52 protein-coding genes, 13 pseudogenes and 1 other annotated feature (1 of these 66 running past the window's edge) are annotated in these 57671 nt (G+C 39.7%); of the genes and pseudogenes, 55 read left to right on the top strand and 10 right to left on the bottom strand.

Annotation, left to right across the window (positions count from 1 at the left end):
• From JCM14505_RS04880 to JCM14505_RS04725, 30 genes and pseudogenes are all read left to right on the top strand, one after another.
• Positions 1-651 (top strand): annotated as a pseudogene (locus JCM14505_RS04880) (RecX family transcriptional regulator); its annotated part reaches 6 nt to the left of the window's first position; the annotation flags it as partial.
• A gap of 17 nt (positions 652-668) precedes the next feature.
• Positions 669-821: a hypothetical protein gene (locus JCM14505_RS10555; RefSeq protein WP_439646037.1), complete on the top strand. Its 153-nt coding sequence runs from the start codon at positions 669-671 to the stop codon at positions 819-821.
• A gap of 69 nt (positions 822-890) precedes the next feature.
• Complete coding sequence (locus JCM14505_RS04875) at positions 891-1658, top strand: DUF4422 domain-containing protein (RefSeq protein ID WP_054653325.1); 768 nt, start codon at positions 891-893, stop codon at positions 1656-1658.
• A 12-nt stretch (positions 1659-1670) separates the two neighbouring features.
• A pseudogene (locus tag JCM14505_RS04870) lies at positions 1671-2334 on the top strand (sugar transferase).
• A gap of 180 nt (positions 2335-2514) precedes the next feature.
• The gene (locus JCM14505_RS04865; RefSeq protein WP_156249844.1) at positions 2515-3030 is read left to right on the top strand and encodes a hypothetical protein; all 516 of its coding nucleotides are present in this window, start codon (positions 2515-2517) and stop codon (positions 3028-3030) included.
• A gap of 13 nt (positions 3031-3043) precedes the next feature.
• Entirely contained in the window at positions 3044-3238 is a 195-nt protein-coding gene (locus JCM14505_RS04860; protein WP_054653323.1) for a hypothetical protein, read from the top strand.
• A 276-nt stretch (positions 3239-3514) separates the two neighbouring features.
• A complete protein-coding gene (locus JCM14505_RS04850) occupies positions 3515-4159 on the top strand; it encodes a YveK family protein (protein ID WP_054653321.1) in 645 nt (214 codons plus the stop codon).
• 54 nt (positions 4160-4213) lie between these two features.
• Positions 4214-5332, top strand: coding sequence for a UDP-galactopyranose mutase (glf, locus tag JCM14505_RS04845; RefSeq protein ID WP_054653320.1), 1119 nt, complete (start codon positions 4214-4216; stop codon positions 5330-5332).
• 16 nt (positions 5333-5348) lie between these two features.
• Positions 5349-6305, top strand: coding sequence for a glycosyltransferase family 2 protein (locus JCM14505_RS04840; RefSeq protein ID WP_153010980.1), 957 nt, complete (start codon positions 5349-5351; stop codon positions 6303-6305).
• Between the two features lie 74 nt (positions 6306-6379).
• Positions 6380-7360: a glycosyltransferase gene (locus tag JCM14505_RS04835; protein ID WP_054653318.1), complete on the top strand. Its 981-nt coding sequence runs from the start codon at positions 6380-6382 to the stop codon at positions 7358-7360.
• A 56-nt stretch (positions 7361-7416) separates the two neighbouring features.
• Entirely contained in the window at positions 7417-7788 is a 372-nt protein-coding gene (locus JCM14505_RS04830) for a hypothetical protein (RefSeq protein ID WP_054653317.1), read from the top strand.
• Positions 7767-9089 (top strand): annotated as a pseudogene (locus JCM14505_RS09600) (DUF6020 family protein). Before JCM14505_RS04830 ends, JCM14505_RS09600 begins: the two are co-directional and overlap by 22 nt.
• Entirely contained in the window at positions 9046-9246 is a 201-nt protein-coding gene (locus JCM14505_RS10420; protein WP_369395456.1) for a hypothetical protein, read from the top strand. Before JCM14505_RS09600 ends, JCM14505_RS10420 begins: the two are co-directional and overlap by 44 nt.
• Before the next feature lie 23 nt (positions 9247-9269).
• Positions 9270-10209, top strand: a pseudogene (locus tag JCM14505_RS04820) (glycosyltransferase family 2 protein).
• 556 nt (positions 10210-10765) lie between these two features.
• Entirely contained in the window at positions 10766-11527 is a 762-nt protein-coding gene (locus JCM14505_RS04810) for a 6-pyruvoyl-tetrahydropterin synthase-related protein (RefSeq protein WP_156249842.1), read from the top strand.
• A gap of 820 nt (positions 11528-12347) precedes the next feature.
• Complete coding sequence (locus tag JCM14505_RS04805; RefSeq protein ID WP_156249841.1) at positions 12348-12989, top strand: hypothetical protein; 642 nt, start codon at positions 12348-12350, stop codon at positions 12987-12989.
• A 267-nt stretch (positions 12990-13256) separates the two neighbouring features.
• Positions 13257-13670: a hypothetical protein gene (locus JCM14505_RS04800; protein WP_054653312.1), complete on the top strand. Its 414-nt coding sequence runs from the start codon at positions 13257-13259 to the stop codon at positions 13668-13670.
• A gap of 80 nt (positions 13671-13750) precedes the next feature.
• The gene (locus tag JCM14505_RS04795) at positions 13751-15331 is read left to right on the top strand and encodes a peptide chain release factor 3 (protein WP_054653311.1); all 1581 of its coding nucleotides are present in this window, start codon (positions 13751-13753) and stop codon (positions 15329-15331) included.
• 72 nt (positions 15332-15403) lie between these two features.
• A complete protein-coding gene (locus tag JCM14505_RS04790; RefSeq protein WP_082405629.1) occupies positions 15404-16339 on the top strand; it encodes a glycosyltransferase family 2 protein in 936 nt (311 codons plus the stop codon).
• A 2-nt stretch (positions 16340-16341) separates the two neighbouring features.
• A complete protein-coding gene (locus tag JCM14505_RS04785; RefSeq protein ID WP_054653350.1) occupies positions 16342-17772 on the top strand; it encodes a flippase in 1431 nt (476 codons plus the stop codon).
• 437 nt (positions 17773-18209) lie between these two features.
• Entirely contained in the window at positions 18210-18827 is a 618-nt protein-coding gene (locus tag JCM14505_RS04775; RefSeq protein WP_156249840.1) for an acyltransferase family protein, read from the top strand.
• 192 nt (positions 18828-19019) lie between these two features.
• Positions 19020-20657 carry a peptidoglycan recognition protein family protein gene (locus JCM14505_RS09595; protein WP_054653307.1) on the top strand — a complete coding sequence of 546 codons (1638 nt, stop codon included), beginning with the start codon at positions 19020-19022 and terminating at the stop codon, positions 20655-20657.
• A 116-nt stretch (positions 20658-20773) separates the two neighbouring features.
• The gene (locus tag JCM14505_RS04765; RefSeq protein WP_056995424.1) at positions 20774-22492 is read left to right on the top strand and encodes a serine hydrolase; all 1719 of its coding nucleotides are present in this window, start codon (positions 20774-20776) and stop codon (positions 22490-22492) included.
• A 132-nt stretch (positions 22493-22624) separates the two neighbouring features.
• Positions 22625-22873 (top strand): KxYKxGKxW signal peptide domain-containing protein, encoded by a 249-nt coding sequence (locus JCM14505_RS04760; RefSeq protein ID WP_054653305.1) that lies wholly within the window; start codon positions 22625-22627, stop codon positions 22871-22873.
• Positions 22874-22967: 94 nt separating this feature from the next.
• Positions 22968-23330, top strand: coding sequence for a hypothetical protein (locus JCM14505_RS04755; protein ID WP_054653304.1), 363 nt, complete (start codon positions 22968-22970; stop codon positions 23328-23330).
• A 442-nt stretch (positions 23331-23772) separates the two neighbouring features.
• The gene (locus JCM14505_RS09590) at positions 23773-24174 is read left to right on the top strand and encodes a glycoside hydrolase family 73 protein (RefSeq protein ID WP_225352274.1); all 402 of its coding nucleotides are present in this window, start codon (positions 23773-23775) and stop codon (positions 24172-24174) included.
• 80 nt (positions 24175-24254) lie between these two features.
• Entirely contained in the window at positions 24255-25187 is a 933-nt protein-coding gene (locus JCM14505_RS04745; RefSeq protein WP_054653302.1) for a glycosyltransferase family 2 protein, read from the top strand.
• Positions 25187-26280, top strand: a pseudogene (locus JCM14505_RS04740) (AI-2E family transporter). The gene JCM14505_RS04745 and the pseudogene JCM14505_RS04740 overlap by 1 nt, the downstream one beginning before the upstream one ends.
• 359 nt (positions 26281-26639) lie before the next feature.
• Positions 26640-26963, top strand: a complete 324-nt coding sequence (locus JCM14505_RS04730; RefSeq protein ID WP_156249839.1) for a hypothetical protein — start codon at positions 26640-26642, stop codon at positions 26961-26963.
• 67 nt (positions 26964-27030) lie between these two features.
• Positions 27031-27270 carry a hypothetical protein gene (locus JCM14505_RS04725; protein WP_054653299.1) on the top strand — a complete coding sequence of 80 codons (240 nt, stop codon included), beginning with the start codon at positions 27031-27033 and terminating at the stop codon, positions 27268-27270.
• Between the two features lie 48 nt (positions 27271-27318).
• On the opposite strand, the gene JCM14505_RS08690 is transcribed toward JCM14505_RS04725, so the two are convergent.
• From JCM14505_RS08690 to JCM14505_RS09585, 3 genes are all read right to left on the bottom strand, one after another.
• On the bottom strand, positions 27319-27843 hold the full coding sequence (locus JCM14505_RS08690; protein ID WP_054653298.1) for an LCP family protein: 525 nt from the start codon (positions 27841-27843) through the stop codon (positions 27319-27321).
• Entirely contained in the window at positions 27840-28088 is a 249-nt protein-coding gene (locus JCM14505_RS10035; RefSeq protein WP_054653297.1) for an LCP family protein, read from the bottom strand. The genes JCM14505_RS08690 and JCM14505_RS10035 overlap by 4 nt, the downstream gene beginning before the upstream one ends.
• 90 nt (positions 28089-28178) lie before the next feature.
• On the bottom strand, positions 28179-28388 hold the full coding sequence (locus JCM14505_RS09585) for a hypothetical protein (RefSeq protein WP_054653296.1): 210 nt from the start codon (positions 28386-28388) through the stop codon (positions 28179-28181).
• 144 nt (positions 28389-28532) lie between these two features.
• Here JCM14505_RS09585 and JCM14505_RS04705 point away from each other — a divergent pair, with 144 nt between their 5' ends.
• Genes JCM14505_RS04705 through JCM14505_RS04695 form a run of 3 tightly spaced genes read left to right on the top strand, consistent with a single transcriptional unit; the run spans position 28533 to position 29546 of the window.
• Entirely contained in the window at positions 28533-28796 is a 264-nt protein-coding gene (locus tag JCM14505_RS04705) for an IreB family regulatory phosphoprotein (protein WP_054653295.1), read from the top strand.
• Positions 28796-29236 carry a Holliday junction resolvase RuvX gene (ruvX, locus tag JCM14505_RS04700; RefSeq protein ID WP_054653294.1) on the top strand — a complete coding sequence of 147 codons (441 nt, stop codon included), beginning with the start codon at positions 28796-28798 and terminating at the stop codon, positions 29234-29236. Before JCM14505_RS04705 ends, ruvX begins: the two co-directional genes overlap by 1 nt.
• 10 nt (positions 29237-29246) lie before the next feature.
• Positions 29247-29546 carry a DUF1292 domain-containing protein gene (locus JCM14505_RS04695; RefSeq protein WP_054653293.1) on the top strand — a complete coding sequence of 100 codons (300 nt, stop codon included), beginning with the start codon at positions 29247-29249 and terminating at the stop codon, positions 29544-29546.
• Positions 29547-29977: 431 nt separating this feature from the next.
• On the opposite strand, the gene JCM14505_RS10030 is transcribed toward JCM14505_RS04695, so the two are convergent.
• The 3 genes from JCM14505_RS10030 to JCM14505_RS09580 are packed head-to-tail and all read right to left on the bottom strand — an operon-like array spanning position 29978 to position 30885.
• Positions 29978-30301: a ribonuclease H family protein gene (locus tag JCM14505_RS10030; protein ID WP_263848959.1), complete on the bottom strand. Its 324-nt coding sequence runs from the start codon at positions 30299-30301 to the stop codon at positions 29978-29980.
• Positions 30297-30620 carry a ribonuclease H family protein gene (locus JCM14505_RS10025; protein ID WP_263848957.1) on the bottom strand — a complete coding sequence of 108 codons (324 nt, stop codon included), beginning with the start codon at positions 30618-30620 and terminating at the stop codon, positions 30297-30299. The genes JCM14505_RS10030 and JCM14505_RS10025 overlap by 5 nt, the downstream gene beginning before the upstream one ends.
• Positions 30621-30654: 34 nt before the next feature.
• Positions 30655-30885 (bottom strand): DUF3378 domain-containing protein, encoded by a 231-nt coding sequence (locus JCM14505_RS09580; protein ID WP_225352273.1) that lies wholly within the window; start codon positions 30883-30885, stop codon positions 30655-30657.
• An 87-nt stretch (positions 30886-30972) separates the two neighbouring features.
• Here JCM14505_RS09580 and JCM14505_RS04685 point away from each other — a divergent pair, with 87 nt between their 5' ends.
• The 4 genes and pseudogenes from JCM14505_RS04685 (at position 30973) to JCM14505_RS04670 (ending at position 34957) form a co-directional block, all read left to right on the top strand.
• Positions 30973-31443 carry a CvpA family protein gene (locus JCM14505_RS04685; protein WP_054653292.1) on the top strand — a complete coding sequence of 157 codons (471 nt, stop codon included), beginning with the start codon at positions 30973-30975 and terminating at the stop codon, positions 31441-31443.
• 12 nt (positions 31444-31455) lie between these two features.
• Positions 31456-33827 (top strand): annotated as a pseudogene (locus JCM14505_RS10415) (endonuclease MutS2).
• Positions 33828-33844: 17 nt separating this feature from the next.
• Positions 33845-34436: pseudogene (locus JCM14505_RS04675) on the top strand (XTP/dITP diphosphatase).
• On the top strand, positions 34436-34957 hold the full coding sequence (locus JCM14505_RS04670; protein ID WP_054653291.1) for a metallophosphoesterase family protein: 522 nt from the start codon (positions 34436-34438) through the stop codon (positions 34955-34957). Before JCM14505_RS04675 ends, JCM14505_RS04670 begins: the two are co-directional and overlap by 1 nt.
• Before the next feature lie 56 nt (positions 34958-35013).
• Here JCM14505_RS04670 and JCM14505_RS04665 read toward each other — a convergent pair whose 3' ends face one another.
• Complete coding sequence (locus tag JCM14505_RS04665) at positions 35014-35868, bottom strand: mechanosensitive ion channel family protein (RefSeq protein WP_153010982.1); 855 nt, start codon at positions 35866-35868, stop codon at positions 35014-35016.
• A 130-nt stretch (positions 35869-35998) separates the two neighbouring features.
• On the opposite strand from JCM14505_RS04665, the gene JCM14505_RS04660 reads away from it, so the two are divergent.
• Together JCM14505_RS04660 and JCM14505_RS04655 are read left to right on the top strand one after the other, a co-directional pair.
• On the top strand, positions 35999-36442 hold the full coding sequence (locus JCM14505_RS04660; protein WP_054653289.1) for a DUF948 domain-containing protein: 444 nt from the start codon (positions 35999-36001) through the stop codon (positions 36440-36442).
• Between the two features lie 9 nt (positions 36443-36451).
• Complete coding sequence (locus tag JCM14505_RS04655; RefSeq protein WP_054653288.1) at positions 36452-36841, top strand: type 2 periplasmic-binding domain-containing protein; 390 nt, start codon at positions 36452-36454, stop codon at positions 36839-36841.
• A gap of 216 nt (positions 36842-37057) precedes the next feature.
• Here the strand turns inward: JCM14505_RS04655 and JCM14505_RS04650 are convergent.
• Positions 37058-38164, bottom strand: a pseudogene (locus JCM14505_RS04650) (M24 family metallopeptidase).
• A gap of 171 nt (positions 38165-38335) precedes the next feature.
• On the opposite strand from JCM14505_RS04650, the pseudogene JCM14505_RS04645 reads away from it, so the two are divergent.
• The 5 genes and pseudogenes from JCM14505_RS04645 (at position 38336) to JCM14505_RS04625 (ending at position 43547) form a co-directional block, all read left to right on the top strand.
• Positions 38336-39300, top strand: a pseudogene (locus JCM14505_RS04645) (substrate-binding domain-containing protein).
• A gap of 73 nt (positions 39301-39373) precedes the next feature.
• Complete coding sequence (locus JCM14505_RS04640; RefSeq protein WP_054653287.1) at positions 39374-40108, top strand: YebC/PmpR family DNA-binding transcriptional regulator; 735 nt, start codon at positions 39374-39376, stop codon at positions 40106-40108.
• Positions 40109-40334: 226 nt separating this feature from the next.
• Positions 40335-41519 (top strand): aggregation-promoting factor C-terminal-like domain-containing protein, encoded by a 1185-nt coding sequence (locus tag JCM14505_RS10015; protein ID WP_054653286.1) that lies wholly within the window; start codon positions 40335-40337, stop codon positions 41517-41519.
• Between the two features lie 82 nt (positions 41520-41601).
• Positions 41602-42090, top strand: coding sequence for an acyl-CoA thioesterase (locus JCM14505_RS04630; protein WP_054653349.1), 489 nt, complete (start codon positions 41602-41604; stop codon positions 42088-42090).
• A gap of 100 nt (positions 42091-42190) precedes the next feature.
• Positions 42191-43547: pseudogene (locus tag JCM14505_RS04625) on the top strand (amino acid permease).
• Positions 43548-43577: 30 nt separating this feature from the next.
• Here JCM14505_RS04625 and JCM14505_RS04620 read toward each other — a convergent pair.
• Positions 43578-44303 carry a hypothetical protein gene (locus JCM14505_RS04620; protein WP_054653284.1) on the bottom strand — a complete coding sequence of 242 codons (726 nt, stop codon included), beginning with the start codon at positions 44301-44303 and terminating at the stop codon, positions 43578-43580.
• Between the two features lie 221 nt (positions 44304-44524).
• On the opposite strand from JCM14505_RS04620, the gene metK reads away from it, so the two are divergent.
• From metK to JCM14505_RS04590, 6 genes and pseudogenes are all read left to right on the top strand, one after another.
• A complete protein-coding gene (metK, locus tag JCM14505_RS04615; protein ID WP_054653283.1) occupies positions 44525-45721 on the top strand; it encodes a methionine adenosyltransferase in 1197 nt (398 codons plus the stop codon).
• Positions 45722-45777: 56 nt separating this feature from the next.
• Positions 45778-45989 (top strand) — a binding site (T-box leader).
• A gap of 87 nt (positions 45990-46076) precedes the next feature.
• Positions 46077-48496 (top strand): annotated as a pseudogene (gene leuS / locus JCM14505_RS04610) (leucine--tRNA ligase).
• Between the two features lie 104 nt (positions 48497-48600).
• Positions 48601-48861: a type II toxin-antitoxin system HicB family antitoxin gene (locus JCM14505_RS04605; protein WP_054653282.1), complete on the top strand. Its 261-nt coding sequence runs from the start codon at positions 48601-48603 to the stop codon at positions 48859-48861.
• A 63-nt stretch (positions 48862-48924) separates the two neighbouring features.
• Positions 48925-50561: pseudogene (locus JCM14505_RS04600) on the top strand (putative polysaccharide biosynthesis protein).
• A gap of 121 nt (positions 50562-50682) precedes the next feature.
• The gene (locus tag JCM14505_RS04595; protein ID WP_054653281.1) at positions 50683-51768 is read left to right on the top strand and encodes a LysM peptidoglycan-binding domain-containing protein; all 1086 of its coding nucleotides are present in this window, start codon (positions 50683-50685) and stop codon (positions 51766-51768) included.
• A 28-nt stretch (positions 51769-51796) separates the two neighbouring features.
• A complete protein-coding gene (locus JCM14505_RS04590; RefSeq protein ID WP_054653280.1) occupies positions 51797-52282 on the top strand; it encodes a hypothetical protein in 486 nt (161 codons plus the stop codon).
• 42 nt (positions 52283-52324) lie between these two features.
• Here the strand turns inward: JCM14505_RS04590 and JCM14505_RS04585 are convergent.
• A pseudogene (locus tag JCM14505_RS04585) lies at positions 52325-53164 on the bottom strand (NAD(P)H-hydrate dehydratase).
• A gap of 142 nt (positions 53165-53306) precedes the next feature.
• Here JCM14505_RS04585 and pepV point away from each other — a divergent pair.
• The 5 genes from pepV to JCM14505_RS04560 all read left to right on the top strand — a co-directional run.
• The gene (pepV, locus tag JCM14505_RS04580) at positions 53307-54707 is read left to right on the top strand and encodes a dipeptidase PepV (RefSeq protein ID WP_054653279.1); all 1401 of its coding nucleotides are present in this window, start codon (positions 53307-53309) and stop codon (positions 54705-54707) included.
• A gap of 58 nt (positions 54708-54765) precedes the next feature.
• Positions 54766-55266: a universal stress protein gene (locus JCM14505_RS04575; RefSeq protein ID WP_054653278.1), complete on the top strand. Its 501-nt coding sequence runs from the start codon at positions 54766-54768 to the stop codon at positions 55264-55266.
• A 127-nt stretch (positions 55267-55393) separates the two neighbouring features.
• Positions 55394-56770 carry a L,D-transpeptidase gene (locus JCM14505_RS04570; RefSeq protein WP_225352269.1) on the top strand — a complete coding sequence of 459 codons (1377 nt, stop codon included), beginning with the start codon at positions 55394-55396 and terminating at the stop codon, positions 56768-56770.
• An 86-nt stretch (positions 56771-56856) separates the two neighbouring features.
• Positions 56857-57057 (top strand): hypothetical protein, encoded by a 201-nt coding sequence (locus JCM14505_RS04565; RefSeq protein WP_054653276.1) that lies wholly within the window; start codon positions 56857-56859, stop codon positions 57055-57057.
• On the top strand, positions 57054-57671 hold a 618-nt coding region (locus tag JCM14505_RS04560), incomplete at its 3' end, for a glucosaminidase domain-containing protein (protein WP_225352268.1). The genes JCM14505_RS04565 and JCM14505_RS04560, both read left to right, overlap by 4 nt.

The raw sequence follows: 57671 nt of genomic DNA, 5'->3' as shown, positions 1-57671 counted from the left end.
AGGCAAAGTGTCAACGTCATGGTAAAAAAAATTACGGCCATTGCAGTTCAAAAACGCCCGGGACGGTATAACATCTTTTTAGATGGGCAATATGAGTTAGCGGTCGCCGAGAGTGTGTTAATCAAATATCGCCTCATGAAAGGAATGGAGCTGACACCGGCCCAAATCGCGGAATTAAAAGTAGCCGATCAAGGGGCGAAAGCCTATCAGCGCACACTGGATTTTTTGTCCCACCAATTACGGACGGAACAAGAAGTGCGGCAAAGATTAGCTAAAGATGAGGTGCCAGCAGACACGATTGATGCAATTATTGTGCGCTTACAAGCTGAACAGCTCTTGGATGACCAAGTGTATGCGGATAGTTACGTGCGGACGGTCATGCGCACGGAATTAAAGGGACCGCAAATCATTACCCAAAAGTTACGGCAAAAAGGAGTGGCGATAACTAAAATTACCCAAGCACTGCAACAATTTACCACAGAACAACAAGTCACAAATGTGACGAAATTAGCTACCAAGCTTCAACGACGTTATCGTAAGGATCCGCAACGCCGGCAGCAACAAAAGGTTCACCAAGGCTTGTTAACGAATGGCTATGATGGGACGATTAGTAATTTGGTCTTGGAACAATTAACATGGCAGGTTGATTCCCAACAACAAACAGACTTATTAACTCAAACTGCGCAAAAAAAATATGGCAGAAAAATCAAAAGTATTCAGATTCGTATGAGCGAACCCTTAAAACGAAGCAAGCTTTAGTCCGCAAAGGCTTCGATTTTGATGATATTAATGCGTGGTTTGCGGAGAATGACCTTGATTAAGTATTTAGTTACCAAGTGATTAATGGTAAAATTAAGGTTACATGTAAATTATGATTTTGGAGTTTGAAAATGGACATTAAAGTTTTAGTGGCTGCGCATAAGCAATATCAAATGCCACAAGATGAAATGTATCTTCCAATGTTTGTGGGTAAGGAGCTCCATCCGGATTCCCCGATTGAATATCAAGGTGATAACAGTGGTGATAATATTTCAGTCAAAAATCCGCACTATAATGAGCTAACGGCGATTTACTGGGCATGGAAGAATTTGAACGCAGATGCTTATGGGTTAGTTCACTATCGGCGGTTATTTACGACGAAGCCAGGCCGTGATTTTAATAATGTTTTAACACATGAGCAAGCGGAACAATTATTGGCTAAGTATGATGTAGTTGTACCAGCCAAACGGCGGTATTGGATTGAAAGTAATGAATCGCATTATCGGCATGCTCATCACAATCGGCCCTTTGATGTGATGACGGAAATTATCGAACGGGATTATCCGGAATATGTGCCAGCGATGAAGCGAGTCTACCAACGGACGTGGGCACATATGTATAATATGTTTATTATGAAACAACGGCCGTTTGATGAGTACTGTACGTGGATGTTTGATATTTTATCCAAGGTGGAACAAGCAGTTGCCACAGAAGTGCAAACCTATTCAACTTATGAACAACGTGTTTACGGGTTTTTAAGTGAATTATTGCTGGACATTTGGTTAGAAACTAATGCAGAATACCAAGTTGTTGAACAACGCTATGCCTTTATGGAATCACAAAATTGGTTCGTTAAGGGGGGCAAGTTCTTGCAACGGAAATTGGTTGGTCATCCATAGATAAGGGGGAGCATGATCATGAAAAATGAGATGTCAATAATTAAGATTGATGATCATGACTTAAACGGCCATCGGTTTTATGATGGTTTTAAACGGGCAATGGATTTTTTTGCTAGCGTTGCTAGGAATTGTCTTGTTAAGTTGGTTATATCTACTGATTGCTATTTTTATTAAATGTGGAGATTGGGGACCAGTTTTTTATTCACAAGCGCGGATTGGTAAAAACGGACAATCATTTAAAATGTGGAAATTCCGCTCGATGGTGACGAATGCGGATGAATTAAAAGCCGACTTGATGGACCAAAATGAGGTTGAAGGGAACATGTTTAAGATGAAACGTGATCCCCGGATTACCCGGGTGGGGGCGTTTATTCGTAAGTATAGCCTCGATGAGTTACCACAACTTTGGAATGTTATGCGTGGCGATATGTCGTTAATTGGTCCGCGGCCCGCTTTGCCCGAAGAAGTGGCTAATTACACAGATTATGACCGGCAACGGTTGCTAGTAATTCCAGGGTGTACGGGTTATTGGCAAGTGACGACACGGAATTCAGCTAGCTTTGCTGAAATGGTTAATCTTGACTTAACGTATATCAAGCGACGTTCGTTTAAATTCGATTTATGGATTTTGGTAATGACGGTTAAAGTAATGTTAGTACCAAATACTGCGTACTAGGCGGTGATGTAATGAAACAGATAAAAAAAATTGTGGCATTACCCAATTAGTGGCCGAGAATTATATCGAGTGGTTTTTATTATTGCGTTAATACAATCATTTTTGGACACTACGACCTTACCTCCTAGTATCATAACTAAATTTTTCCATTTGTTAGGGGTTGGATCAGTTGTTTTTGGAATGGTATTTAAAATCTATGTTTTAGATGAGTGGCGGCCATTACAATATGTGTTAATTACATTAATCCTTGGAGCATTTGCAATATCATTTTTAAAAACAGGGTTAGGTGGGATATTACTGTACCCGTTATTGGTCTTGGGGGCTAAAGGAATTAACTTTAATTTAGTCATAAAAGATTTTTTTAGAATTTCATTAGTTGCACTGTCAATTGTGATGGCCTTAGCAATGCTCGGTGGAATTACTAATTTGGTTTATCATCCAATTGATCGGGCAACTCGTTATTCTTTAGGGATAACATATCCAACCGATTTAGCAGCCCATTCTTTATTATTGCTACTATCTTATTATTATTTACGCTATCGACGAATTCGGGTAGTAGAATTGATTGCCGGATTATTGATTGGAATATTAGTTTATAAGTTAACCGATGCGCGGCTTGATTTTGTGGCTACTATTTTAGCAATTGGATTAATTGCGGCTAGTCAATGGATGGTAAAAAAATCAGCGTTTGGTTAGATTACATGCATTTATGTGGATTACAACGCCATTTATTGCTGGAGTAACTTGGTTTAGTGCTTTTTTCTATAATTATCATATTAAACTAGCTAGTCGTTTGAATGATTTATTATCAAATCGGTTATACTTATCAAAACAAGGATTTGATAAGTATAACATCTTAATGTTTGGTCAAAAAAAATTAAAGAACATGGCTATGGTGGCCTAAAAGGAATGAAGTTATTTAATGGTAAGACAAACATTGAATATTTCTTTTTGGATTCCTCGTACATTAGATTAATCCTTATCTATGGATTGATAATATTTTTGATGGTCATTTTAGCAATGACACTCGTTTCTATCAAAGGTTATATGGCAAATGACTATATTTTATGTGTGATTATATTGGTATTATCAGTAACTGGGATGGTAGAACAGCACTTGATAGAGCTGGTGTATAATCCATTTCTAATTGCTTTAATGGCAACAATAGGGAGTAAACAGAATGAGAAAATACAGTTTAAGTAAAGTAACTAAAATCATCGTAAATAATGTGGCAATCATTATTGCCTCAATGGTTATTTTCGGTGGTTTAATGGCAATTCAAGCGCAACGATCAAAACATACAACATATACGGCGGAACGGTCGATGATGGTTGCAAGTCAATATGACAAGGCAACGATAGATAAGCAAGTTCAAGCTGATTTAAATTTGATGAGTTCTTATAAACAAATTGCTAAAAGTGACGATGTTTCAAAATTAGCTTATAAAAATTTATCAAATAAATTGAAAAAACAATATTCATTTTCCGATATTAAAAATATGATTACAGTTGCGAATGTGGATCAAACATTGGTGCTGAAGGTTAAAGCAACGAGTGATTCACCAAAAGTAGCAACAATTGTGGCAAATCAGGCAGCTGAGGCAGTGAAATATGAATTGCCAAAAATCTCATCAAACGGAGGTGAAGTTAAGCTATTTTCACCTGCTAAAGTTAATGATGTTGAATCTAGGACGACACCATCTACGAAGAAAAAAATTAGTAATTGGATTGGCAGTTGGATTATTGGTTGGAATTGTAATTTCATTTACGTATACAACTTGGAAAGAAGTAATGTAAGCAAGTTTAAACTACTATATCGATTTTGATATGGTAGTTTTTGTTGATTTTAAAATTATTTAGTTAAGCATGAGGAGAAAAACATGACCAAGTATGATTATTTAGTAGTTGGAGCGGGGTTGTTTGGGGCGATGTTTGCCCATGAAGCGGCTTTACGAGGCAAGCGAGTCAAAGTGATTGAAAAGCGAGACCATTTAGCCGGTAATATTTACACGAAGGAAGAACACGGGATTCAAGTGCACCAATTTGGGGCCCATATTTTCCATACGTCAAATAAAGAAGTTTGGGAATACGTGCAACAATTTGCTGAATTTAACCGCTACACTAACAGTCCAGTGGCTAATTACAATGGGAAGATGTATAACTTACCATTTAACATGAACACGTTTAGTGAAATGTGGGGCGTGCGGACGCCGAAGGAAGCGTTGGCGAAGATTAATGAACAACGCCAAGAAATGGCTGGTAAGGAACCACAAAACCTAGAAGAACAAGCAATTTCATTGATTGGTCGGGATATTTACGAAAAGCTAATTAAGGGTTACACCGAAAAGCAATGGGGGCGCAAAGCCACGGAATTACCAGCGTTCATTATTCGGCGGTTACCAGTGCGGTTAACGTATGACAACAATTACTTTAACGATGACTACCAAGGAATTCCCAAAGGTGGTTACACGCAAATCGTGGAAAAGATGCTTGATCACGACTTAATTGATGTTGAAACGGGCGTTGATTTCTTCGATCAAAAGGATGAATACTTAGCTAATTTCCCAAAGGTAGTCTTCACGGGGATGATTGATCAATTCTTTAATTACCAATTAGGGGAATTAGAATACCGGAGCCTACACTTTGAAACGGAAACGCTAAATGAAGGTAACTACCAAGGGAATGCGGTGGTTAACTACACGGATGCCGAAACGCCATACACACGGGTAATTGAACACAAGCACTTTGAATTTGGGAAAGGTGATGAAGATTACACGGTCATCACCCGGGAATACCCAGCGGATTGGCAACGGGGTGACGAACCTTACTACCCAGTTAATAACGATCAAAACAATACCTTGTATCAACAATACCGGGACTTAGCTGCTAACGAAGCCAAGAACGTAATTTTTGGGGGCCGGTTAGGTCAATACAAGTACTACAACATGGATCAAGTCTTAGCGGCAGCATTAGCAGCGGTAAAGGAAGAATTTGAATAAATCAGGTATTAAGGTTATGAATGATAATAACTCTCCGTTGGTTTCTGTAATCGTTCCAGTTTATAATTCAAAATTATATTTGCAAAGATGCCTTGATAGTATATTAAACCAAACTTATTTAAATTTTGAATTAATTATAGTTAATGATGGTTCAACAGATTCATCAAAAGATATTCTTAGAAAATATGTTAACTTAGATGATCGAATTGTAATAATTAACCAAAATAATATGGGAAGAGCAGTCGCCAGAAATACAGGGATAGAAAATGTAACTGGTGATTATATTATGTTTGTTGATAGCGATGATTATGTTGGACCTAATTTTATTTCTGATGCTGTTAAAGCTATTGTTGAAGATACTGATATTGTGTGCTTTGGTATGACGATTAAAACTGAGCAAGAGGATAAGCAGTATATTTCGATTCAAGAAAATAAATCGTTAACAAAAGAAGAAGCGATGCGATTACTTATCAATGATAATTATCTTTGGAATAAAATGTATCGTAAAAGTCTGTTTGATAATGTTAAATTTCCGGTAGGAAAAGACTACGAAGATGTATATATTAATTGGAAATTATTTCATATAGCAAGGACAGTTATAAATTTATCGATTAGTAGTAATTATTTTTACGTTGTACGTAAAGATAGTGTGGTAAATCATCCAACTCCTACTTCAATCATAGACTCATTTGAGGCTAGTTATGAACAATACGAGGCATATCAGAACTATTACCCAAAACTTAATAATGAAATTTTGGATAATATTATTGGTAAAGCAATTAGCTATGTGACGTATCGAGAGTATGGTTTACGTCCTGATTTGGATGATAAAGTTAGACAAATCCTAAAAGATAATAATATTCCAAAAGACTTCGATTTGATTCACCGTTTGTCAATGATGATTTTTAAAGTGTCAGAACCAAGTGCTAATTTGTTATTTAAACTTCGTAAACTATTTAAACGATCAATTTAAATAGTTAGATTTAATTTGGAGGCTTATTTTGAATAAAGTTATCTTGAATGTGTTTGAAAAGCAGGTAAAAAAAGATGCAGGTCCAAAGGCTAAAAACGATATACAAACCATTCTGTCAAAAAAATGGATTTGAATCAATTGAAATCGCTATGGATACATCATCTGTTTTAAGTCGATTATATACATCAATGGTGTCAATACCTAAGTTAATTAAGTCTTTAAAAGATAGTGATGAAATAGTTATTCAGTACCCAATTTATTCAAAGATAATTACTAAGTCGCTATTTAATAGTTTAGACAGTTATTCAGGAAAGTTAATTTTAATTATTCATGATTTAGAAACATTACGTCTTAATTTAGACAATGTAAGTAAACGAGATGAGGAACTGTTTCAATTAAATAACGTTGATGGATTAATTGTCCATACCGATAGTATGAGAGAGTGGCTTATAGACAACGGTGTAACAACGCCAATGGTTGTATTGAATTTATTTGATTATTTAAATCCACAACCAATTATTGATGATTTAGATTATAAAAAGTCGGTTGTTTATGCGGGAAATTTAATGAAATCAGAATTTTTATCAAAATTAAATCCTTCAGGGTATCAACTTGACGTATTTGGTCCCAATCCATTACCTAATTTTCCGATAGGAGTAAATTATCGAGGGGTACGAAATCCAGATGAATTACCAAAGGAATTACAATACAATTTTGGGCTGGTTTGGGATGGATCGACTCCTGAAACATGTGATGGCATGTTTGGGGAATACATGAGATTTAATAGTCCGCATAAGACCTCGCTATATTTAAGTTCTGGACTTCCAGTTATTGTATGGAAACAAGCTGCGATTGCTAAGTTTATATATAATCATAAATTAGGGATTGTAATAGATAGTTTAGACCAGTTATCAAGTGAGTTTAATAAAATTAGCGACAATGATTATCAACAGCTGAAAAAAAATACATTATCTTATGCAATGAGGTTAAGGTCAGGTAGAAATATCATGGAAGCGATTATTCAGCTTGAGAATGTAATAGCGCAGGAAAAATAAATGAGTTTAAATATAAAAAAATAATTTTAAGTTTTGGATGGATAATTTTAACTGTATTGGCTTCGACTCCGTTACAATCATTTTATGAAAGTAATGGCAAAAATAATTATTTGCTTCCACTTATTGTTATAGTTGTTGGTATATTATTAATTTTTAAGGATAGGATTGAAGCTGGTTTTAGTAATCGTAATGCGGTTTTTCAAGTTTTAAATATTATAGCTACGTTTATTTTCTCAACATATGCTGTAATTGGTAATATTTTTAATCAATATGGGCATCTTTATCCTATTAAAAATAAAGTTTATTGGCTAATTATTTTAAGTATAAAAATTATTGCTTGGACTAAAATTGTAAGTTGGTTTGTCAATATTATTGCTGGTTATTACAATAATTATCAAATAAAAAAATTAGTGATGATAGCAAGATAAATTATGTTAAGTGGATATCCATATTATTATTATGCTGGTTACCTTATATTATATTAATTGCTCCAGCTGCTTCAAATCCAGATACTTCTATTCAAATAATGGAAGTAATGGGTGGATCATATATCGCAAGTTTAATTCGGACGGTGTATCCATTTGGTAAATATACAATTCCATCTCATCCACTTGATATTTCAAATCATCACAATTTTTTTATGACTTTATTTTACGGCGGTGTAGTTAAAGGGAGTTTTAAATTATTTCACAGTACAGGAATTGGTTTGTTTATATTAGCTATATTCCAAGTTATGTTATTGGCGTGTGTATTGATGCATACTTTACGGACATTACAATTAGTAGGATTTAGAAAAAAAACTCTACGTATTATTTTTATAATTTATGCATTGTTCCCAATTTTTCCAACATCAGCGATGTATGTTGTAAAAAAATGAAATTTTTGCAACGGTATTCTTGTTATTGCTATCAATGTTAATTCGAGCGACATATTTTTAAAAAAATTATGGAATAATAAAATGTGGATTACTAAATTTGGTTGTTTAGCTTTTATATTATTATTAACACAAAAATATGCAATTTATATTTTACTATTTCTTTTTATTGTATTAATTATTTTCCATCGTGAATGGTGGAAAACTGCAATTAAGTCTATTTTGATACCAATTTTGGTCTTTCATATTGGAATTTCAACTTTTCTGTTTGATTATCTTCATGTTGCCAAAGGAGATCCCATTGAAAGTTATGCAATCATGCTTCAACAAGTGGGAAATACTGTTAAACATCACTCTAATGAGATTCCAAAATATGATCAGGATTTAATTAATCGGGGTTTTAAATACAAAAAAATGGGTGAAGTGTACATGCCTAATCTGGCGGATCAAGAAAAAGCTTTAGCTTATAAATATAAGACGGTAAGCAAAGCAGATGTTAATTCATTTAAGAAGGCTTGGGTGGATTTAGGATTAATGTTCCCAGATACATATTTAGAGGCATTTTTGCATCAAGGTTATCAGTATTTAGATATTACTAGTCCTTCATGGTATATCACAGATTACGATTCAATTGCTGATTTATTACCATTAAGAATGAATGTTTGGTATCAAGAATTTATTAATCCGGGAAAGTACAGTCATCAACCGCACCGTTTGGATAAATATCGTAATCACTTAAGAGATGCATTTGTAAAAAATTCAAAAAGCCCCGGTAACAAGATTAGTATTTCAATCATCTTTTTATATTTGGATGATTATATTAATAGGGCTAATAACAATTTATCGAAATGGTAGATTAATTAATGATGTAATGGTGGTATTGAGCCCAATCTTAATTCAAATTCCGATTTTATTAGTTTCTCCGGTTGATAATTCAGCACGCTATTATATGCCATTGGTATATTCGTTTTTTGTAGTTTTAGCGTTATTGAAGTTTAGAATGAAGGATTAATTATTTTAAATTAGGAGAGTTTCATGGACAAAATTGCAATTTTAATACCTTGTTACAACGAATCTAAAACCATAAAAAAAAGTTGTTTGCGATTGCTTGGATGCAATTAAGGATATTCCGAATTCAAATGTTTATGTTTATGACAATAATTCATCAGACGATACATTCAAAATTGCTCAGAATGCAGGGGCAATTGTAAAACATGAATATAAACAGGGGAAAGGTAACGTTATAAGGCGGATGTTTCGCGATATTGACGCAGAATGCTACATTATGATTGATGGCGATGATACATATCCAGCGGAGGAAATTCCAGCAATGGCTGAATATGTCTTAAATCAAAATTATGACATGGTAGTTGGTGATCGCCTTAGTTCAAGTTACTTTGAAGAAAATAAACGTCTATTTCATGGAATTGGTAATACTGTTGTTCGTGGAAGTATTAATTTGCTATTTAAAAATAATATCCGTGATATTATGACGGGGTATCGAGCGTTTAGCCACCAATTTGTAAAGACGTATCCAGTTATTCCAAAAGGATTTGAAATTGAAACGGATATGAGTATTTTTGCGGTTGTAAATAATTTATCAATTAAAAATCATGTGATTGAATATCGTGATCGTCCAGTTGGTAGTGAGTCGAAATTGAATACCTATTCAGATGGATTCAAGGTATTACGCCTTATCATGACGTTATACCGGAACTTTAAACCACTTCACTTTTATGGTTGGTTGAGTCTAGTATTATTGATAATTTCAATTGGGGTATTTATTCCTAAAGTTTGGTTACCTTATAATTCAACCGGTCAGGTGGCGAATATGCCAACCTTAATTGTGTGCGCATTTGTGATTTTAGCAAGCTTAGTTTCATTTTATGCGGGATTGATTTTAGATTCATTACAACGGAAGGAACGACGTGAATTTGAATTTAGATTGCATCAAATTAAAAGATGGAATGACTAAGTATGTTAGGTTAAAAAAATGATAGAAATTAACAATCTTAAAATCAAAAAAATTATTAAAAAAAATATTTTGTTTATTATTATTTATGTCATCTTAAGTGTTTTATTTATTTATCAAATGGTTAAGTCAGGGGCAATTAATAATGGAGACGATGCTTATTTTCATGTTGAAAGAATTTTAGAAATTCGAGAGAGTTTAAAAGTTGGAAATCCACTACCGTATCTATATTCATACACGAATGGACGAATGGGGTATCCATTAGGAATTTTTTTTATCCAGAAATCACATTAATTCCTATTGCTACAATATCATTCCTGTTCAAGAATATTGTTACTGGAATTTATGTTGGAATTGCAGGATATACTTTCCTAACTTTTATAATTTTTCATTTTGTAATTAAGAAAATAGGAATGTCTAATCGTGCTGCTGTAATTGGGGCAATTTTATATACATTTTCAACATATCGAACAATTGATGCATTTACTCGTTTTGCAATGGGTGAATATTTAGCGATGACTTTTTTTGCCTTTAGCATTTTTTTGGATTTTACTCTATTTTGCACGGTGAGTATAAAGAGTGGAAATATTTATCGATTGGAATGATAGGGATTTTACTTTCTCATATTCTGAGTGCTTTTATTGTTGCATTGTGTATTGCGGTTATCTTTTTATTTTTAATTTACTTTTTAAATGAAAAACTTAAAATTATTAAATCAATGATACTATCAGTAATTGTATCAATCCTTGGATCGTTAATATTCCTGGTTCCGTTTATCGAGCAGTTAATGTTCCAAAAATATAATCGTCCAGCCACGGTTGACGTTTTTGAAAAAGTAGCTAATTTAGATTCTTTATTTACTTATGGAGTAAATAATTCGATGATTCAAATTGAATCTGGCGGTGTATATAGCGTTGGTATTTCATTGATACTTGTTATGTTTGCTGGGGTATTTTATTGGAAACGAGTAACAAATCAAGATCGGTTAATTTATTTAATCGGAATAATTAATTTTATTTGTGCTTCTAAAATTTTTCCTTGGTTTTTATTACAAAATACTCCAGTATCGGTAGTTCAATTCCCCTTTCGATTTTTGATGATTTCAACATTGTGTTTGTCAATCTATGCAGCTAAATTATCCGAACAAATTAAATTTACACAAGATGGATACAAGTACTGTAGCGTATTAATTTTGGTTATTTTGTTCTTTGGATCTTGGGTATCAAGTGTCCATACTTTGTTGCAAACTAAATATTATCAAGAATCCTGGGGAAGTTATTATAATTGGGGGACACCATTTAGTCGTGGAAAATTTTTTTAATGTTAATTCTAATAATGACCAGTACACTCCTAAGATTACCTTGGGTAGTCTAACTGATTTACAAAAGCATATAGGGACTGTAAATGGAAAGAAACAAAAAAATGGTGGTTAAAAGTAAACCAAATCAACAAATTATTGAAATTCCAAATGTTAATGAGAACGAAAAGGTAACATTACCAATTAGTTATTATAAAAATTATGAAGTATATCAAGGTAATAAAAAAAATTAATGTTGATAAAAGTGATGATGGTAGAATTAATTTAATATTGGATAAAATAAATAAAAAAAAGTATCTGTAAGATATCATTATTCAGTGATTGATAAAATTAGTTATGTAATATCTATTGTAACTTGGATTACCTTGTTGTTGTCTTTGATTGGTTGGACAAAATTATTTAAAAATAAGGTGGGTTAGTTGAAATGAATAGATTTTTAAAATTAAGGTTATCAAAAGAAAATCTATTTTATTTTTATTTTTTTGTATTAGCTATAAGTTTTGTAATTTTTCCTTTTAGAAGTGGATATGTATATTCAGGATCAGATATGCATTTTCATTTAAATCGAATTTATGAGCTGAAAGAGTCGTTAGTAAATTTAAAATATCCGTGGGCTAATTTTTTTTAACCTTTAATAAGGTTGGATACCCGATAAATAGTTTTTATCCTAATTTAACTTTAGTATTAGTTATTCCTTTTTATATATTGATTCATAATCCAATAGTGGCATATTATACATCTTTAGTGTTTATAATTTGGTTGACTGAAATTATAACTTATAAATCAGCTAAGGCCATTTCACATAAAATAAATAATAGTTTTTTTGGCAGCTGTATTCTATGTTAGTTCGGGTTATATGACTTTTGTATACTGGTTTGCTTTTGAATTAGGGGAAATATTATCATTTATGGTGTTGCCAATAATTGTTAGTTCAATAGTAGCGTTTTATAAACCAAAAACAGTATCGAAAAAATTAAATCAATATCGATGGAAATTATTAGCTTTTTCTCTTATTTGGATTACCAATTCGCACGTTTTAATGGCATTAATTACTAATGTAATGGTTTTGATTAGTTTGCTAGTATTACTAATTAGTGACAGTCAAAAATTCAAAAGTAGAATTAATGAATATTTTAAAGTTGCGGGGGTATATATTTTAGGAAGTTTGTATGTTTTAGTTTCCATGTTTACTCAATATGTTGGGAGAGGAGTTGTTGGTCCAGATCGATATTTTGGTGCGATGTCATTTAAGAATTTAATTATTAATTCATTAGATAATATCATCTCACCAGGTGATGTTCCAGCACACTTAGTTCTCAATATGGGGATAGTAATGATTGTAGTTATGATGGTTTGTTTTATGGATTTTCATAACTTAGGGATGTTTGGAAAAACTTTCTTTTGGTTTGGGAGTTTTATTTACAGTTGCTTCAACAGATTTATTTCCATGGGATCCTATCGTTAAGATAATTCCACAAATTCAAATATTACAATTCTCATTTAGATTTTTAATTTATTCAGTATTATTTTTGTTGTTTAGTTTTATTTTTACTAGTGAAAAATCATTAAAGTCATCATTGTTGATTTTTGCGTGTGTAATGTCGATTAACTTAAATAAAATGTATAATTTTAATCAATCTGGACAAAATCAACAACCATTAACTGAAAAAGCGACATATAAAAACAGACTATTATATTCTAAATTTAGATTGATAATCATGGTTTTATTGAAATGATTAATAGTTACCATGAAATTGGCGGACCAAAGGATTACCTTAGTACCATACAAAAATATCATGCTCAAGAAATTTTTAAACATGATGTGTTATCGAATAATCATAAAATTAAATCGAACAGTAAATTTGATATTAATCAAGCAAATTATAAAATTACTTTAAATCATGATGGAAACTTAGATTTACCAGTTTTACTAGATAATTTTAAATATAGAGTGACAATTGATGATTTTCTGATGAAGTATCATAAGAGTAGTCGAGGAACAATTCAGGTTGATCAAGTTGATTCAGGAAAACATAATATTAAAATTATAGTTCAGCCTCATTGGTATACATTATTATCTTTAGTTGTATCATTAATTATTATTTTATTATTACTGGTTAATGTTATTAGGATTACATTGATTTAAAACTTAGAACCACCTATCGTATTGATGGGTGGTTTTATAGTATAATTAAAAAGATTGTATAAAACGAAAGGAATACTAGCATGCCAAGTTCTAATGAGTTAGCGAAGGCCGTTAATCAACGACGGACCTTTGCGATTATTTCACACCCCGATGCCGGGAAGACGACGATTACCGAACAGTTACTGTTATTTGGGGGCGTTGTCCGCGAAGCCGGAACTGTTAAGGGCCGGGGAAGTAACAACTTCGCCAAGTCTGATTGGATGGAAATCGAACAAAAGCGGGGAATCTCGGTGACGAGTTCCGTAATGCAATTTGACTATGATGGCAAGCGGATTAATATTTTGGATACACCGGGACACGAAGATTTCTCGGAAGATACGTACCGGACATTAATGGCCGTTGACTCCGCCGTGATGGTAATTGACGGGGCCAAAGGGATTGAACCGCAAACGCGTAAACTCTTCCAAATTTGTAAAATGCGGGGAATTCCAATTTTCACGTTCATTAACAAGTATGACCGGGACGCCCGTGAACCATTGGATTTAATGAATGAAATTGAAGAAACGCTCGGGATTGAAACGTATCCAATGGATTGGCCAATTGGAATGGGACGCCAATTTATGGGGGTTTATGATCGGCATAACCACCGGGTAGCCTTGACGCACCCAGCGGATGAAAATCATCCTTACTTACCATTAGATGAAAATGGAGAAGTGATTGGGGATAATCCATTGGCTGGTGAAGGTGAATGGGAAGATGCCCTCGAAAGCATGGAATTAATTACCGAAGCCGGGAGTGAATTTAGCGCCGAAAAGATTGCGGCGGGGGACCAAACGCCAGTCTTCTTTGGCTCGGCGTTAACTAACTTTGGGGTCAAGACGTTCTTAGAAACGTACTTACAATATGCCCCCGCGCCAAGTGCTCATAAGACGGAAACCGGAGATGCGATTGATCCATTATCCGATCAATTTGCCGGCTTTGTCTTTAAGATTCAAGCTAACATGAATCCAAAGCACCGGGATCGAATTGCCTTTGTGCGGATTTGTGCCGGTGAATTTGACCGTGGGATGGATGTGACGTTAGAACGGACGGGGAAACCAATTCGTTTATCTAATGTGACTGAATTTATGGCTGATACCCGGGAAAACGTCGAAAAGGCCGTGGCCGGGGATATTATTGGGTTATATGATACTGGTAATTTCCAAATTGGGGACTCAATTTATACGGGCAAGGATGCCATTAAATTTGAAAAGTTACCACAATTTACCCCCGAAATGTTTATGCGCGTATCAGCGAAGAACGTGATGAAACAAAAGTCCTTCCACAAGGGGATCAACCAATTAGTCCAAGAAGGGGCCGTGCAATTGTACCAAAACTATAATACGGGTGATTATATTCTCGGGGCTGTCGGGCAACTACAATTTGAAGTCTTCAAGTTCCGGATGCAAAATGAATACAATTCGGAAGTGATTATGGAACCAATGGGCAACAAGACGGCGCGGTGGATTAATCCGGACCAATTAGATCCTAAGATGTCATCGTCACGGAACATTTTGGTTAAGGATTTAAATGGCGATCCATTATTCTTATTCGAAAACCAATTTGCGGAAAACTGGTTCAAGCAAAAGTACCCAGATGTGGAATTGACGGCGAAGTTGTAAGACAAAAAGGAGCAAGTCTATGGATTCCCAACCATTGATTAGTGTCTTGGTGCCAATGTATAATGTGGCTCCATATATAAAAAGTGTGTTGATTCGATTCAATGTCAAACCTATCAAAAGATTGAAATTATTTTAGTCGATGATGGAAGTGCCGATGAAACCTTGTCTGTTGCTAGAGAATTGGCCCAAAATGATAAACGGATTCGGGTGATTCATCAGTCAAATCAAGGTGTTTCAGTTGCTCGGAATCGGTTAATTAGTGAATCGCTTGGTGAATATGTCGTTTTTGTTGATCCAGATGATTATGTGTCAGCTGATTATGTCGAATTTTTATATCATTTAATCGCTCGTAATAATTTTCAATCTAAATTATCAATGTGTTCATTGATGGTTGAATATTATGGTAAAAATAAAAGTTATGATGCGGGGGATGGTTCGATTGCAACCTGGAGAGCGGAAGATTGTTTAGCTAGTATGTGTTATGGTGAATTAGTCGATACTTGTACGGTGGCTAAATTGTATCATCGTAGTCTATTTGATGATATTTCATTTCCAGTTGGAAAGAAATTTGAGGACATGGGGACTACTTATCGTTTACTAGATGCAGCTGGAACGATTGAGTGTGGTTTTATTGCCAAATATTTCTACATTTTACGTCCAAATTCAATTACGACCAGTACTTATTGTCCGGATAAGTTGGATCTGTTAGAAATGACTGATGAAATGGCTGCGTTTGTGAATGATAAATATCCAAATTTAAAGCAGGCAACTTTACGCCGGCAGGTTTATGCGCGGTTCAGTACGCTTAACCAAACATTAAATGAACGTTCACAAGCGATTCGGTCTGTTCGTTTAAACTTGATTACTTTTATTAAAGATCATGCTAATCAGCTTAAGCTCGATGCACGGGTTCCAAAGCGTGACCGATTGGCAATGATGTTATTGAATTGTGGATACATACCATATAAATATGGTTGGTTAACCTACTTAAAGATTGTGAAAAATTAATTATGAAAGTTATTAAAAACTATTTGTATAATGCTTCGTATCAATTATTGATTATGCTGGCGCCTTTAATTACTACTCCTTATGTGGCGCGAGTATTAGGAGCACATGAATCAGGGATATATACCTATACAAATGGATGGGTCACGATTTTTTACCTAATCGGTCAATTGGGGATTACGGTTTATGGTAATCGAGAAATTGCATATCATCGTGATGATATTAAGGAACGTTCTAAAATCTTTTGGAGTATTGAACTACTGCAATTACTAACAATATTTGTTGCCTTAATCAGTTATCTTGCAGTTGTTTTTATGTTCAGTAGTACATTTAAAGTTTATTATTTAATTCAAACTTTGTGGATTCTGGCAACGGCAATCGATGTTTCGTGGTTTTTCATGGGAATGGAAGACTTTAAGAAAACGGTGGTGAGAAATACATTAGTTAAAGTTACAACCATCATTTTAATTTTTTTATTAATTAAGGATCAAGCTGATTTGTGGAAGTATGTGGCACTGTTGAGCGGAGCGCAATTTTTAGGTAATTTGACGTTATGGCCATATTTACGTGGCTTAGTTCAGCGAGTTTCAATTCAAGAATTAAATATATTTAAGCACTTGTATCCATCGATGATTTTGTTTATTCCAACGATTACGGTTCAAATTTACTTGGTGGTAAATAAGATTATGTTAGGTAAACTTGGGACCCCAGATGCACTGGGGCAATTTGATTATTCAGATCGAATTATAAAGGTGATTCTCTCATTAGTAACAGCTACGGGGACGGTAATGCTTCCTAATATGGCGAATAAATTTGCTAAGGGAGATGTGAATGGAATTCGTGAGAGTTTATATAAATCGTTTGATTTTGTGACTTCGTTAGCTGTTCCGTTAATGTTTGGAATTATGGCCATTAGTCATCAATTTGCTCCCTGGTTTTTAGGACAAGATTACGTTCACGCGGGTGAAATCATGTTCTGGGAAGCCCCCGTTATTATCTTAATTGCATGGAGTAACGTGTTAGGTATGCAATATTTAATGCCGGTTAATCGCGTGAAAGAATTTACTACTACCGTGACGGTTGGAGCAATTATTAATGTTTGTGTAAATATATTTATGATTCCAATATGGTCAGCGAAAGGGGCTGCAGTTGGTTCAGTTGCAGCTGAATTAGCGGTAACAATATCTCAACTATACGTAGTTCGGAGTACAATTGCGAGACGGGGATTATTTAAAGGTAGTTGGAAATACTTGCTAGCCGGTGGACTTATGTTTGTAATTGTTAATTATGTGGTTGACAATCTACCGATGAATATTATTACCTTGGCCCTAGATGTGTTAGTTGGGGTTTTATCATATGCAGTTGGTATTTTTGTCCTTCAAGCTCCAATTACAAAACAAATGAGGGAAACTGGAATTATAAAACGGAGAGAGTAAATGAAACGATACGTATATATTGATATTGTTAATTGTTTAGCAATTTTTTAGTAATAGTTCAGCATACAGCTCAAATTGCTCATTTTGGTAATCCAAATGCATTGACAACAATATTAGCTAACGTTATTCAAGTTGTGGCATTACCGGCGGTCGGGTTGTTTTTTTATGAATTCAGGAGCAACCAATTTAAGCTACTTAGATCGATATTCAACGAAGATTTTTTTCAAAAGGAGAATATTAAAAACGGTTGTGCCACTGTTATTTTGGTCAGTATTCTTTTATCTGTATAGTTATAAATACTACGCCTTCCCGGGCGTGATTCATCATCCCCAATTAGGGTTACATGACTTTATTCAACGCTTTTCTGATAATCGTATTGATAATTTATTTTGGTTCTTTTTTTTGTAATTATTCAATTGTATTTGGCAACTCCATTATTGGCAGTAGTAGCAAAATTTAATGAATTGATTCTAAAGTATTCATTTTACGTTGGAATGATTGTTGCGGAAATTTTACCAAATTTATTTGCTGTTTTAGGTTTCAAGTATAATCAAACGAATCTTGGGGTTCCGATATTAACTGGATCATGGGTAATATATTATGTGTTTGGATATTTAGTTAAAAATGATTTGTTTACATATCGTGAATCACGAATTATATATGGGTTAGGGTTCATTGTTCTAATTGTAAACATTTTGAATGCGTTGACTAAGTCTGAATATCTTGTTTTGAATCATGTTACGTTATTTTTTTATACTGCGTCACTTTACTTAGGTATTAAATATTTAACAGAACGGTTTGATTTATCTAAGTGGGCAAATGGGTTCAAATTAGCAGCTAGTGCGACGTTAGGAATTTATATCTTGCATCCATTAGCTCTGGAATTTCTTGATTTACTGTTTTTTAAGGTTGATGAAAGTAAGTGGTCACTTTATCTTGGTGTTTTAAGAAACCCGATTCATGTATTAATTTGGCCATTTATTATTTATTTCTCATTAGTTCCGATTGTGATTGGTTTACGGAAGTTTAAACCAATTCGCTATATACTCCCTTAATATTACAGTTTATTAACAAACCTCTAAATCAGTTTGCAATTTGTTTACAAACTTGATGTGGAGGTTTTTTTGTCCATGGATTTGTATATACTTACTTCTTGGTATTAAAAATTAAATTTTATTGATTAGTGGGAAGGAACAAATTTTGAAAGTTAAATTATACAAAAAAAAGGTAAACTGTGGGTTACGACGATGTTGGGGGTAGCCGTTGCTACGTTGGCATTAGGAACCATTTCGGTATCAGCTGACGAAACAGGACAACAACCATCGACAACTCAAGTTACGTCATTAGCACCAACAGCAACGAATCAATCTGCTAATCGTCAACAAGTGGCGAATGATTCGCAAGCTAATTGGAAACAAGAAAATGGTGGTTATACTTATGTGGGAAACGACCAATCAGTTAAACAAGGACGGCATTATGCTAAGTTAGCAACCATTAACGGGACTGGCGAAAACTGGTATTTAGTTGACAATGGTCGGGCGCAAAATCAAATTCAATCGTGGGCAGGATCGTTTTGGTATTTTGACCCGAATACCTACCTATTAAGTCAAAAACGTCAATTGGTTTCCGAGTGGGGGAATCAATATGTGGTTGGCGAAGATGGTCGGATCCAATCAGGGGTTCAACAAGTTAATGGCCAAATTTATGATATGGATCCTAGCTCTTATACATATTCAAATCGGCGTGCATATGCTCAGGCAAACAATGGTAGTTGGTATTTAGTTGATCACGGTAAAGCTCAAAGTGGTGTGCAAGAATGGGCCGGCAGTTACTGGTACTTTAATCCAACGACATATTTATTAAGTCAAAAGAAAGATTATATCAAGTCCCAATGGGGATTATATTACTTGGTTGGTAACGACGGTCGGATCCAATCCGGCGTGCAAGAATGGTCGGGTAGTTACTGGTACTTTGACCCAACAACGTACTTATTAAGTCAAAAGAGAGATTACGTTAAGTCGCAATGGGGTGATTGGTACCTTGTTGGAAATGACGGTCGGATTCAAAGTGGTGTGCAAGAGTGGGCTGGTAGTTATTGGTACTTTGATCCAGCTACGTATCTTTTAAGTAAGAAACGCGACTATATCAAGTCACAATGGGGTGATTGGTACCTCGTTGGAAATGACGGTCGAATTCAATCTGGCTTGCAAGAATGGGCTGGAAGTTACTGGTACTTTGATCCTGCATCATATCTATTGGTTAAGAATAAGGATTTCTATATCAATGGAGTTAAATATCACGCTGATCAAGATGGTCGGGTTAAGGCGCTAAATCTAGTGAATATTGATACGATTAAAACTTACATGATTAACCAAGCTTGGGGTGACGAACGGACCGCTAATAATAAATATATTATTCTACATGAAGTTGGTGTTGAAACGGGGGCTGCTGCGAATGCGGCTTACTTCTACAATCAAACTAAGGCGAGTGTAAATAACGAAAACGTCAAGGGAGTTTATTCAACTTTTGTAGTTGGTGACGGTGGTAAAATTTATCAAGTATCTCAACCGGGGAAAGTTTCCTGGGCTGCTGGGGGAGCGAATATTGATGCCCCAGTCCAAATTGAACTTGGTCGGACTTGGAATGCTAATCAATTCTGGCAAGATTACAAAGCCTATGTGAACTTGGCTCGTTCATACGCATTAGCTTATGGAATTCCATTAACTCTTGATGTGGGTGGAAAGGATACACCAGGAATCAAATCTCACCTTTGGGTAACCAATAACGTATGGTATGGTGGTGGACACACCGATCCATATGGGTACTTAAATCGTTTTGGTGTTACGCAAGCTAAATTAGCCCATGATTTACAATTTGGTCTATAACTAAATATTTATCTGAGCAGTTACCGTTTTTGGTAGGCTGCTTTTTTTATGTTATTGAAGTTTTTTTATGATATACAGTATAATATTACCGTTATTTAAATAAAGAGGTAATTAGGATGAATTTAAGGAACGTTAAAGCCTCACTGTTGATAGCAACAGTGGTATTTGGTGGCATGCTGGTTAATGTACCATTGGTTCAAGCCGATGATAGTACTAGTACCAGTAATTTAAATCAAGCAACAAAAGCTAATAATCAATTAGTAATGTCTACTTCACCAGTGTCAAGTATGATTAAAAATGGTTGGCAACAAAATAGTGACCAAAGTTGGACGTATTATACGAATGGTCAAGTTAAGACAGGAAAAGATTATGTTAAATTACCAACCATTAACGGGACTGGCGAAAATTGGTACTTAGTTGATAATGGTCAAGCACAAAATCAAATTCAATCGTGGGCGGGATCATTTTGGTACTTTGATCCCAATACATACTTATTAAGTCAAAAACGTCAATTGGTTTCCGAGTGGGGAAATCAATATGTGGTTGGCGAAGATGGGCGCATTCAATCAGGGGTTCAACAAGTTAATGGCCAAATTTATGATATGGATTCTAACACATATACCTTCTCAAAGCGCCGGGCGTACGATAAAGCGAATAATGGTAATTGGTATTTAGTGGACCATGGTCACGCCCAAAGTGGCGTCCAAGCATGGTCCGGTAGTTATTGGTATTTTAATTCAAATAATTATTTATTAAGTACGAAACGTGACTATGTCAAGTCGCAATGGGGATTATGGTACCTCGTTGGCAACGACGGTCGGATTCAATCCGGTGTGCAAGAATGGGCTGGAAGTTATTGGTACTTTGACCCGAATACGTATTTATTAAGAACCAAGAAAGATTACATCAAGTCACAATGGGGATCATGGTATCTAGTTGGCAATGATGGTCGAATTCAATCTGGGGTGCAGGAATGGGCCGGCAGTTACTGGTTCTTTGATCCGAATACATATTTATTAGTCAAGAATCAGCAAGTTTGGTTTAATGGGAAAAGTTATTACGCAACTCCAAGTGGTCAATTATTAACTTCACAATTAAAGACGATTAATGGTCGTTTATATGCCTTTAATGGTCAAGGAGTGATGAGTGATTTAAGCCCAATTATTAATAAGGTGAATGCGCTTGGTTCAAACATTCAAGTTGCCATTCAATCACAAAAGACGGGCGAAATTTTTAGTTATAACAATTCTGGAAACATGCGGTATCATACGGCTTCAACGATTAAGGTTACCGTGTTAGCAATGTTATTACATAATACAGGCGGTAAACTAGATGGAACGCAATACGATTTAGCGCAACGTATGATTCGTAATAGTGATAATGATGCGACGACCACGATTATTAATCGTTATTTAGGTGGTAACCGTAATTTGAACCAAGCATTCCGGGATTTAGGAATGAATGAATCGTACATTGATCAACATTGGGGAACGACGGAAACGTCTGCAACGGATCAATTAAAGTTATTGCATGAAATTTACTTGAACCCAAATGATGGGTACCTAAATCAAAGTTCCAAGAATACGATTAAATCTCTAATGGGGAGCGTGACGCCAAGTCAACGTTGGGGAATTTCAGCCGGTAGTAGTAATTATTACATTAAAAATGGTTGGAATTCTTCCAATGGCGCTTGGTGGGTCTCCAGTATTGGTTTTATTCCGCAAGGTTGGGATAATGGTTATACCATTGCGGTTTATACGTTTGGGAATAATTATCCAACTGGGGCTAACAAGATTGAACAAGTTGCGCAAACAGTTAAGAATCTGTTAGGATAATAAAAATATTACAAAACAACAACAAACTACTGTGAACATATTTCAATTTATTAACAAAATGTTCACAGTGGTTTTTTTTGTACTTAAATTTTAGTATACTTAAAATATCAAAATAAAAGGATAGGAAGATTAATGGATAATTTAAAACGATTTAAGTTATATAAGAGTGGAAAGAAGTGGTGCATGGCAGCTGTAACAACAGTAGTATCAACAGCTTCTTTAATGGCTCTTAATAGTACCTTTGCGACTGCAAATGATAATCCGACAACGTCCGTTAATACAACGCAAGTAAAGCAAACCAATAGTAATGGTTCTCAAACGACTCCCGCTAATAATAATCAACAAAATACGGTAAAAAAACGGTTGGCAACAAGCTACTGATAAATCGTGGACTTACTATAATAATGGTAAAACCACGAGTGGAAAGGCATATCAAGAATTACCAACCATTAATGGTAAAGGGACGAGTTGGTATTTGACGGATAATGGGAAGGCTTTATCAGGTGTGCAAGAATGGGCCGGAAGTTATTGGGACTTTGATAAGACGAATTACACGTTGAGTCAAAAGAAGGATTACTTTAAGTCTGATTGGGGAGATTGGTACCTTAAAGATAGTACTGGCCGGATTCAATCAGGTGTGCAAGAATGGTCCGGAAGTTATTGGTACTTTGACCCAACAACATATTTGCTTAGTCAAAAGAAAGACTACATTAAATCCCAATGGGGTGAATGGTATTTAGTTGGTAATGATGGTCGGATTCAATCAGGCGTGCAAGAATGGGCTGGAAGCTACTGGTACTTTGATCCAACATACTATACATTAAGTAAAAAAACGTGATTATGTTAAATCCCAATGGGGTGATTACTACCTTGTTGGTAATGACGGACGGATTCAAAGTGGCCTTCAGGAGTGGGCTGGCTCTTTATGGTATTTTGATCCAGTTACGTACTTAGTTACTAAGAATAAGGATATCACGGTTAATGGAAATAAGTATCACGCCGATAAAAATGGATTTGTTACTAAGATTGAAGAGAATGGATTTAATATTCCGGCTGGTACTAAAAATACTCTTTACTACAACAATGGTAAGGTTTATTTTGTTAAACCTGATGGTAATTTAGCTAAGAATGAAGAAGTCCAAACGCCAGTTGGTAAGCTATACTTTGATAAAAATGGGGTTGTTGGTTACACCGGAATTAGCGCTCATCACGATGCCTTCTTATCAAGTATTGTTAATGGGGCGGTCCAAGGTTGGGTTGAACATGGGGTCTTACCATCATTGACGTTGGCGCAAGCTATCATTGAATCTGGATGGGGGCAATCAACGTTATCATCTCGTTACCATAACTTATTTGGGATTAAGGCTAGTCATGGTTGGACTGGTAAGGTTGCTAATATGCCTACTGGTGAATACTTCAATGGTAAGTATGTCGTAATTAACGATGGCTTCCGTGCTTACGATAACAATGACCAATCAGTCAAGGATCACGCTCTGTTCTTAGTTCAAAATTCTCGTTACAGTAATTTATTATGGGATAAGAATTACACAAGTGTGACGCGTAAGATTCAACAAGATGGTTATGCTACGGCACCAACGTATGCAACGACACTTCAAAATACGATTCGTTCTTATGCATTAGATGATTATGATCGGATTGCCTTTGCAATTAAAAGTAATTGAAGAATAGTTAAGTATTATCTTGTATAATAAAACACGGTACATTAATTTGTACCGTGTTTTTTTGAAAGGAAATTATTACAATGAAAAAGCTATCGATAATTGTTCCTTGTTATAATGAACAGGAATCTATCTCATTATTTTATCCAGCGGTGGAAAAAGTTGTTGATAAAATTAAATCGTTGGAAACAGAATATTGGTTTATCGATGACGGGTCGTCTGATCAAACCTTATCAGAAATAAAAAAAATAAATGTATCCAATCCGAATCAAGTTCATTATGTAACATTTTCTCGTAATTTTGGGAAAGAAGCAGCTCTCTACGCTGGTTTACAGGCAGCAACCGGAGATTATGTGGTCGTAATGGATGTTGATTTACAAGATCCGCCGGAATATTTAGTGGAAATGTATGAAACTTTATCGACGACGGATTATGACTGTGTGGGAACTCGGCGAACGAGTCGGACCGGAGAAGCTAAACTAAAATCATTCTTAAGTGATAAATTTTATGATGTAATTAATCGGATTTCGAATACCAATATTGTGAATGGAGCTCGCGATTATCGAATGATGACCCGCCAAATGGTGGATGCAATTCTTTCAATGACCGAATATGACCGATTTTCGAAGGGGATTTTTAGTTGGGTTGGTTTTAAGACGAGGTATCTTGAATACGAAAATGTGGAGCGGGTTGCAGGTAATACTAGTTGGTCAATGCGCAAACTATTTAAGTATGCCTTCGATGGGATTATGGATTTCTCACAAGCTCCATTATCGTTGGCAGTTTGGATTGGTGGCGCATCGTTTATCTTGTCGTTGATTGGGGTTGTCTTTGTAGTTATTCGCCATTTTGTGGCGCCAGCCACGAGTGTCTTCGGATGGGCATCCTTAGTCAGCATCATTTTGATGATTGGTGGCTTACAGTTACTGTGTCTCGGAATCATTGGCAAATATATTGGTAAAATTTATCTCCAAGTTAAAAACCGCCCGATTTACATCGTAAAGGAAAAGAAGTAATGACAAATGAACGCAAAATATTATTGTGGTCGCTAGAAGCATTGATTGTTGTCTGCCTGCTGTGGGTTGGAAGTCAATTAACGTTTATCTTAGCGCCATTAATCACATTTATCTCAGCGATTTTTATTCCATTGGTGGTGTCAATTTTCTTGTATTATATGATGCGGCCATTATTAGGCTTGCTTTTGAAAATCAAAATTAAGGGTCACCATTTACCACGATCAATAGCGAGTTTATTAATTGTGATTCTTTTATTGACGGCCATTATTAGTGTGATTTTAGCGTTGATTCAACCCGTGATTAATGAATTTAATGAGTTGTTAAGTTGGTTGCCACATGCCACGAAACAGGGGCAAGCGTTAATTAATGAAATTTCCCATTATGATTGGGTACGACGCGTTGATTTATCTAGCTACTATGATCAAATTAGTGATAATTTAACGAAGTTTTTAAAGCGGACCGTAAACGTTCTATCAACTAGTGCGGGTTCCTTAATTGGGATGGTGGCAAATGTAGTGGTGATTATTGTTACGGTTCCCGTAATGCTCTTCTATATGCTTAAAGATAGTCCTAAGTTTACGCCGAGCATTCAACGATTCTTTAGTGAACGGCATGCAAAAGAAGTACGGGAGCTATTACACCAAATGAATCAAACATTATCGAGTTATATCGCTGGTCAGGCCTTAGAATGCTTATTCGTAGCCTAGGAACGACGATTGGCTATTTAATTATTGGCCAACCGATGGCGATTGTGCTCGGGATTATTGCGGGACTAACAAATATGGTGCCATATGTTGGACCGTATATCGGTATTACGCCGGCTCTATTAGTTGCGTTTGCGGTGTCACCAACGCAAGCCCTTTGGGTAATTATCGTCGTGATTATTGTGCAACAAATTGATGGGAATATTATTTATCCAAATATTATTGGAAAATCACTTAAAATTCATCCGTTAACGATTATTGTGCTGTTGTTAGCAGCTGGTAATCTAGCCGGAATTGGGGGGATGATTCTATGTGTTCCGGTATATGCAGTTTGTCGGACGGTGTTAAACTACTTTTGGAATATTTATCGATTAGAAAAAGAGAGTTAGAGGTTTAGATGACAAACAAATTTAAACGAATTGAATGGGTTGATGTTGCCAAAGCTATTGCCATTCTTATGATGGTAATTGGGCATGAAGTACAAGGTAATGCGAGAGTATTTATTTTTTTCTTTTCATATGCCATTGTTCTATATCTTATCTGGATATACAGCCAAACCGTTAACTACCTGGAGTAAATTTTGGTCAAGCACTAAGAAATCTTTTCGGAAGGTTTGGTTAGTGGCAGCGTTAATGGTGATGTTGCTATCGATAGAATTTGAGATATTCAATCATCAGCCATTATTGATGATGATTAAACAGGTGATTGTCGGAATTTTTGGGGATCGAATACCTTTGATAATGGACAGATGGTTGTTGGAAATGTTGGGGTGATGTGGTTTTTGTTTGTAATGTTTTGGGCGAAAATCATTTTTAATATTGCGGAATTGCTAATCAAGGATGTTCGTTATCTAGGATCAATTTTGGCAATTTTAGCTTATTTCGGTTATCAAATATCACTGCATGTTTGGATACCACAAGCTCTGGACGTGGCCGTAATCGCTGCCTTCTTGATGTGGGTAGGTCGGATATTAAAAGAACTAAATTATAGTGATAGCCACTATGAATTTGGCTTAGTGATATTGTCGTTAATTTTTTTGGTTAGCTTGTATTCAGAACAATACTTATCTTGAATTATCAAATAGAACGTATCCCAATTTTATTTTAAATCTAGTTGAAGCAATTGCTGGAACATTAGTAATGATTTATGTTTCAAAGGGATTACTAAAGACACAACTAGCTAAACCATTATTATTGATTGGTCAACATACCCTAGCAATTTTAGTTATTCATCATTTAGATTTATATTGGCTAACTTGGCAAGGAATGATTCATTCTAATAATGTAGCGGCTTTGATACGGTTAGGGGTAGACTTAGTAATCTTAATGATTTATCTAATTGGATTACGGATATTTAGGCAAAGTAAATTAAATGATTGATAAAAATCAAAACGGTTGATCGTCACGATGACGATCAACCGTTTTGGCTTAGTATGAACTTGGTAATTGAAATTCAACGTGGTTGTAACCATTATAAGTGGTTTGCATGTTGTACAACTTTGTTTCGTTGTTGACGACGTGCTTTGGCTTTAAGCCTAATTGCTGCCGGATTAACTTCGAAACGCGGTTAATTTCCTTGGGCGTGGCCACTTGGTAATCAATGTCATCAATTTTGGCATCTTTTCCTTGGAAGTGGTACTTTTCAAGGTGTTCCATTGTTGGTTTGTAGTTAGTATAAATAGCGGAAACTCCACTTAATGGTAAATCAGTCTTAACTCCATCTTCCGTGGCATCTAAGAGTTGATTAATCATATTGATTGAACCATGTTGTTTAAACTTATTAACGATACTTTGAATGACTTGTTGTTGCCGTTTTTGACGCCCATAGTCATTGTTAGGGTCTTCATACCGCATCCGTGAGTACTTCAAAGCGTTGGTGCCATTTAAGTGTTGGGGACCTTTTTTTAAAGGTATGCCCTTCGTATTTAAACTTAAACGGATTGTTAACGTCAACGCCACCCACAGCCGTCACGATTTTTTTCCATCACACCCATGTTAACTAAAGCATAGTAGTCAACGGGGACGCCAAGGAGTTCGCTAACTTGGTGTTTAGCTAATTTAGCCCCGCCAATTGGGTAGGAGGCATTAATCTTAACGTATTGCACGTCGCCATCATGGGTGACTTTGACCAGCATATCCCGCGGAATACTGGTCATGGTTAAAGTTTTCGTCTTCGGGTTAGCCGTCACTAATTCCATGGAATCAGTATTTCCATCCCCCAGAAGGATTTATTCCGTCCAATTGCGCCGTTATCAGTTCCCATCACGAGGACGGAAACGGGTTTTCCTTCACGGAGTTTTTTTATCAATCTTGGCGCTGTCAGTCTTAAAGACTTTCGTTGCTGTTTGATGTAATTGATAGTATTCATAACTACCTAGCAACGCAATACCAATGACAATTAACGAAATTGTCCACCGTAAAATCCGATAGAAACGATTACTATTGTGATAAGGTGGTTGTTGATATTTAATCACCCGTTGCCGGGGTTGTTCGTTCATAATCTTACCTCGCATCTTTGATATAACTTCATCATCTTAGCACGTTCTTAGGCTTGGTTCAATTAGTGTTTAGTAATTGCTATTAGTGAAATTAATGCTAACTTGTAGTAAAATAGATTAATAAAATCTAAGGAGGTTAACGAAATGGCTAGTGATAACACAATGTTTTATGATTTCGGGCAAAAACGGGATAAAAGTATTGAAGAAACGTTAGAGATTGTTTACCAAGCGTTAGAAGCAAAAGGATATAACCCTACGAATCAAATTGTTGGGTATTTAATGTCTGGTGATCCAGCTTATATTCCACGGCTTAATGATGCGCGGAATTTAATTCGGCAATTCCAACGCGATGAAATTGTGGAAGCCTTAGTTAACCATTATTTAAAGGAAACTGAGGCAGGGAAGTAATGCGATTATTAGGATTAGATGTTGGTTCTAAAACCGTTGGGGTGGCTCAAAGTGATCCGCTTGGTTGGACGGCCCAAGCAGTCGAAATTATTCGGATTAATGAAGATGAGGAAGTCTTTGGTTTAGAGCGGTTGAGTGAATTAATTAAGGAACGTCAAGTCGCGGGGATTGTAATTGGGTTACCTAAGAACATGAACAATACCGAAGGACCTCGGGTTGAGGCAGCGCGCCATTATGGAGAATTGATTCAAGAATTATTTCCTGACTTACCAATTGATTTCCAAGATGAACGTTTAACAACGGTGCAAGCTTCACGGATGTTAATTGAAGAAGCTGACGTTTCCCGGCAAAAGCAAAAGGCCGTGATTGATGAATTAGCGGCGACCTTAATTTTACAAAACTATTTAGATCGGCATGGAAAATTAACCAGCCAGTTATAAGGAGTAACCAATGAGCGAACCACGTGATGAACAAGAAGTATTTACGTTAGTTGATGAACAAGGTAATGAAGAATTGTATCATGAAATGATGCGATTCCAATCAGATGAAACCGGTAAGTGGTACATATGTTTGTACCCAGCAGATGAAGAAAATGCTGAAGAAGTTAGCATCCAAGCCTTTGCGTTTGAACCAACGACGGATGATGATGACGAAATTGAATTACTACCAATTGAAAATGATGTCGAATGGGAAATGGTTCAAGAAGTTTTGAATACGTTTATTGACGACGAAGGTAATGTTAACTTATAGGTCGTGAGCCACGCAAAAAGGAAGCCGTGGCCTAACGTAGACAAGGCGTTGGCCCAGCAAAGCTAGGGTCGGCGCCTTTGTCATAGTTAGGCACTAGGCTTCCGCGTGGCGAACGTAGTTATTATTAGGTCGCGAACCGAGCAGTAAAAGCGACGATAGGCTAACTTGGAAATGGGCTTTGACGTGGTAACACGTCAGAGCCTGTTTTCAGTTAGTCCTAGTCGCTTGCTCGGTGAGCGTAGTTACAAAACAGGTCGTGAGGAGGACGTAAAAACCACCTTATCATAACGTTGAAACTGGCGTTGGCGGATAGTATATCCGTCAGCGTCAGTTTTGCGTTATGACTTGGTGGTTGTCCGCCGAGCGTAGTTACTAAGTTGCCGTCGCAGTAATAATTAAAAAGGGTAGCCATCAATCGATGGCTACCCTTTTTAACGTTGCTGATAAATAGCGTGGGCTTTTTTCGTATTCCCAAAATGGACTTTGGCAAATTGCGATAGGTCTTGCCCGCGTTCTAATAAGCGGGCGGCAACTACGTCAACGGCATGCCCCGCCCCAATTGGTAAAGTTAAGCCAGCTTGTTGCGATAGTTCATCCATGGCTTGCAAAGAATAGTAACGTGCCACAATTGAGGCAGCGGCAACTGCAACGTGGGCAGTTTCGGCTTTAGTTTGAAAATATACATGTTCGCGGGCCACTTCAGCTTGATTCCCCACGTAGCGATAATAGGTTGCTCGTTGGACGAATTGATCAATTAAAATTGCTTGGGGTGGGGTAGATAATTTGGCGAGCGTTTTTTGTTAAAACTAAATTATGGCACAGCGCCTTGAGTTGGGCTTGGTTATAACGTTGCATCCGCTCATTATATTGAGTTGGCATTAAATTTAAGACGGTGTATGGACATAGCTTAATAATCTGTTCAGCCAACTTGATGATTTGTGGGTCGGTTAACTTTTTGGAATCTTGGACGCCAAGGGCTTGTAAAGTGGCGACTTGATCGTGGTCCACGTAGACGGCGGCGGTGGTTAAAGGACCAAAATAACTCCCAGCATTAACTTCATCAGATCCTAGCACTGACCACGTCGCAAAATCCGCCGGTAAGCCGTTTTTAGGGGCCGCGTTTTTTTTGTGTTGGTTGGCTAACCGCTCCCCAGCGGGCGGCCTCTTGTTGGGCTAATTGGCCTTGGAACATCACTTTTCGACTCTTAGTGTAGCCAATGACCGTGACGCCTTTTAATTTGGCGTGGAAACTAGCGCCGGGGGGACAAGTAGCGTTATTAGGGTAGGTATTTTGAATATGATTAAAAGTAGTGGCATCAACTTGTAAAACAACATTCATGATGAATTTCCTTTCAAAACGCGGATGAATAGGCAAGGGTGGCTGATAAATGATAAAATATTAAACAGGTATCCAAGGAGGATTGTGATGATTTTAACCATTATCCTAGCACTCGGGTTATTCGGTAGCTGGTTACATGGCCAGCGCATCGGTCTCTTAGCAACGATTTTAAAATTGATTTCTTACATTTTAGCATGGATTGTTGCTAAACAGGCAGTGGACATTGTCCTACCGTATTTACCAGCTATTCTCAGTAATACACTGGGACGCGGCATCATTGCGATGATCAGTTTCAGTGTGATTATGGCGGGGTGGCGGTATGTAAAACGGCAACTTCACTGGTTAACGAAGCTCCCAGTTATTGGAACGCTAAATGCAAGGCTGGGCGGGGCCGTTTATTTAAGCATGACCTTGAGTGTCGAATTGATTTTATTATTAATTTTTCAACATTTAACAGTTCCTTGGTGGCAACATCAACTTCAAACATCGCTGCTGGCGCAATGGATGTTGCATCAAGTACCACTACTAACCAATTATTTACAAACATTATTGCCATAGTGAGGTAATGAGATGAACGAGAAAATTTTAGAAACTTTAGAATATGATGCGGTCAAAGGCCAAATTTTACCATACTTAGTCTCAGCCGCCGGACAACGGGAATTGCGGAATTTAACCCCGCAAACCAATCGGACGACGATTGAATTATGGTTAACCGAAACCAATGATGGCGCTGATTTATTACGCTTAAATCATGACTTGCCAATTCCAACGTTAGCTGACATTACGCCCCAATTAAAACGGTTGCGCATTGATGCCAACTTAAACGGGACTGAATTGGCCCAAATAATGCAAGTCTTGCGGACGAGTTTGCGGATGCAAAATTTCTTTGCCCACCTGGCTGAAAATCAAGTTACGTTACGGCAATTGCCGAGCTTAGTCGATCAATTAGTAACGTTACCGGAAATTACGCAACGCTTAGTCCGGTCATTAGAACTTGATGGGCGCGTTAAGGACGAGGCGTCTACGAAGTTACATGGGTTACGGCAGTTGATGGCAAAAACGGAAGTGGAAATCGTCATGCCTTAGAAAATTACACGCGGGGGAAAAACGCCAAAAAGTTAAGCGAACCGATCATTACACTGCGGAATGAACGGTATGTGATTCCCGTCTTAGCCCAATATCGGAAACAATTTGGTGGGGTCGTCCACGATCAAAGTGCGACGGGGCAAACGCTCTATATTGAACCGGGGAACGTGGTGGAATTAAATAATCGCTTACGCCAAGCTCAAATTGAAGAAAAGCAAGAAATTCAACGAGTGTTAACCGAACTGTCCGATTTAATTCGCCCGTATCAACATGAACTAGGGCAAAATGCCCAAGTCTTAGGGCATTTAGATTTAGTCAATGCGAAGCTAAATATGCGCATGCCCTGCATGCAACTCGGCCAAGCGTCAATGATGACTTACAAGTTAATTTACGCCAAGCCCGCCATCCGTTGATTGATCAACACGTGGTCGTGCAATGATTTAACGTTAGGGCTTGATTATCAAGCGCTCGTAATCACGGGTCCCAACACCGGGGGGAAGACGATTACCTTAAAGACCTTGGGCTTATTGCAATTAATGGCCCAATCAGGGATGTATGTTCCTGTTGCGAGAACAGTACGGTTGCCGTTTTTGATAACATTTTCGCTGACATTGGGGATGAACAATCACTGGAACAAAACTTGAGTACCTTCTCCGGTCATATGGCGAATGTGAAGCATATTTTAGAACAGATGACGGACCGTAGTTTGGTCTTGCTCGATGAACTAGGTGCGGGGACCGATCCGAAAGAAGGGGCCGCGCTCGCGATGGCGATTTTAGATCAAATGGGAACGATCGGCGCCCGAGTGATGGTAACAACGCACTATCCGGAATTAAAGGTCTATGGTTTTGATCGCCAACAAACAATGAATGCCAGCATGGAATTTGATCAAGCTTCCTTACGACCAACTTATCGGTTGTTAGTCGGCATCCCTGGTCAATCGAATGGGGTGGCCATCGCCAGTCGGTTAGGACTTGATGCAGCGATTATTCAAACGGCGCAATCCTTAGTGAGTGACGAAAGTCAGGAATTAAACGCGATGATTGGGGACTTGGTGGAACAACGCAAGCAAGCCCGGGAAGAAAATGAACGGCTACAAGCGTTAGTTAAGGACGCCACGACCAAGGAAGCGGAATTAGCGCAAAAACTGGAGCGCTTCAATGAACAACGGGAGCAACTTTATGAACAAGCGCGGAGTAAAGCTAATCATGAAGTGGCCAAGGCGAAAAAAACAAGCGGACAAGATTATTCATCACTTACACCAATTGCAAGTCCAACAAGGGGCGCAAGTTAAAGAACATGAATTAATTAATGCCAAGGGGCAATTAAATGCCTTACACCAAGAAGCCAATCCCCGCTTGAAGCATAATGCAGTCTTGAAACGTGCCAAGGCCAAACATCAGTTAAAGCCGGGCGATGATGTACGGGTTAAGTCATATGGCCAAATTGGGACTTTAGTGAAAGCCCGCGGTCATCACCAATGGGAAGTGCAAATGGGGATGCTGAAGATGGCGATTGATGAAGCGGACTTAGAACAAGTAACGCAACAAGAAAAACGGGCTAGTCAACCAAAAGCACCCCGGAAACGCCCCGTGCGGACGATTCAAACGCGTCAAACATCAGCCCGCCTAGATCTCCGTGGAAAACGGTATGAAGCGGCGATGAGCGAGTTAGATCAATTTATCGATCACGCCTTGTTAAATAACTTAACCAGTGTCACAATTGTGCATGGGAAAGGGACGGGGGCCTTGCGGAAGGGAACCCAAGAATACCTGCGGAGTAATCGTCGGGTGAAGTCCTTTGAATTTGCGACGCCAAGCAATGGTGGTGATGGGGCCACGATTGTGTTCTTTTAAAAACAGGAGAATTTAAAATGGAGCAAGTATTAATTGCGACGAACAATGCGCATAAGGCCGCTGAGTTTGCGAAACTGTTTGCAAAATTCGGGATTGAAGTAAAAACATTAGCAGATTTCCCAGCGTTGGAAATTGAAGAAAACGGAACGACCTTTGAGGAAAATGCCCGCCTGAAAGCCCAAACGGCGATGGAAGCATTTCACTTACCAGTGTTAGCGGATGATTCGGGATTAATGGTGGATGCGTTAGGCGGGGCACCAGGCGTTCATTCGGCTCGTTATGCGGGGGATCATGATGACGCGGCCAATAATGCCAAGTTGTTAGCTGAGTTACAAGGGGTCCCCACTGAACAACGAACGGCCCATTTCCATACGACGATTGTCGGGATTAAACCGACTGGGCAAGAAATTATTGCGCATGGTCAAGTTGATGGTCATATTTTGACCACGCCAACGGGTGAAAATGGTTTTGGCTATGATCCGTTGTTTTATGTTGATGAACTCGGTGTGCCAATGGCGACGTTAACGATGGAGCAAAAAAAATGCGATTAGCCACCGGGGGCGGGCCTTAGCAGCATTAGCGGATGATTTTAAGGACTGGTGGAATTAATGAAAGTTTTATATATCAGTGATAATCATGGTGATGCCGCAATTTTAAATCGAGTTGCGGCGACATTTAAGGATGAAGTTGATGTTATGCTACATTGCGGTGATTCTAATCTCCCCAACACGGATCCAACGATGACTCCATATCAAACCGTCCGGGGAAATACGGATTGGGGCTTAACGTATCCGCGGATGATTACGACCACCGTGGCAGGGGTTAAGTTAGGAGTGACGCATGGGGATAAGGATCAAGTGAATACGAGTTTATTACCGTTGAGTTTACGCGCTCAAGCAGCTGAGGTCGCTGTGATGGGGTACGGGCATACCCATCAATTAGCGGTGACAGTTGACCAAGGGATTTTATTGATTAATCCGGGCAGCATTAGTCAACCACGGGGCGAATATCGCGATTTAAAGGGAACCTTTGCGATCGTTGAAGTAACGGACCAAGCCTTTAAAGTGCAATATTATAATCGGCAAATGCAACCGGTGCCAACGTTAGCAATGCAATTTTCCCGTGATTAATAAATTTACTAAATAGCAAAAGCGTCCAAGAATCAAATTTCCTTGGACGCTTTATTTTATTTAGTATTAATTGGAATTGGTAAGGTTAAGCCTTGATCACGCGCAGTCTGTAAGTAGCGGGCTAAGATTTCACTAGCTGCCTTGAACTGGGTACCACTGGTAGCCGTAATCATAATCCGATACACTAATTGACCATTAGTATTGGTAGTAGGACCAATGATTTGCGGTGCTTGGGTTAATTCGGGGTGTTGTGCCAAAATAGCTGGCGTTAATGATTCAATTAGCGTTTGTAACTGATCAAGCGGAGTTTGGGCATTAATTAAAATGTCGATATTGGCGCTTAAATCATGGCGCGAATAATTCTGAATCATGGTGATGTTTCGATTTTGGATAAAGGTTAAGGTCCCATCTGCACTTAAAACTTGAGTTGTTCGTAACCCGATGGCTTGCACCGTACCTTTGATGGTCCCAATTTGGACGGTGTCACCAACGTCAATTTGTTCTTCCAATAAAATGAAGAACCCGTTAACGACATCACTGACAAAGCCTTGGGCCCCTAGTCCTAAAGCAATACTAAAAATCCCAGCTCCGGCGACTAGGGTACCAACCGGGACGCCAATGAGCGATAACAGGGCATATAAAAAGAAGAAGTAACAAGTATACCGATAAATGTTACTAATAATTGAGTGGAACGTTTCAGCACGCTTGGTGCCGCCTAATAAACTAATTCGATTGGTATTTTTAAAAATACTATTTAAAATGATTTTCCCAGCCGCTAAGATGAGCCAAAATAAGAAACAAGTTAGTAGAATTAAACTTGCTTTGATAATTAATTGGTGCAGTAGACTATCCCAATCGAAACGTTCCCAAAAATGGGTTAATTGGGTAGTGGTAATCGTTTTTGCTAGCATAATGATGCTCCTCGTAAAAAGTAATTACAGTCATCATATCAAAAGTAGGATGATAAATTCAATTGAGGCGGATGGCGGAATAGTGATATGATTATGACAATTAATTAAATCAATTGATAAGGAGTTATGTATGGTAATTGGAATGTCAGCTGGTGCGGTAGCCGGCTTAATTGCTGCAGTGGCGTTTGTGGTGTTAGTAATTTATTTATGCATTGTTTTAACACATGTGAGTGCAATGTTGAAGGTGATGACGAAACACGTTGATCAAGTCGGCCAAGATGTTGATAGTTTAAGTCATGAAGTTGAAAGTTTAGTTGTTAGCACGAACGAGTTAGTCGATGACTTAAATAGTAAGGCTGATCAAGTAACGCCAGCGGTGGAAGCAATTGCTAAACTTGGCCAAAGTGTCAGTGATTTAAATGATGCGTCACGTGATTTAGTGACAAAAACGACCGCAGCAACACAGAAAAGTCCACTGAATCATCGCCTAGTAAAAATGGCGTTACAAGCAGTATTGGCCAATGCTTGGCGCCGCAAACAACGTCATGCAAAGAAAGGAGCAACACATGAATAAGTATTTTTTTTGGGTGGGTTAGCCCTCGGTGGGGCAGCCGCCTATGTAATTTGGCAACGGCTTGATGATGAACAAAAGGAAGCCTTGTTAGCGCAAGTCGAAGATAATTATTACGAAGTGATGGATTATTTAACGGATTATGCGTTGACGGTCTTAGATGTGGTGGATGATTTAATGCAAGATCCCCAAGCCACGTTGACGGATCAGTTCGAAAAGCTCCGAGCGGGATTAGCTGACCGAACGAATCATGTTGATGACTCATTAACCGAAGCGAAAGCAAAAATGGCTAAAGAAACCGCTAATTTGCGAGCGGCCTTTGCTGAGGCATCTGAGAATGTAATTGATGATGAGGATGACGGCGATACTGAGTTAGAATTGGTGATTGATAATCGGTCGTGAGCCCAGCGTAAAAGACGCCGGTAGGCTAAGCGCAAAATAGGGTTTGGCGTGGCACACGTCGGAGCCTATTTTTGCTTAGTCCTAGGCGTCTGCTGGGCGAGCGAAGTTACAATGTTGCCGTAGAAGATAGTCCTAGTCGTTTGCTCGGTGAACGTAGTTATAGGTCGTGAGGAAAATTAAAACGGGATTCGGAAATTTTCCGAGTCCCGTTTTTGTTTAGCGTTCTAAAATTTGTAATTCTTTTGAAGTGTGGGTGAAGCTGTCATTGCCATCTTCAGTAATGACGATACAGTCTTCAATCCGTACCCCAGCAAAGCCTGGAATGTAAATACCGGGTTCAATTGAGAAACACATCCCTGGTTCTAAAATCATGTCGTTGCCTTCCATAATGGATGGGAATTCATGATCACTCATTCCCATTCCGTGGCCGAGCCGGTGGATGAAGTATTCACCATAGCCAGCTTTGGTAATAATGTCACGGGCAATTTTATCTAATTCGGCGGCGGTCATCCCTGGTTTCGCGGCTGCTTGGGCCGTTAATTGGGCTTCTAAGCAGACTTGGTAGATATCTTTTTGCTTGTCGCTCAGTGTACCAACCCAACTGTCCGCGAAGCATCACTGACATAACCATCGTAAACCGTTCCCAAGTCAAATAAGACGAGTTGATTGTTTTGGACTTGGTTGCTACTCGTTTCCCCATGAGGTTCAGCGGCGTGAGCCCCGGCTTGAATTAAGGCTGGAAAGCTCATTTCCATGATGCCTTTTTTTCATTAACGCGTATTCAATTTCAGCATCAATTTCTTGTTCGCTGCGGCCTAATTGGATGGCATTAAAACCAACTTCAAAGGCAAAGTCAGCCCATTTCCCAGCTTCATGGAGTTTAGCAATTTCATCTGGTGTCTTAATTAAGCGCATCCGTTCAATGGTTGGGGTTAAATCAACGTCAAAATGAGCGTGGGGGAATTGATCTTGTAAGGCCCGTAACCGGGTCACGGTTAAGTAATTTAATTCGGCCCCAAAGTTGCTAGGTTGGGCGATTCGGTGCTTGATTTGGGTGGCAATCATGGCAAATGGTTGTTCATGATCTAAATAGCCGTAGACTGAATATGGCCAACCAGTCCCTTTAATTGCTTCAACTTCTAAAGCGGGCGCAAACAAGAAGGGATCATGGTCCGCAAAGACGACGAGCGCCAAGACCCGTTCGATTGGGTCACTACCAAATCCAGTTAAATATTTAATCGTCATTGGGTCACTTAAGTAAGCAACGTCCAATTGTTGGTGTTGTAAAGTTGTTTGTAATTGTTGTAATTTAGTATATTCCATCAATTTTGCCTCCTGTTGGGGTCTATTATACCACCCAATTTTTGCACTTTGAGCGCAGATGAGCTATGATAATGAAAATGAATGAAAACAAACCATTACAAGGATAGGAGTTAGTGATGAAAAAAACAACCAGTAACAATTTATACGGTTGCTAAAGAAGCTAACGTTTCAATGGCAACTGTTTCACGGGTCGTTAATGGGAATACGAACGTGAAACCAGAAACGCGGGAACGGGTTGAAGCCGTGATTAAGGAATTAAATTACCGCCCGAATGCTGTGGCGCGGGGCTTAGCAAGTAAGAAGTCAACGACGGTCGGGGTAGTGATTCCAAAGATTACGGAAGATTACTTTGCTGAATTAGCGGCCGGGATTGATGACGTGGCGGCGTTGTACAATTACGACATGATTTTAACGAGCTTAGATACGATTCACCAACAACCAGTACAAGTGATCCAAAGTATGCTAGCTAAGCAAGTTGATGGAATTATTTTTATGGGGCATGATTTGTCAGCCGAATTACAAGCCGAATTTGATAATTCATCAATTCCAGTCTTAGTGGCCGGGTCTGTGGTTGATGATGAAAAATTACCAAGTGTTCGGATTGATTATGCTGCGGCGGCTAAGGATGCGATTAATTTACTAGCTGATCACGGCCATGAAAAAAAATTGGGTTATTAGTTGGTTATGATCAAACTGCAATTAATGCTAAGGGGCGGATCCCGGCGTACAAGGAAGTTTTAGCCGCCCGGGGATTAGAGGCTGATGATCAAAATGTTTTTGTTGGTCATGATTCATACCAAGAAGCGTACGATTTAGCGAAGCAAATTTTGGCACAAGGAATTACCGCGTTATTTGTGAGTGATGATTTAATGGCGGCTGGGGTCTTAAATGCCTTAACGGATCAAGGTGTCCAAGTACCAGCTGATTTTGAAATTATTGCTGGGAACGGGACGTCAACGGCGCACTTAACGCGGCCAATGTTAACGACGATTGACCAACCAATGTATGATCTTGGGGCCATTTCAATGCGCTTATTAACGAAGATGATGAAGGAAACTGATCAAGAACAAGCAACTGAAGATCAATCAGTGGTCTTACCACATGAAATTGTGGTGCGGCAATCAACCCGGCAGTAACAGTTGAATTTATGGCGTAAATTTAGTAAAATTTGATATGTTTGAATACTAAAAGAAAAGAGGACGAACTGATATGTCAGGACACTCAAAATGGCATAACATCCAAGGGCGGAAGAACGCTCAAGATGCTAAGCGGGGAAAGATTTTCCAAAAGATTTCACGTGACTTATACCAAGCAGCTAAGGCTGGGGATCCAAATCCCGACAACAACCCTCAATTACGGCTTGTGATGGATAAGGCGCGGGCAGCTAACATGCCTAAGCAAAACATCCAACGGGCCATTGACAAAGCCACGGGTGCCGGTGGGGCTAACTTCGAAGAAATTACTTACGAAGGTTACGGTCCTGGTGGGATTGCAGTGATGGTATCTTGTTTAACTGATAACAAGAACCGGACAGCTTCTGCGATTCGGTCTGCCTTCACGCACTCTGGTGGTTCTTTAGGGGCTTCTGGTTCAGTTGCCTACATGTTTAACCGCCTTGGTTTAATCGAAATCTTACGTGAAGATTTGGATAAGGACGAAGACGAAATGTTAATGGATGCTTTGGATGCTGGGGCTGATGACATGCAAGCTGATGATGATGTCTTCCACATCTACACGGATCCAAGTGCTATGACGGCGGTGCGGGATGCGTTACAAGAAGCCGGTTACGAATTGGACACGGCAGAAGTAACGATGATTCCAGAAAACAAGACGGAAGTTCCTTCAGATAAGGTTGGTCAATACCAACGCTTAATCGAAGAACTTGAAGACAACGATGACGTGGCTGACGTTTACGAAGCTGGGTTCATTGCTGACGCTGAATAATTAAATTTTTGACACGCTTTTCAATTTGAAAGGCGTGTTTTTTTGTTCGGAATTAAATTGCAATTTGAATAAGAATGTAACAATTAGATTACGAACGTAAAGGTGTAATTACTATTAATTAACATTCCGGCCGTTTTACCCTTTAATTAATTAAGTTGTGTTACTTTAGAATACGTAATAAGTTATGAGCAAGTCAGCAGTGACTTGGAAAGGAATTAATATTTATATGAATTCAACACAACGAGTTAAATTGTACAAGTCCGGTAAAAACTGGGTAACAATGACGATTGCGACGGCAGCCATGGCCTTTGGGGTGGCAACGAGTGCAAATCAAATTACGGCGTATGCAGACACGGCCGCTGCAACGCCAACGACGGCCGCAGTTAGTGATGTTAAGAGTGATGCATCAACGCCATCTACAACTACGACCACGGCAACTACGACTACGCCAGCCACAACTACGACTGTTAATCAAGCACTAAAGCAAGCTCAAGTCGATGCGAAAACTGGTTGGCAACAAGGGACTGACAAGTCATGGACGTACTATAATGCTGATGGGAAGACGAATACAGGTCGCGAATATTCATTAATGCCAACGATTGGTGATCAAACTGGAAAATCAAAGAGTTGGTACTTGATGCAAGATGGAAAGGCATTGTCAGGGGTTCAAGAATGGATGGGGAGTTATTGGAATTTCAATAATGACACTTACACGTTGAACCAAGATCGTTCCTATTTCCAATCACAATGGGGATTATGGTATTTGTCTGATCATGGTCAAGTATTAAATGGAGTCCAAGAATGGGCTGGTAGTTACTGGCACTTTGATTCAGTATCATATTTGTTAAGTCAAAAGAAAAACTATGTTCAATCGCAATGGGGGAATTGGTATTTAGTTGGTGATGATGGTCGCATCCTAAATGGAGTTCAAGAGTGGGCTGGTAGTTATTGGTATTTTGATCCAACGACCAACTTGCTAAGTAAGCAACAAAACTATGTTCAATCCCAATGGGGGTCATGGTACATGGTTGGTAATGATGGCCGGATTCAATCAGGATTAGTTAACTGGATGGGATCGACGTATTACTTTGATCCAGTTACCTACTTACTAGTTACGAATAAGACCTTCAAGGTTAACGGTGTTGAATATCAAGCCAATGCAGCGGGGCAAGTTACTAAGACTTACTCTGAAGAAGCAGCTGCGCGCGATTGGATTGCCCAACGTGAATCAGGTGGTAACTACAACGCCCGTAACGGTATTTACTATGGTAAGTACCAATTAACGATTTCTTACTTGGGTGGCGACTTATCACCACAAAATCAAGATCGGGTTGCTGATGCCTACGTGAAGAATCGCTATGGTTCATGGGTAGGGGCGAAGAACTTCTGGTTATCACATCACTGGTATTAAAATGAATTAAAGCATGGTTAGCGTAACGGCGACCATGCTTTTTTGTTACAATAATCTTAAATGAGTGAAGCAGGTGAATAAAATGACACAACTAACTTGTAGTGATACTGAAATTGTCACAACGCACCGAATTTTGAGCGCGGATTTAAATGAACACGGGACATTATTTGGGGGTCGCTTATTATCAATTGTTGATGCCGAAGCGTCAATTGCGGCGTTACGTGTGGCTAAACAAACGGTGGTGACGGCGACGATTGATCACGTTAATTTTCAGCAACCGTTTCATTTAGGGGATGCGATGGAAATGCATGCTACCGTTGTTCACCTTGGTCAGCGGTCAATTGAGGTGTTCGTCAAGGTATTGCGGGAAAACTTAACGGCTGGACAACGTGAAGTAGCGTTTACCGCTTGCTTATTATATGTGGTGGCTGATCATAATTTTGTGATGCCAGTGGATGAAATAATTCCTGAAACGGCGAGCCAACGCTACTTAGTTGCTACGGCGGCACAACGCCAACAAGCGCGTCAATTAATGCGAGCTACCAATTTAGAATTATCAAAACGTATATAAAATTAAAATTTGGTTAAGTTCCACTGAAAACCAATCACACATTAAAAAACAGAATGTGGTATGATTGTTTACGAGTAAAATTTGGAGGGAGAAGGATAAAATGTCGGAACAACAACAGCCACAGGAAATGGCGCGAAATTTAAAAAAACCGTCATGTGCAATTAATTGCCTTGGGGGGAACCATCGGAACGGGGCTCTTTTTAGGAGCTGGGGATTCGATTCATAAAGCTGGGCCGGCGATTCTGCTTGCGTATTTAATTACTGGGGCGATGAGTTTCTTAATGATGCGTTCACTCGGGGCGATGTTAGTTTCCAATCCTAATTATCGCTCCTTCGTGGAAGCAGTGCATGATTATTTAGGACCCCGGGCTGGTTTTGTTACTGGTTGGATGTATTGGCTCTGTTGGATTGGGGTCGCAATGGCGGAGGTCACCGCCGTGGGGAAATATATGCAGCTGTGGTTTCCTCACTTACCATTGTGGATACCAGGATTAATCATGATGGTAATCATCATCGGTTTGAACTTAGTTACGGTGAGTGCCTTCGGGGAAACTGAATTTTGGTTTGCGATGATTAAGGTCGTGGCGATTACAGCGTTGATTCTGGTTGGGGTGTTTTTAATTCTGATTGGTTATCATGCCCCACATGGAACCGTGAGTGTGATGAATTTAGTTAATCATGGCGGGTTCTTTCCAACTGGCTGGCATGGCTTTATGCGATCATTCCAAATGGTGGTCTTCGCCTTCGCTGGGGTAGAAATGATTGGGATGACGGCGGCCGAAACGCAAGATCCTAAAAAAGTTATTCCACGGGCGATTAATGGGATTCCGGTGCGGATTCTCTTGTTCTATTTTGGAGCCTTATTTGTGATTATGTCGATTTATCCGTGGAATCAAATTGATCCAACCCAAAGTCCATTTGTGGTGGTCTTTAAGCAAATTGGGATTGTCGGCGCCGCAAGTATTGTTAATTTTGTTGTGATCACGGCGGCTTCTTCATCATGTAATAGTGCGGTTTATACAACGGGACGGATGTTAGCCCAATTAACCAGTTCCTCAAGTCGTCCAGCGATTCGTCGCTTAGGACGCCTATCGAAAAATCAAGTACCAGCAATCGGAGTATTAATTTCCTCATTGGTGATTGCCAGTGCCACGATTTTAAATTATGTCTTACCCAGCACCGTCTTTACCTTAATTACTAGTATGACGACGACGGCATTTTTATTTGTGTGGTTAATGATTGTCTTAGCTCATTTGAAGTTTATTAAGACTGATACGGAACGGGAATTTCCGTTGCCAGGGGCGCCGATTACTGATTATCTATACATTGCTTTCTTAATCTTTATTGTGGTGGTTCTATTCGAAAATCCAAGTACTTTAGTGACATTATACTTAGCTGTAGCGGTAATTATCGTCTTAAGTTTAGTTTCCTTGGCGATTCGCCCAACTCGTGATTAATAAAACGATGCCAATCGGCATCGTTTTTTTTTATAAGCAGTAAGCTCCAAAGATAATCGTTAGTTGTAATGTGGTTAAGATTGCCAAATTAGTTGGTTTCCGGCGGGTAGCAAGTAGGAAAAACCAACTGACTAAAGTTAAAATAACGGCTAACAACATCCCGATTCCAAGGGGGCGAGTTAATAAAGTAATAATTAAAATGGCCCAAGCACCGGTAATGAAGAATGACTGTTGCTTGGGTTCTTTAATGTATAGTGGTGTAAAGAACATCCAAGTGGCTGTCATGATTGGAAGGCAGTAGACAATGCTACTCCAGGTAAGCACGTGGGCTACTAAGTAAATGGTGGCGGCAGGCAAGGCCAGGGTTAATAAAATTCCGAGGGTTACTAAGCCAACCACATTGTGTAACGAAATTTGTGGGAGTTGTAACAGTAATAAATAGACTGGTAATAACAACATTAACAGCATCAAGATTGGTAAGTTGGCAAAACCGATTAAGACGGTTAGGACGGAAATGATAAGCCCAGGCAAAGCGAGTAAACTGGTCTCGCGGCGTTGGTTCGTAAAAATCATTGCGCAACCAATCATAATTAAATAAATCATTAAGGCTGTGAAATGGGTAGCAAATGGTTTATCAGTATGATGGCTTAAATAGGTGAACGGGGCAATTAACCAGCTGAGGTTAAGGGCGATTAATGAGAGCGCCACTTCCGGCCAGTTTTGTTCTTGCCACTCGAGTTTCAATTGTTCCCACATAGTTGGTAAAAAAACTCCTTTAAACTTAATTGGTTACATTCTAACATATCTCCAGGGGAGTTTCATGTATTGTCAGTGGACGCATTGGGTGCAGGGGTGGTATGATTATAATCGTTATAAGCAATTCCCGATGGGGGATCAGTAAGTAATTATGCTTACTCATCACTGCCTTGTAACCGAAATTTTGTAACATCGTATTTTGATGTAGGGGGAATTATCAAATGGAAGAAAAACATTTATTTACATCCGAATCCGTTTCGGAAGGACACCCAGATAAGATTGCTGATCAAATTAGTGATGCGATCTTAGATGCCATTTTAGCGCAAGATAAGACGGCGCGGGTGGCAGTTGAAACGTCGGTGACGACGGGGTTAGTCTTAGTCTTTGGGGAAGTTTCAACGTCGGCTTATGTCGATGTGCAAGGAATTGTCCGCCAAACGATTAAGGAAATTGGCTACACGAATGGCCAATATGGCTTTGATGGTGACAATTGTGCCGTGTTGGTGGCCTTGGATGAACAATCACCAGATATTGCCCAAGGGGTTGATGATGCCTTGGAAGTTCGTGAAGGTGATGCGGACCCATTAGACCAAATTGGGGCCGGTGATCAAGGATTAATGTTTGGTTATGCGACGAACGAAACGCCAGAGTACATGCCATTACCATTGATGCTGAGTCATCAATTAATGCGCAAGATTGCGGCGGTCCGGAAGAGTGGCGAATTAGACTACTTGGGTCCAGACGCTAAAGCTGAAGTTACGATTGAATATGATAACAATGGCCAACCAAAGCGAATTGCCACGGTGGTCTTAAGTACGCAACACGCTGACCGCGTAGATTTAGCGACGGTGCAAGCGGATGTCAAGGAACATGTCATCAAGCAAGTGTTACCAGTTCAATACTTAGACGATCAAACCAAGTACTACATTAACCCCACGGGGCGGTTCGTAATTGGTGGTCCCCAAGGGGATGCCGGTTTAACGGGACGTAAGATTATTGTGGATACTTATGGTGGGGCCGCTCACCATGGTGGGGGTGCTTTCTCCGGCAAAGACGCCACGAAGGTTGACCGTTCAGCTAGTTATGCGGCGCGTTACATTGCCAAGAACTTAGTAGCGGCTGGTTATGCCGATAAGTTAGAAATCCAAATTGCTTACGCGATTGGGGTGGCGAAGCCGGTCTCAATTTCGATTGATACCTTTGGAACAGGGAAACGGAGTGAAGCTGATCTAATCGCAGCGGTTCGACAAGTCTTTGATCTTCGCCCAGCCGGGATTATTCAAATGTTAGACTTACAACGGCCAATTTATAAGCAAACGGCTGCCTATGGTCACTTTGGTCGGACGGATATTGATTTACCTTGGGAACGTTTGGATAAGGTAGCTGCCTTACAAGCGATTTTAGGTGAAGAAAATTAGAAACTTTTTAAGAAACCTTGCATTCAAAAACGGGGTTTGCTAAGATACTTTTAACAATTTAAGAGCGTACGAGGAATAGTAGTTAATTAGGGCGATTTTTCAGAAACCGAATGGGGATGTGAATTCGGAAATGGCAGTTAACGAACTCACCTTCGTGACCGCCTCATTCTGAAATTAGTAGGAATGAACGTGACCGTCGCGTTAAGACGAAGAAGCGCTACGGCAACGTAGAAATCAGGGTGGTACCGCGGAGAAATTCGTCCCGTAAACTTGGCTAATTTTAGGCAGGCTTGCGGGACTTTTTTATTGGCGGACGCGCAAGAAACTATTGGATTTAGATAAAGGAGAGATTGCAATGGGATACGATCACAGTGCGATTGAACAAAAGTGGCAACGCTACTGGAAGCAACACAAAACCTTTAAGGCCGAATTAAATGAATCACAACCAAAGTACTATGCTTTGGATATGTTCCCTTATCCATCCGGGCAAGGGTTACACGTGGGGCACCCGGAAGGTTATACCGCCACGGACGTGATGTCACGGATGAAGCGGATGCAAGGGTTTAACGTCTTGCACCCAATGGGATGGGATGCCTTTGGGTTACCAGCGGAACAATACGCCTTGAAAACGGGAAACAACCCGGCTGACTTTACGAACAAGAATATTGATCATTTCCGGGACCAAATCCAATCGCTTGGATTCTCATATGATTGGGACCGTGAAGTTAACACGACGGATCCAAAGTTCTACAAGTGGACGCAATGGATTTTTGAACAACTTTATAAGCGCGGTTTAGCTTACGAAGATGAAATCATGGTTAACTGGGCTCCTGACTTCATGGGGGGCACGGTTGTGGCCAATGAAGAAGTTGTCGACGGGAAAACGGAACGGGGTGGTTACCCTGTTTACCGGGTCCCAATGCGGCAATGGGTTTTGAAGATTACGGCGTATGCTGACCGCTTAATTGACGACTTAGACGAGGTTGATTGGCCTGAATCCGTGAAGGAAATGCAACGGAATTGGATTGGTCGGTCAACGGGAGCAGCGGTCTTCTTTAAGGTGGTTGATCACGATGATAAGCAAATTGAAGTCTTCACAACGCGTCCGGACACCTTATTTGGGGCTTCTTATGTCACTTTAGCCCCAGAAAATGAGTTAGTAGATCAAATCGTGACGTCGGAACAAGCGGAGGCGGTTAAAGCCTATCAAGAAGCAACGTCACGGCGGTCTGATTTGGAACGGACGGACTTGAATAAGGATAAGACTGGGGTCTTCACGGGGGCATATGCGATTAACCCCGTTAACGGTGACAAGTTACCAATTTGGATTTCAGATTACGTCTTGAATTCATACGGAACAGGGGCCGTGATGGCGGTGCCAGCTCACGATGATCGGGACTACGAATTTGCCAAGAAGTTTAACTTACCAATTAAGGCTGTTATCGAAGGTGGCGATTTAGCCGAAGCGGCCTTCACGGGTGATGGGTTACATATTAACTCTGACTTTGTGAATGGGCTTAACAATGAAGATGCCAAGGTTAAGATGGTGGAATGGTTAGATCAACATGATGCCGGGCACAAGAAGGTTAACTACCGGCTCCGGGATTGGATTTTCTCCCGGCAACGTTACTGGGGAGAACCAATCCCAGTCATTCACTGGGATGATGGTGAAACCACGTTGGTTCCAGAAGACGAATTGCCATTAATGTTGCCAAAGACGGATAACATTGAACCATCCGGAACTGGGGAAAGCCCATTAGCTAACATTGAAGACTGGGTTAATGTTTATGATGAAAATGGCCGGCACGGGTTACGGGAAACGAACACGATGCCACAATGGGCTGGTTCATCATGGTACTACTTACGTTACATTGATCCAGATAATGATGAAGCCTTAGCCTCAAAGGAAGCGCTCGAATACTGGTCACCAGTTGACTTATACGTTGGGGGAGCTGAACACGCGGTCTTACACTTACTTTACGCCCGGTTCTGGCATAAGGTCCTTTATGATCTTGGGATTGTACCAACCAAGGAACCATTCCAAAAGTTAGTTAACCAAGGGATGATTCTTGGTTCTAACCACGAAAAGATGAGTAAGTCCAAAGGTAACGTGGTTAACCCTGATGATATCGTCGCTGAATATGGGGCCGATACGTTACGGTTATATGAAATGTTCATGGGACCATTAGAAGAATCCGTGCCATGGGATGAAAAAGGTCTTCATGGTGCTAACAAGTGGGTTCAACGGGTTTGGCGTTTGTTAATGGACGATAACAACCACTTACGCGATCGAGTTTCCAATTACAACGATGGTAAGTTGACGAAGATTTACAATCAAACCGTGAAGAAGGTCACGGAAGATTACGAACGGATACGATTTAACACGGCCATTTCCCAAATGATGGTCTTTGTCAATGAAGCTACAAGGTTGATGACTTACCAACGGAATACATGGAAGGCTTTATCAAACTCTTGTCACCAATCATGCCACACATGGCCGAAGAATTATGGAGTCAATTCCATGAAAGTGATACGATTACGTACCAACCTTGGCCAACGTATGATGAAAGTGCATTAGTTGAAGACGAAGTTGAAATGATTGTGCAAGTGAACGGGAAGGTCCGGGCTAAGATTAAGATGGCGCGTGACATTGACCAACAAGATGCGCAAGACATTGCTTTAGCGGATGAAAATGTGAATGCACACGTCGCTGGCAAGAATGTTGTGAAGGTTATCGTGGTGCCAAACCGGATTATCAACATTGTGGTAAAATAGGTTGGGACAAAAGTAGTTAGACAATCACGAATAATTTAGTAAATAGTAAGCGGGCCGGGGACTTTCCCTGGCCTTATTACTTGCAGAACGAAAAGAGGTTATCCATGGATTTAGTTACTTATCCGGCAGTCTTAACGACGACTGAGAATGAATATCGAATTGAATTTCCAGACTTACCAGCTGCGAATGTGGTTGATCAAGACTTGGAGCGGGCACAGTTGCGGGCCCGGATTGGATTAGCATTAATGATTGCGGATCGGTTGAGCCATTTTGAACCGGTACCGCAACCAGGGACTGTGGCGTTGCCGGACTTAGCAACTAATCAACAGGAAATTGCAGTAACGACTGATTTAGATCAGTATTAATTGCACGGAAATTAAGAGTTCGATACAATGAACTTTGAATTTTTAATTTGGGAGTAAACAATAATGAAATCCAAATCAACAGAGAATGTAGCCACGGAACAAAGTGCCACGGCGAAAATGGTTGCCGGTTCTGCTTGGATGACTGCTGGGACCATCACTTCGCGACTGCTTGGAGCGATTTACGTGATTCCGTGGGTGACCTGGATGGGGGTATATAGTGATCAGGCCAATGCTTTGTATGCCAAAGGGTACAATATCTATAGTTATTTATTAATTTTAGCCTCGGCCGGGATTCCATCAGCAATTTCGCAAATGGTTGGTGACTATAATGGTCGTGGTCAATACTTAACCAGTCGCCGGTTGTATCGGTCGGCCTTGTATTTCTCGTTATTGACGGGGATTTTATTTGCTGGATTTATGTATCTTGGAGCACCGTGGTTATCGCAAGGTGATGCGAATTTAGTGCCAGTTTTACGATCATTGGCTTGGGCGGTGCTCTTAATTCCAGCGATGAGTATCTCGCGGGGGTATCTTCAAGGGTATAATTGGATGGCGCCCTCGGCCCTGTCACAGTTTATTGAGCAATTACTGCGGGTGATTTACATGCTGGCGGCGACCTTCATGATTATGAAGGTCGCTCATGGTCACTGGCAAGCAGCGACGATGCAATCAACCTTTGCGGCTTTTGTCGGAGCGGTTGGATCGTGTGCGGTTTTAATTTATGTTGAATGGCGGCAACGCAAGTATTTAGCTAATTTAAGTGCGCAAAGTCAAAATGATCCTGAAATTTCAACGGTGAAGCTAATTCGCAAAATCGTGTACCGGTCAATTCCATTTATTATTATCGAATCGGCGATTGTTTTGTTCCAATTGTTTGATCAATATACGTTTAAGCCGGTCATGAATCAAATTGGTCATTTTACGACCTTACAAATTGATACTTTGTATGCATTATTTGCCTTTAATACGAATAAAATTTATATGATTATTGTGTCCTTAGCGACGGCGATGGCGGTCACGGCGATTCCGTTACTCGCTAATGCGCGGGCGCGGAATAATTTGGCAGAAATTCAACAACAAATTGAAAAGGCAACCCTATTATTCGCCTCTATCATGATGCCAGCGTCTTTAGGGTTAGCGGCGGTGGCCCAACCGGTGTATACCGTCTTTTATCGGTATAGTGAAGCCGGCACGACGTTAATGGCCTTTGCGGCTTTTATGTCGATTCCGTATGGGTTATACAACATTGGAGCTGCATGATGCAAGGAATTTCGGAAAATCGGCGGATGATGACGTACTTAGGAATTGGAATTGTGATTAAGATGGTATTACAATATCCAGCGATTAAGTATTTCACCGCCGTTGGACCATTATTAGCAACGGCAGTCGCCATGTTAATCGTTTTAGTCTTGGTTTATCATCACTTTAGTCATGCGTATGGCGTTCAATTAGGCTTAATGGTGAATCCGTTGAATAAAATTATTAGTGCTAGCTTAGTGATGTATGTAATTGTACGTGCGCTAGTAGCTTTAATTTATGTCTGGTTAAATCCAGCTGGCCGTTACTTAGCCTTCTTTGCGTTAATTCCCGCGGTCGGAATTGGCGCCCTTGTGTTTGTCATTTTAGTGTTGAAAAATGGGGTGGCCGAAGAAGTCTTAGGTTTGCGCGTGCAAGGATTGAAGCGGAAGTTACATCTGTAAAATAGTTAAGATCTAATGACTAAAAATCATTAGGTCTTTTATTTATGGATCGATGTTATTTTTAAACTTAAATCATGATATAATCATAAATGAATATTAAATATACACGAGGGGTACGATTGTGAATAAGCGAATTTTAAACGCTGCCTTAATGACAGCCACGATAGCGATGCCACTATTTGGGACGACGGTATCAGTGGCTGCTGATAGTTTCTATGCCAACCAAAGTTATGCGGCGATGGCTGATATTACGAATTGGGTGGCTAGCACGCCGCAACAAATTACGAATAACATGGCCGTGCAAAACATTAATGTTAATTCAACATTAAACGGAACTCGTTACATTGTGCAATGGGGTGACACGTTATGGGGAATTTCCCAAGCCACGGGGATTTCAGTTGACAAATTAGCCTACGACAACCATATTGCTAACCGCGATTTAATTTTTGCTGGTCAGGTTTTGATTTTAAACCGGGACGGGTCCGTACCAGCTGATTATCATTACGAAGCGAACCCACGCACTGTAGCTAAGACGAAGATTATTATTAACCATAACGAAAAGAACGTTAATATTAACGTATCACCTGTTTTAGTCAAGAAGACGGAAAACAACACGTTTGTTAATAATGGTGAAGCCACGACGGATCAAAGCGCGAGCCAAGGTTCAGCTGCTAATAGTAGTGCTACTAGTGGTGATAAGGATGCCAAGTCAGCTGAAAGTAATAGTAAGCATGACAAAGCAGCTAAGATGGATGATGATGAATTCTTAGCAACTGTGCATAGTGATGTGGCCAATGAAAGTTCATTAAGCGGGAAGACTGTGCTCGGCAATGATGATAGTTTACCGGATGATGACGATGTTGAAACGACGACGGTGATTGATAATGAAACGTTATCAACCACGGTGAAGAAGAATTCTGAAGCGGCTGCTCAAGACGTTGCGAATGAAATCAATGGTAAGTTAGCTACATTATCTGGTGATGACAGTGATGCTTTGAAGCATGCGGATCAAGTGAAGGTTGAAATTACGAAGGATAATGATAAAATTCACGTTACGGTAACCGTTGCCACGCAAAAGGATGATGAAGAATCATCATCAAGTGATAAATCAAGTTCTGAAGCAAGTGAAGAAGAATCATCAGCTACAACGGAAAGCTCAACCGCAGAAGAACAACCAGCTGATGCGGAAAGTGACAGCGAAGAATAATTAGATTGAGGAAGAGGATTGTTGACGGATGGAAAAATTTAAGCAATTAACCCAATGGCAAAAAATGGGGGTCATCGCCGCCATTTTGGTGATTTTAGGTGGTGGAACTTATTTTCATTTAAGCCATATGGTACCAAAACGGGTTCCGGGACAAGCCTATGTTTATCATAGTGTCGCTAAGAAAAAGCAATTATACGTTGCTTTTTCACGGAATACTAATAAGGCCGTTGTTGATACGGATCAAAAGGTTGTTAAGAAAGCGATGCAAAATGAAGCCAATTTCAATGCTGCTTACCAAGCGCAAGTTGACAATGGTGATACGTGGCAATATAAAGTGGAAGGTAGCAAGTTAACCTTGGCCGAAACTAAGGACGGTAACGTTTCCCAATGGCAATATAATGGGGTGCTTGCAACTAAGAATCACTTATATACGCACGGATTTAGTTATCAAATCTCGCAAGCTGGGCAAGGAAAAGTTAATAACTGGACTAAATTTACCCGGTTAGATGATTAATTAAACATAGCGCCGTCTCTAATGATTAGAGGCGGCGCTATGTTAGTTATTGGGAGCAGTGCTAATTTGGTGCATAAATGCTGGCAGGGACTCACTAATGGTGGTTGGTAAAACCACATAGTTAGTCGTGGCAAGCTGTTCAGCAACGGCGCTGTGCAGATAAACGGCAGCTAAGACGGTTTGCGTAAAATCACGAGTGAATTGAGCAGTTAAACCACCGATGATGCCGGCCAGCGTATCGCCCATCCCACCCGTAGCTTGGGCAGGGGTACCGATTGGAAGTTGGTAGGTTCCTTGGGAGGTGTAAATTTCGCTATGGTGTTTTTTTTACAACGACAATGCCGGGAAATTTAGCTTTGGCCTGGGCATTCGTAACTTCGGTTTGCTGGTTAATTGGGAGTTGACTGAGCGTTGCCATTCCATTTGATGGGGCGTATAAACCGTCTGTTGATGGTTAACTGGTAGTTGATGTTCAGCGAGTAAGGTGAGGGCTGATCCGTCAATGATAAGGCGTTGTTGCGGTTGAATTAATCGTAGGGTGAGCTGTAATAAGTGTAAAGCAATGGCATCGGTACCAAGACCGGGACCAATCACCACGACATCAGCAGAGCTTAATTGTTGCATGACTAAATCATCATGGTGATAGTCAATGGTCATGGCTTCTGGTAAGCGGGTGAGCAGGGCGGTCCGGTTACTAGGATCAGTTGCCACTGTTACGAGGCCGGCGCCGCTAGCAACGGCAGCTTGGGTGGCCATAATAATGGCGCCGCCGAATTGGTGGTTGCCACCAATTAATAGGACCCGGCCAAAGGTACCTTTGTGGCTATCAAGTGGGCGTGGGACAATAACATCGGTTAGAATTTGTGTGGTTAAAACTTCCATGATTAATCTCCTTACCGGTTTTTATAAGTGATTTTGCGCTTTTTAGGAGCGTTTTCAAGGGGAAAAGTTGCCGTTTTTTAATCATATGGTATGATGGAATTCAGAGACTGCTAAAATAGCCTTAGCGGAATAGGAGTACACAATGTTAGATTTTACCGCACTTGCAGAAGCGCAAAAAGAAAATTACTTACATGACTTAATGGACCTAATCAAGATTAAAAGTGTCCATGATGATGCGTTAGTGTCAGAAGAATATCCAGTTAGTCCAGGACCAACGCAAGCCTTGTTAGCCTTTTTAGAAATGGCGGAACAAGATGGTTTTCGGGTTAAAAATATTGATAACGTCGTTGGGTATGCCGAAATTGGTGAAGGTGAAGAAACCCTCGCCATTTTAGCGCACCTAGATGTGATGCCAGCTGGGAATGGTTGGGATACGGATCCATTTGACCCAGTCATTAAGGATGGTAATATTTACGGCCGGGGAGCTTCTGATGATAAAGGACCGGGCTTAGCGGCATACTATGCTTTAAAAGCTTTAAAGGATCAAGGGGTTGAATTTAAACAACGGATTCGCTTTATTGTTGGGACGGACGAAGAACGTGATTGGTATGGGATGCAACGCTATTTTGAAGTTGAACCAGCGCCAACGTATGGTTTTTCACCTGATGCTGAATTTCCAGTTATTAATGGGGAAAAGGGAATGGTTTCCCTTGCCATTAATGGTCAAGGTGACCAAACTGGGGCCTTGCAATTAGTTAGTTTTAAGGCAGGGTTGCGGTTTAATATGGTGCCACGGGAAGCTACGGCGGTACTTACTGGGGTGGATGTATCTGAACTTACGCAAGCCTTAACTAAGTTCATGGCTACTAATCCAGTGACTGGTGAAGTAAAGGAAACCGGTGATACGATTACGGTGGAATTAATCGGAAAAGCCGCTCACGGGGCTGAACCAGAATTGGGAATTAATGCGGGGACGTACTTGGCCAAATTCTTACAACCATTGGCCTTCACTGATCATGCGCGCCAATTTATCGATTTTGTGGCTGATAAGTTACATTTAGATACCCGGGTACACAATTTTGCGGCTGATTTTACGGATGAAGTCATGGGTGATATGACGATGAATGCCGGCATTATTGAATTTGATCAAGCCACGGGAACGAATATTGATATGAACTTCCGGTTCCCAAAGGGGATTACCGTTGATGAGATTACGGCTGGGATTGCGGATGATGCGGCGGAATATGATTTAACTGCCACGCCAGGTGAATTTAAGAACCCCCACTACGTTGATCCAAGCGATCCAATTGTCGAAGTGTTAATGGATGCTTACCGTCACCAAACTGGTGATGAAACGGCCCAACCAATGGTCGTTGGTGGTGGAACCTATGGTCGATTAATGGAACGTGGGGTAGCCTTTGGGGCCTTAATGCCAGGAACTCCTAATGTCATGCATCAAGCAAATGAATACCAACCAGTTAATCAATTAATTCAAGCCATTGCTATTTACATGGAGGCGATTTACACGCTGGCAGCTAAATAGTGCTATAATATAGGTGTAGCAAAAGTAGTAAGGTTTTTACCATGTGGAGGTGGAAATTATGGCTCAATATCAAAACATTTTGGTCGGCATTGATGGATCAAAGCAATCATTAGCGGCTTTTGATAAGGCGGTGCTAATCGCGAAGGCTAATCACGCTACGTTACACTTAGTTAGTGTTGTTAATGGTGAACGGTATCCAACAGCAGATACAATCGGTTATGGCTTTATGTCCCGCGAAGTTTACGAGGGAGCCGTTAATAAGATGGAAAAAGTCTTAGCTGATTATAAGCAACGGGCCACTGAAGCTGGCATTGAAAATGTGAAAACAAAGGTGGTCATTGGAAACGTTAAGCAAGAATTAACAACTGGTTATGCTGAAGATGAACCGGTAGACTTGCTGGTTATCGGAGCAACTGGTTTAAATGCCTTGGGTAAGATGTTAGTCGGCTCCACGACGACTTACGTGGTGGCCCGGGCACCATACGATGTTGAAGTCGTGAAAACGGACTTAAATAACGAAGCCATCGACATCGAACGTACAAGTTATCCGAAACTTTAAACAATCTTTAAAAATATATCGAACTATGTTCAAATAAGTGGACATAGTTCTTTTTTTATTCACTGATAAATGGTATGATACAAACTGATAAAAATTCTGGAGAGTTTAGGAAGAATGAATAAAAAAAGTGTGGGGCTCCGTTGCTGGGGTCGTGGTTTTATTAGGATTAGCAACAGCAGGTTTAAATCAACATCAAGCAACTCATTTTAATCGGAATGTGACGATTAATGGGGTGAAAGTTGGTGGCTTAACGGCTAAGCAAGCCTTTAATAAAGTCCAACAATCAAGTAGTAGCCAAGATGTTTACTTTGATGGTCAACAAATTTATGCTGGGCATTCAGTAAAAGTTGGGTTAACCAATGCTGATCAAAGTAAATTTAAGCAAGCTCTTGCTAAGCAAAAGACGTTAATTCCGACTAGTAAGGCCCAAAATTTTGCGATTCAAGGAACCAATTTTGATACAAGTCAACTTGCTGCGATGCAAGACGCAGTTCAACAAGCTGTCGCAACTTATAATCAAGGCAAGTCCGCTTCTGTTGATGCCCACGCTGAGTTAGTTAATGGACGGATTAAGGTGATTAAGTCAGTTCAAGGAACGGCGTTGGATGAACAAGCGATGTTAAAGCAATTTAACAATCGGCGCTTTAATCCAACGATTAAGTTAACGAAACAAGTCCAAACCCCAGTGAAGGCGGATAGTCAAACGATTAAAACTCAAAAACAACACTTGGAAGCTTTGAATAAGCGACACGTGGTTTTGAAAATTCAAGATCATGAAGTTAAGTTAGGGGCTAAGGATTTAGTTACGAAGGCTACTTACTTACATGGGACGTATCAAATTGATACGGAAAAAGCCCAACAAGCGGTTGCTAAATTGAATCATCAATATGCTACGTTAGGCAAGGCCCTTAAATTTAAGACTCACTCTGGACAAGAAATTACGCTTAATAATCAAGGAACGTATGGTTGGGCTTTGAGTGCGCATAAGTTAAAGCCGGCCTTGCAAGCTGCCTTTGCTAAGGATAGTTCAAAAGTGATCAATGCCAAAGATTATATCTACGGGATTGGTTATAATGAAAATGGGACTGGGTATAACAATACGACTAATAATGGGATTGGGAATACCTACGTTGAAGTGTCTAAGGCAGCCCAACATGTTTGGTGGTATCGAGACGGTAAGGTAGTCTTTGAAGCCGATGTCGTTACGGGGACCGAACAAGGTGATAATGCTACGCCAACCGGTGTTTACTACACACTTTATAAGCAACGGGGCGCAACGTTACGGGGATTAAATGATGATGGATCTAAGTATTCATCGCCAGTTGCCTACTGGGTGCCATTTACGCAACAAGGACATGGTTTCCATGATGCTAGTTGGCGCGGAGATTGGTCAAAGACGGCGTACTTAGCTGGTGGTTCACATGGTTGTGTGAACATGAAAGTCGGCGATGCCGGGACAGCGTTTGCTTCGATGGACGAGGGCGAACCCGTCGTAATTTATTAATATCTTTTAAAATCAGTCGCATGCGGCTGATTTTTTTCGTTTAAGGACTGCTTTAACGGGTATTTATCCATTAGGAGGCCTTAAATATGATCAAAAGAAGTTTAATCATTATTTTAGTATTAATTAGTGTCTTAATTGCGAAGCCAGGCACCGTGTTAGCGAGTCAGGAACCACCAACGCCAGCGAATCTGTTAGCCATTGAACGACGGCAAGAACGGCAATGGTGGCGTTACGGAATGCAAGCCGCCCTAAAGCTACCAACCCGATCCCAACCACACCGGCAATGAAACAAGCGTATCAAGCGGGGATGAAGGCAATGCGAACTTGGCAAGCAGAGCAACCATGTCCGGTTGGCGGGTGGCAAGCGTGGTTAGCAAACCTACCAGACCAACGATTGGCCGAACTAATGGCACAAGCCGAGTTGCCAATTATAATTCCCCCGCAACCAGTCACAACGGCAGCTGGTCAGCCAATTCAATCCGCATGTCTGGTTAAGCATCAAATTGAGTCGCCCCACTTACTAACTTCAGTCCCACTTCAGAATCAAATTCCGGTGGCGAATCGTCCAACGGATTGTGGGGAAGTAGAAGCTGCTGAACCGGTGACGGAACATTTGGTAAATCCCACGAATCATCAGCCGACAGTCGCGCCATCAAACCACAAAAGCACCTTACCACGATTGACGGCGCCGTTAAATAAACCCCAACAACGGTTTATTAACCACTTAAAGGGACCTGCCCAACAGATTGGACGTCGATATGACCTATATCCATCAGTATTAATTGCCCAGGCAGCCCTCGAAAGTAATTGGGGAGCGAGCGATTTGGCAGCTCACTATCATAATTATTTTGGGATTAAAGGAACTTATCAAGGGCACGGCGTTCAGTTACCAACCTTAGAA

Source organism: Limosilactobacillus equigenerosi DSM 18793 = JCM 14505, from assembly GCF_001311375.1.
In the GTDB taxonomy this organism is placed as follows: domain Bacteria; phylum Bacillota; class Bacilli; order Lactobacillales; family Lactobacillaceae; genus Limosilactobacillus; species Limosilactobacillus equigenerosi.
The sequence above is the reverse complement of the archived record's forward strand: the minus strand, read 5'-3'. Positions and strand labels throughout refer to the sequence as shown.

Bases quoted from the DNA above. Each gene is read 5' to 3' on its own strand.
- JCM14505_RS04875 (WP_054653325.1), top strand. From the start codon at position 891: ATGGACATTAAAGTTTTAGTGGCTGCGCATAAGCAATATCAAATGCCA.
- JCM14505_RS04865 (WP_156249844.1), top strand. From the start codon at position 2,515: ATGGTATTTAAAATCTATGTTTTAGATGAGTGGCGGCCATTACAATAT.
- JCM14505_RS04860 (WP_054653323.1), top strand. From the start codon at position 3,044: ATGTGGATTACAACGCCATTTATTGCTGGAGTAACTTGGTTTAGTGCT.
- JCM14505_RS04850 (WP_054653321.1), top strand. From the start codon at position 3,515: ATGAGAAAATACAGTTTAAGTAAAGTAACTAAAATCATCGTAAATAAT.
- glf (WP_054653320.1), top strand. From the start codon at position 4,214: ATGACCAAGTATGATTATTTAGTAGTTGGAGCGGGGTTGTTTGGGGCG.
- JCM14505_RS04840 (WP_153010980.1), top strand. From the start codon at position 5,349: ATGAATGATAATAACTCTCCGTTGGTTTCTGTAATCGTTCCAGTTTAT.
- JCM14505_RS04835 (WP_054653318.1), top strand. From the start codon at position 6,380: ATGCAGGTCCAAAGGCTAAAAACGATATACAAACCATTCTGTCAAAAA.
- JCM14505_RS10420 (WP_369395456.1), top strand. From the start codon at position 9,046: ATGATTATATTAATAGGGCTAATAACAATTTATCGAAATGGTAGATTA.
- JCM14505_RS04800 (WP_054653312.1), top strand. From the start codon at position 13,257: ATGATTAATAGTTACCATGAAATTGGCGGACCAAAGGATTACCTTAGT.
- JCM14505_RS04795 (WP_054653311.1), top strand. From the start codon at position 13,751: ATGCCAAGTTCTAATGAGTTAGCGAAGGCCGTTAATCAACGACGGACC.
- JCM14505_RS04785 (WP_054653350.1), top strand. From the start codon at position 16,342: ATGAAAGTTATTAAAAACTATTTGTATAATGCTTCGTATCAATTATTG.
- JCM14505_RS09595 (WP_054653307.1), top strand. From the start codon at position 19,020: ATGTTGGGGGTAGCCGTTGCTACGTTGGCATTAGGAACCATTTCGGTA.
- JCM14505_RS04765 (WP_056995424.1), top strand. From the start codon at position 20,774: ATGAATTTAAGGAACGTTAAAGCCTCACTGTTGATAGCAACAGTGGTA.
- JCM14505_RS04760 (WP_054653305.1), top strand. From the start codon at position 22,625: ATGGATAATTTAAAACGATTTAAGTTATATAAGAGTGGAAAGAAGTGG.
- JCM14505_RS04745 (WP_054653302.1), top strand. From the start codon at position 24,255: ATGAAAAAGCTATCGATAATTGTTCCTTGTTATAATGAACAGGAATCT.
- JCM14505_RS04730 (WP_156249839.1), top strand. From the start codon at position 26,640: ATGGTTGTTGGAAATGTTGGGGTGATGTGGTTTTTGTTTGTAATGTTT.
- JCM14505_RS04725 (WP_054653299.1), top strand. From the start codon at position 27,031: ATGATTTATGTTTCAAAGGGATTACTAAAGACACAACTAGCTAAACCA.
- JCM14505_RS10035 (WP_054653297.1), bottom strand. From the start codon at position 28,088: ATGGAATTAGTGACGGCTAACCCGAAGACGAAAACTTTAACCATGACC.
- JCM14505_RS09585 (WP_054653296.1), bottom strand. From the start codon at position 28,388: ATGAACGAACAACCCCGGCAACGGGTGATTAAATATCAACAACCACCT.
- JCM14505_RS04705 (WP_054653295.1), top strand. From the start codon at position 28,533: ATGGCTAGTGATAACACAATGTTTTATGATTTCGGGCAAAAACGGGAT.
- ruvX (WP_054653294.1), top strand. From the start codon at position 28,796: ATGCGATTATTAGGATTAGATGTTGGTTCTAAAACCGTTGGGGTGGCT.
- JCM14505_RS04695 (WP_054653293.1), top strand. From the start codon at position 29,247: ATGAGCGAACCACGTGATGAACAAGAAGTATTTACGTTAGTTGATGAA.
- JCM14505_RS09580 (WP_225352273.1), bottom strand. From the start codon at position 30,885: ATGAATGTTGTTTTACAAGTTGATGCCACTACTTTTAATCATATTCAA.
- JCM14505_RS04685 (WP_054653292.1), top strand. From the start codon at position 30,973: ATGATTTTAACCATTATCCTAGCACTCGGGTTATTCGGTAGCTGGTTA.
- JCM14505_RS04670 (WP_054653291.1), top strand. From the start codon at position 34,436: ATGAAAGTTTTATATATCAGTGATAATCATGGTGATGCCGCAATTTTA.
- JCM14505_RS04665 (WP_153010982.1), bottom strand. From the start codon at position 35,868: ATGCTAGCAAAAACGATTACCACTACCCAATTAACCCATTTTTGGGAA.
- JCM14505_RS04660 (WP_054653289.1), top strand. From the start codon at position 35,999: ATGGTAATTGGAATGTCAGCTGGTGCGGTAGCCGGCTTAATTGCTGCA.
- JCM14505_RS04640 (WP_054653287.1), top strand. From the start codon at position 39,374: ATGTCAGGACACTCAAAATGGCATAACATCCAAGGGCGGAAGAACGCT.
- JCM14505_RS10015 (WP_054653286.1), top strand. From the start codon at position 40,335: ATGAATTCAACACAACGAGTTAAATTGTACAAGTCCGGTAAAAACTGG.
- JCM14505_RS04630 (WP_054653349.1), top strand. From the start codon at position 41,602: ATGACACAACTAACTTGTAGTGATACTGAAATTGTCACAACGCACCGA.
- JCM14505_RS04620 (WP_054653284.1), bottom strand. From the start codon at position 44,303: ATGTGGGAACAATTGAAACTCGAGTGGCAAGAACAAAACTGGCCGGAA.
- metK (WP_054653283.1), top strand. From the start codon at position 44,525: ATGGAAGAAAAACATTTATTTACATCCGAATCCGTTTCGGAAGGACAC.
- JCM14505_RS04605 (WP_054653282.1), top strand. From the start codon at position 48,601: ATGGATTTAGTTACTTATCCGGCAGTCTTAACGACGACTGAGAATGAA.
- JCM14505_RS04590 (WP_054653280.1), top strand. From the start codon at position 51,797: ATGGAAAAATTTAAGCAATTAACCCAATGGCAAAAAATGGGGGTCATC.
- pepV (WP_054653279.1), top strand. From the start codon at position 53,307: ATGTTAGATTTTACCGCACTTGCAGAAGCGCAAAAAGAAAATTACTTA.
- JCM14505_RS04575 (WP_054653278.1), top strand. From the start codon at position 54,766: ATGGCTCAATATCAAAACATTTTGGTCGGCATTGATGGATCAAAGCAA.
- JCM14505_RS04565 (WP_054653276.1), top strand. From the start codon at position 56,857: ATGATCAAAAGAAGTTTAATCATTATTTTAGTATTAATTAGTGTCTTA.